Origin of the sequence: Streptomyces tibetensis, from assembly GCF_040647715.1 — a bacterium.
In the GTDB taxonomy this organism is placed as follows: Bacteria; Actinomycetota; Actinomycetes; order Streptomycetales; family Streptomycetaceae; genus Streptomyces; species Streptomyces tibetensis_A.
Map to the genome: position 1 here is coordinate 1 of NZ_JBEZCR010000024.1, position 42,896 is coordinate 42,896.

General features: G+C 71.1%; 30 protein-coding genes and 1 pseudogene. 16 read left to right on the plus strand and 15 right to left on the minus strand.

The genetic code is table 11. The features are described 5' to 3' along the window. Positions 1 to 125: 125 nt before the first annotated feature. From AB0B29_RS37040 to AB0B29_RS37060, 5 genes are read right to left on the minus strand one after another with little or no spacing between them, the layout of a single operon-like run. Entirely contained in the window at positions 126 to 1,436 is a 1,311-nt protein-coding gene (locus tag AB0B29_RS37040; RefSeq protein ID WP_362247042.1) for a DUF58 domain-containing protein, read from the minus strand. Beyond that, the gene (locus tag AB0B29_RS37045; RefSeq protein ID WP_362247044.1) at positions 1,436 to 2,425 is read right to left on the minus strand and encodes an AAA family ATPase; all 990 of its coding nucleotides are present in this window, start codon (positions 2,423 to 2,425) and stop codon (positions 1,436 to 1,438) included. The genes AB0B29_RS37040 and AB0B29_RS37045 overlap by 1 nt, the downstream gene beginning before the upstream one ends. Further along, positions 2,425 to 3,621, minus strand: a complete 1,197-nt coding sequence (locus AB0B29_RS37050) for a DUF4350 domain-containing protein (protein ID WP_362247046.1) — start codon at positions 3,619 to 3,621, stop codon at positions 2,425 to 2,427. The genes AB0B29_RS37045 and AB0B29_RS37050 overlap by 1 nt, the downstream gene beginning before the upstream one ends. After that, positions 3,618 to 4,385 carry a DUF4129 domain-containing protein gene (locus AB0B29_RS37055; RefSeq protein ID WP_362247048.1) on the minus strand — a complete coding sequence of 256 codons (768 nt, stop codon included), beginning with the start codon at positions 4,383 to 4,385 and terminating at the stop codon, positions 3,618 to 3,620. The genes AB0B29_RS37050 and AB0B29_RS37055 overlap by 4 nt, the downstream gene beginning before the upstream one ends. 4 nt (positions 4,386 to 4,389) lie before the next feature. Beyond that, entirely contained in the window at positions 4,390 to 5,733 is a 1,344-nt protein-coding gene (locus AB0B29_RS37060) for a glycerophosphoryl diester phosphodiesterase membrane domain-containing protein (RefSeq protein ID WP_362247050.1), read from the minus strand. 140 nt (positions 5,734 to 5,873) lie between these two features. On the opposite strand from AB0B29_RS37060, the gene mtnA reads away from it, so the two are divergent. From mtnA to AB0B29_RS37095, 7 genes are all read left to right on the plus strand, one after another. Beyond that, entirely contained in the window at positions 5,874 to 7,022 is a 1,149-nt protein-coding gene (mtnA, locus tag AB0B29_RS37065) for an S-methyl-5-thioribose-1-phosphate isomerase (RefSeq protein ID WP_362247052.1), read from the plus strand. 176 nt (positions 7,023 to 7,198) lie between these two features. Further along, a complete protein-coding gene (gene mtrA, locus AB0B29_RS37070) occupies positions 7,199 to 7,888 on the plus strand; it encodes a two-component system response regulator MtrA (RefSeq protein ID WP_009188938.1) in 690 nt (229 codons plus the stop codon). 1 nt (position 7,889) lies between these two features. Next, positions 7,890 to 10,112: an MtrAB system histidine kinase MtrB gene (gene mtrB, locus AB0B29_RS37075; protein WP_362247054.1), complete on the plus strand. Its 2,223-nt coding sequence runs from the start codon at positions 7,890 to 7,892 to the stop codon at positions 10,110 to 10,112. Continuing rightward, positions 10,102 to 11,931, plus strand: coding sequence for an LpqB family beta-propeller domain-containing protein (locus AB0B29_RS37080; protein ID WP_362247056.1), 1,830 nt, complete (start codon positions 10,102 to 10,104; stop codon positions 11,929 to 11,931). Before mtrB ends, AB0B29_RS37080 begins: the two co-directional genes overlap by 11 nt. A 136-nt stretch (positions 11,932 to 12,067) precedes the next feature. Further along, on the plus strand, positions 12,068 to 12,991 hold the full coding sequence (locus AB0B29_RS37085) for a ComF family protein (protein WP_362247058.1): 924 nt from the start codon (positions 12,068 to 12,070) through the stop codon (positions 12,989 to 12,991). 310 nt (positions 12,992 to 13,301) lie between these two features. Then, a complete protein-coding gene (gene hpf, locus AB0B29_RS37090) occupies positions 13,302 to 13,997 on the plus strand; it encodes a ribosome hibernation-promoting factor, HPF/YfiA family (protein ID WP_362247060.1) in 696 nt (231 codons plus the stop codon). 205 nt (positions 13,998 to 14,202) lie between these two features. Beyond that, on the plus strand, positions 14,203 to 14,949 hold the full coding sequence (locus AB0B29_RS37095) for a response regulator transcription factor (protein WP_362247062.1): 747 nt from the start codon (positions 14,203 to 14,205) through the stop codon (positions 14,947 to 14,949). 9 nt (positions 14,950 to 14,958) lie between these two features. On the opposite strand, the gene AB0B29_RS37100 is transcribed toward AB0B29_RS37095, so the two are convergent. Then, positions 14,959 to 16,131 carry a winged helix-turn-helix domain-containing protein gene (locus AB0B29_RS37100; protein WP_362247064.1) on the minus strand — a complete coding sequence of 391 codons (1,173 nt, stop codon included), beginning with the start codon at positions 16,129 to 16,131 and terminating at the stop codon, positions 14,959 to 14,961. 69 nt (positions 16,132 to 16,200) lie between these two features. Then, positions 16,201 to 16,767, minus strand: coding sequence for a GNAT family N-acetyltransferase (locus AB0B29_RS37105; protein ID WP_362247066.1), 567 nt, complete (start codon positions 16,765 to 16,767; stop codon positions 16,201 to 16,203). A 281-nt stretch (positions 16,768 to 17,048) separates the two neighbouring features. On the opposite strand from AB0B29_RS37105, the gene secA reads away from it, so the two are divergent. Continuing rightward, complete coding sequence (gene secA / locus AB0B29_RS37110; RefSeq protein WP_362247068.1) at positions 17,049 to 19,895, plus strand: preprotein translocase subunit SecA; 2,847 nt, start codon at positions 17,049 to 17,051, stop codon at positions 19,893 to 19,895. A gap of 270 nt (positions 19,896 to 20,165) precedes the next feature. Here secA and AB0B29_RS37115 read toward each other — a convergent pair whose 3' ends face one another. Next, positions 20,166 to 20,906, minus strand: coding sequence for an Rv3235 family protein (locus AB0B29_RS37115; RefSeq protein WP_362247070.1), 741 nt, complete (start codon positions 20,904 to 20,906; stop codon positions 20,166 to 20,168). 391 nt (positions 20,907 to 21,297) lie between these two features. Here AB0B29_RS37115 and AB0B29_RS37120 point away from each other — a divergent pair, with 391 nt between their 5' ends. The 3 genes from AB0B29_RS37120 (at position 21,298) to AB0B29_RS37130 (ending at position 28,019) form a co-directional block, all read left to right on the plus strand. Further along, positions 21,298 to 21,813, plus strand: coding sequence for a DUF6912 family protein (locus AB0B29_RS37120; protein WP_362247072.1), 516 nt, complete (start codon positions 21,298 to 21,300; stop codon positions 21,811 to 21,813). 129 nt (positions 21,814 to 21,942) lie between these two features. Beyond that, positions 21,943 to 22,608: an HAD family hydrolase gene (locus AB0B29_RS37125; RefSeq protein ID WP_362247074.1), complete on the plus strand. Its 666-nt coding sequence runs from the start codon at positions 21,943 to 21,945 to the stop codon at positions 22,606 to 22,608. Between the two features lie 458 nt (positions 22,609 to 23,066). Beyond that, positions 23,067 to 28,019, plus strand: a complete 4,953-nt coding sequence (locus AB0B29_RS37130) for an NAD-glutamate dehydrogenase (RefSeq protein WP_362247076.1) — start codon at positions 23,067 to 23,069, stop codon at positions 28,017 to 28,019. A gap of 173 nt (positions 28,020 to 28,192) precedes the next feature. On the opposite strand, the pseudogene AB0B29_RS37135 reads toward AB0B29_RS37130, so the two are convergent. After that, positions 28,193 to 28,345: pseudogene (locus AB0B29_RS37135) on the minus strand (IS6 family transposase); the annotation flags it as partial. Between the two features lie 186 nt (positions 28,346 to 28,531). Here AB0B29_RS37135 and rfbB point away from each other — a divergent pair. The 3 genes from rfbB (at position 28,532) to car(A) (ending at position 33,211) form a co-directional block, all read left to right on the plus strand. After that, positions 28,532 to 29,521, plus strand: coding sequence for a dTDP-glucose 4,6-dehydratase (gene rfbB / locus AB0B29_RS37140; protein WP_362247078.1), 990 nt, complete (start codon positions 28,532 to 28,534; stop codon positions 29,519 to 29,521). Positions 29,522 to 30,002: 481 nt separating this feature from the next. Then, the gene (hflX, locus tag AB0B29_RS37145) at positions 30,003 to 31,448 is read left to right on the plus strand and encodes a GTPase HflX (protein ID WP_362247080.1); all 1,446 of its coding nucleotides are present in this window, start codon (positions 30,003 to 30,005) and stop codon (positions 31,446 to 31,448) included. Between the two features lie 107 nt (positions 31,449 to 31,555). Next, on the plus strand, positions 31,556 to 33,211 hold the full coding sequence (car(A), locus tag AB0B29_RS37150; protein ID WP_063843207.1) for an ABC-F type ribosomal protection protein Car(A): 1,656 nt from the start codon (positions 31,556 to 31,558) through the stop codon (positions 33,209 to 33,211). Positions 33,212 to 33,266: 55 nt separating this feature from the next. On the opposite strand, the gene AB0B29_RS37155 is transcribed toward car(A), so the two are convergent. Beyond that, on the minus strand, positions 33,267 to 34,502 hold the full coding sequence (locus tag AB0B29_RS37155) for a cytochrome P450 family protein (protein WP_362247082.1): 1,236 nt from the start codon (positions 34,500 to 34,502) through the stop codon (positions 33,267 to 33,269). Between the two features lie 182 nt (positions 34,503 to 34,684). Between AB0B29_RS37155 and AB0B29_RS37160 the strand changes: the two genes are divergently transcribed. Together AB0B29_RS37160 and AB0B29_RS37165 are read left to right on the plus strand one after the other, a co-directional pair. Beyond that, complete coding sequence (locus AB0B29_RS37160; protein WP_362247084.1) at positions 34,685 to 35,854, plus strand: acyltransferase family protein; 1,170 nt, start codon at positions 34,685 to 34,687, stop codon at positions 35,852 to 35,854. A gap of 3 nt (positions 35,855 to 35,857) precedes the next feature. Further along, positions 35,858 to 36,523, plus strand: coding sequence for an O-methyltransferase (locus AB0B29_RS37165; RefSeq protein WP_362247086.1), 666 nt, complete (start codon positions 35,858 to 35,860; stop codon positions 36,521 to 36,523). Between the two features lie 94 nt (positions 36,524 to 36,617). On the opposite strand, the gene ccrA is transcribed toward AB0B29_RS37165, so the two are convergent. The 5 genes from ccrA to AB0B29_RS37190 all read right to left on the minus strand — a co-directional run. Further along, the gene (ccrA, locus tag AB0B29_RS37170) at positions 36,618 to 37,949 is read right to left on the minus strand and encodes a crotonyl-CoA carboxylase/reductase (RefSeq protein ID WP_362247088.1); all 1,332 of its coding nucleotides are present in this window, start codon (positions 37,947 to 37,949) and stop codon (positions 36,618 to 36,620) included. Positions 37,950 to 38,019: 70 nt separating this feature from the next. After that, positions 38,020 to 39,309, minus strand: coding sequence for an activator-dependent family glycosyltransferase (locus AB0B29_RS37175; protein ID WP_362247090.1), 1,290 nt, complete (start codon positions 39,307 to 39,309; stop codon positions 38,020 to 38,022). A 41-nt stretch (positions 39,310 to 39,350) separates the two neighbouring features. Then, on the minus strand, positions 39,351 to 40,580 hold the full coding sequence (locus tag AB0B29_RS37180) for a hypothetical protein (RefSeq protein WP_362247092.1): 1,230 nt from the start codon (positions 40,578 to 40,580) through the stop codon (positions 39,351 to 39,353). A 35-nt stretch (positions 40,581 to 40,615) separates the two neighbouring features. Beyond that, positions 40,616 to 41,332, minus strand: a complete 717-nt coding sequence (locus tag AB0B29_RS37185) for a class I SAM-dependent DNA methyltransferase (protein WP_362247094.1) — start codon at positions 41,330 to 41,332, stop codon at positions 40,616 to 40,618. Next, a partial coding sequence (locus tag AB0B29_RS37190; protein WP_362247096.1) for a thioesterase domain-containing protein occupies positions 41,319 to 42,896 on the minus strand: 1,578 nt, incomplete at its 5' end. The genes AB0B29_RS37190 and AB0B29_RS37185, both read right to left, overlap by 14 nt.

Consider the following 42,896-nt stretch of genomic DNA (forward strand, 5'->3'; position numbering starts at 1 on the left):
GGTACTGCAGGGGGGACCCTGTGGGAGAGTAGGACGCCGCCGAACAATTTTTGGGAAAACCCCCGCATCTTCGGATGCGGGGGTTTTCTGCGTTTTAGAGCCCCCTTTCGGGGGCTCGCTGTTCGTTAGAGGCGTCCGGCTGCCTTCAAGGCCAGATACGCGTCCGCCAGTGCCGGCGCCAGGTCGTCCGGTGTGGCGTCGACAACCGTGACGTCGTGGCGGCGGAGTTGCTCTGCGGTGCGGTGTCGTTCCCACTGGGCCTGGGCGGCTGCGGCTGCCTCGTAGACGGCGTCCACATTTCCACGGGCCTTGGCCATGTCACTGATGTGTGGATCCGCTACCGAGGCCAGCAGAACCGTATGGCGCTGGGTGAGCTGCGAGAGGACCGGAAGCAGGCCCTCCTCGATGGGGGCCGCGTCCAAGGTCGTGAGAAGGACGATCAGGGAGCGGCGAGGGGACGTGCGCAGGGCGGTCGCCGTCAGGCCCCGGGCATCCGTTTCGACGAGCTCCGGCTCGAGTGTGGCCATCGCGTTGACCAGAGCCGGAAGGACATCACCTGCGGTGCGGCCCTGGACGAGGGCGCGGACCTTCCGGTCGTAGGCGAGGAGATCCACGCGGTCGCCCGCGCGGGAGGCGAGGGCCGCTAGGAGGAGGGCCGCGTCCATCGAGGCGTCGAGGCGGGGTGCGTCGCCCACGCGGCCGGCCGAGGTGCGGCCGGTGTCCAGAACCAGCAGGATGTGGCGGTCACGCTCGGGGCGCCAGGTCCGTACGGCCACCGTGGTCTGGCGGGCTGTGGCGCGCCAGTCGATGGAACGGGTGTCGTCGCCCGGGACGTACTCGCGCAGACTGTCGAACTCCGTGCCCTCACCGCGGGTGAGGACGCTGGTGCGGCCATCCAGTTCGCGCAGGCGGGCCAGCTTCGAGGGCAGGTGCTTGCGGCTGGTGAACGGAGGCAGGACGCGTACCGTCCAAGGGGTCTTGTGGGTGCCCTGGCGGGAAAAGAGGCCGAGGGGGCCGTAGGAGCGGATGGTGACCCGGTCGGCTTGGCGGTCGCCTCGGCGGGTGGGGCTGAGGCGGGTGGTCACGCGGCGGCGTTCACCCGGGGGGACCGTGAGGCGGTGGCGGGAGGCCGCTGTCTCCGTACCGGGCTGCCAGCTGCTGGGGGGCCAGGCGTCGCGGAGCCGGGCGCGGAGGGGGCGACGGGACGGGTTGGTGACGGTGAGGGTCACGTCCGCCGTGTCGCCGAGGCGTACGGAGGTGTCGCCGGAGCGGCTGAGGCCCAGCCGACGTACGGGGGCGGCCAGCGCGAAGTCGCAGGCGCACGCAACGGCCAGCGGGGCGTTGACCGCCAGGATGCCCGTCCAGCTGGGCTCCCAGATGCCGACGGGGAGGGAGCCCAGGGCCGCGAGGAGGGCGGCGCGTCCGGTGAGTGCCATCAGCGGGGGACGGGGACGTGGGCGAGGATCGCGTTGATGACGGAGTCGGCCGTCACGCCTTCCATCTCGGCCTCCGGGCGCAGTTGTACGCGGTGCCGGAGGGTGGGGAGGGCGAGTGCCTTCACGTCGTCGGGGATGACGTAGTCGCGTCCGGTCAGCCAGGCCCAGGCGCGGGCGGTGGCCAGGAGGGCCGTGGCGCCGCGGGGGGAGACGCCGAGGGTGAGGGACGGCGACTCGCGGGTGGCGCGGCAGATGTCGACGACGTAGGCGGTGATCTCCGGGGAGACGGTCGTCTTGGCGACCGCGGCCCGGGCCGCCTCCAGGTCGGCGGGGCCCGCCACGGGGCGTACGCCGGCGGCGTGCAGGTCGCGTGGGTTGAAGCCCTCGGCGTGGCGGGTGAGGACGTCGATCTCGTCCTGGCGGGAGGGGAGGGGGATGGTCAGTTTGAGGAGGAAGCGGTCCAGCTGGGCTTCCGGGAGGGGGTAGGTGCCCTCGTATTCGACCGGGTTCTGGGTCGCGGCGACCAGGAACGGGTCGGGGAGGGGGCGGGGGGTGCCGTCGACGGTGACCTGGCGTTCCTCCATGGCTTCCAGGAGGGACGACTGGGTCTTGGGGGGCGTGCGGTTGATCTCGTCGGCGAGGAGGAGGTTGGTGAAGACGGGGCCGGGCTGGAAGGAGAACTCGGCGCTGCGGGTGTCGTAGACCAGGGAGCCGGTGATGTCGCTGGGCATCAGGTCGGGGGTGAACTGGACGCGCTTGGTGTCGAGTTCGAGGGCGGAGGCGAGGGCGCGGACCAGGAGGGTCTTGGCGACGCCGGGGACGCCTTCGAGGAGGACGTGGCCGCGGCAGAGCAGGGCGACGACGAGGCCGGTGACGGCGGGGTCCTGGCCGACCACGGCCTTGGCGATCTCGGCGCGCAGGGCCTCCAGGGCGTCGCGGGCGGTGCCCGGGTCCCCGGTGTTCCCGGCGTTGTCAGTGGTCGGGTCCATCATGGACGGCGTACCTCTCTTTCGAGGGCGTCGAGTCGGTCGGCGAGTGCGATGAGTGCTGCGTCGTCGCTGGGCGGTGGTCCGAAGAGGAGGGCGTGCAGGTCCTGGCCGTCGCCGTGGAGGTGGGCGGACAGGGCGGGGAGCAGGGCCTCGGGCGTGTGCGCCTGGGTGACGGGGACGCCGGTGAGGGGGGCGAGGCGGGTGCGGGTCGTGGAGCGAAGAGCGGTGGCCGCGCGGCCGCGGGCGTCGGTCTTGCGGTAGAGGCGGGCGCGGCCTTCGGCGGTTTCCGAGGCACGGATCGCGACGGGGAGTTTCTCGGGCACGAGGGGGCCGAGTCGGCGTGCCCGCCAGAGGGCGGCCAGGGCTGCGGCGATGAAGAGCTGCAGGGTGCCCCAGAGCCAGCCCGAGGGGAGCAGGTCGAAGAAGCTGCGTTCGTCGTCGGGGTTGGTGGCCGACGCGTCGGAGAGCGAGGGGAGGTACCAGACCAGATGGGGGCGGGAGCCGAGGAGTTGCAAGGCGAGCGAGGCGTTGCCGTGCTTGTCGAGGCGGTCGTTGAGGAGGATGTCGGGCGCGCCGAGGGCGATGGTGTCGCCGTCCCCGCGCTGGTCCGGGAGGCGCAGCAGGGTGGCGAGACGTTCGCTGGGGTAGCAGGCGTCGGCGCCGAGGTGGGTGGTGGAGTAGCGGACGCCGCCGGTGTCGGCGGTGCCGGCGCGCCGGGCGGCGGGCAGGGCGCAGTCGGGGGCGATGGTCGAGTCGAGGCTGGTGGCGGGGTCGGCGGTGACGCCGGGGGCGAGCCGTTCGATGGAGGCGCTGCCGGAGGCGACGAGGACCGTGCGGCCGTGGGACGGGGCGACGGCCTTGTGCAGCCTGGTCTGTTGACTGGGGGTCAGCAGGTCGGGGACGGCGACCAGAAGGGTGGTGTCCGGGCCGACCGCGGCGGCTGCTTCGTCGAGGGTGGTGACCACGCGGGTGTCCACGCCCCGGTCGGCGAGGAGTTCGGCGACGGCTCGGCTGCCGTAGGGGTCGGCGGAGCGCGGGTCGAGTTCGCCGTGGCGGGCGTCGGAGCGGATGACGGCGGTGGCGATCGCTCCTGCGAGGAGCACCACGAGGGCGAGGGCGATGCCGCGGGTTCGGGTCCACACCTGGCGGGCGGTAGGCGAGGCCGAGGTGGACGGGAGGATGGCCTCGGTGGTCATTGGGCGGCTTCCTGGCGGGTGTGGGGGGCCGTGGTGGCGCTGCTCGTCGCGAGCTGGGGTTTGGTGCGTTCCAGGTCGCGGTCGAGTTCGGCGATGCGGTGGTACGACTGCTCGGTCGCCGAGCGGCCGCCGTATGTGACGTCGTCGAAGTCGCGGGCGGCGGTGCGCAGTCGGTCGGTGTGGGCGGGCAGGACCCGGCCGGCTTCGGCTGCTGCCTCGTCGGCGGTGCGGCCGGGGCGGACGTCGAGGAGGGCGCGTTCCTCGAGGGCGCGGACGAGGGCCCGCATGCGTTCCTGGACGGCCTGGCTCCAGTGGCCCTGGGCGGCGTGTGCCTCGGCGGCGGCGCGGTGGTCGGCGGCGCTGCGGGGGCGGTCGTCGAACAGGGCCGCGGACGAGGTGGGTTGGCGGCGCGGGGTGCCCAGGCGCCACCACAGGGCGGCCAGGAGCGCGACGACGGCCAGGACGATGACGAGCAGGCCGAGCGTGCCGCCGGGGGTGGCGTCCGAGGTGGCGGTGAGGACTTTGCCGAGCCAGTCCCAGAAGGCGTCGAGGGCGCGCTGGAAGAGGCTGGGGTCGTTCTCGTGGTACATCCGCTTGGAAAGCTCGCGTCGGGCCGCCTCGCGCGCGGGGTCGCGCGGAATGGTGAGGGGCGGCTCGTCCGCGGAGCGGGCCGGTGACAGCAGCGAGGTGTCGCCCGCGCGCAGCAGCGTCCGTATGCCGGCGCGTGGCAGCGCCGTGGTGAGAAGTTCCCCCGCCCGGCTCACCGCATCAGCTCCCCGGGGTGGTGCCGGGGGCGGTGGAGCCGTAGCCCTGGACGCCGGCGGCGCGGGCCAGTTCGAGGTCGAGGGCCTCGCGGCGGATGCGCTGGTCGATGTAGAGGAGCACGGTGACGCCCGCCGTGATCGGGAAGGTGATCATGGAGCCGATCACCGAACCGATGCCGCTGACGATGAGGAACGTCCAGCCCAGGCTGCCGGCACCGGTGTTGAGCCAGCCGGTGAGGCCGTCGCCGCTGAAGGCTGCGGCGAGGAGGGTGAAGGGGATGACGATGAGCGAGGCGACGACGTTCGCGATGAGCGTGGCGAGCAGCTGGATGCCGAAGATCCGCCACCAGGTGCCCTGGACGAGCTTCGCGGAGCGGCTCATGGCCTTCTTGATGCCCTGCTTCTCCAGCATGAGGGCGGGAGAGGCGAGGGAGAAGCGGATCATCAGCCAGAGGGCGACGATGCCGGCGCCGATGACGCCCAGGACGGTGAGGGCGACACCTGCTCCGCCGTTCACGGCGACGCCGACGAGGATGCCGGGCAGGGTGCCCACGGTGACGATGCCGGCGGTGATGAGCAGCAACAGGCAGATGAGGCCGAAGAGTTTGAGGACCTGGGGGCGGGCGTCCCGCCAAGCCTCGCCGATGGTCACCGACTTGCCGAGGACGGCGCGGCTGGTGACGGTGGTGAGCAGGGCGGTCGCGATGACGGTGCCGACCAGGGAGATCACGAAGACGACGGTGGAGTTGAGCATGGCGTCGCCCATGGCGCGGCTCAGTTCGCTGAGGCTTGCGCTGGGGTCGTTGAGGGCGTCGGTGCTGGTGTCGTCCAGGACCAGGCCCTGGAACAGGACGACGATGACCTCGGTGAGGACGGCGACGGTGAGCGAGATGCCCAGGACCGTGCGCCAGTAGGTGCGCATGGTGGAGACCGCGCCGTCGAGGATCTCGCCCACGCCGAGCGGGCGGAGCGGGATGACGCCGGGCTTGGCGGCGGGCGGGGGGCCGCCCCAGCCGTTTCCCCAGCCGCGGTGGGCTCCAGGGGGGCCGTATTGGCCGTGGCCTGCGGGGCCGTACCCGCCGGGGGGCTGGTTGCCCCAGCCCGGGCCGGGAGGCGGGGGCGGGGGAGCCTGGCCGGGGGCGGTCGGGCCGCTGGGGGCGGACCACTGGGCCGGTGGGGGCTGTTCCTTGGACCATTGCGGGCCTGGGCTGTGCGGGGCCTGGGCCGGCTGGTCCGCGGGCTGTGCGGCGCCGGGGTGGTCGGTGGGCTCGGCAGGGCCGGACTGGTCCGGCTTCTGGCCGTCGGACGGGGCGGATCCGGGCGAGGCCCAGCCCGGAGTGTCGTTCATCGTCGCTCCTTCACGGTGCCCGTCCGCGGTCGCGGTGGCAGGTTGGCAGCCATCGTGCCATGGGGTGGTCTTCGGGTGACCGGCCGCGGTATGGGCTGCGTACCTTCAATTGTCCGCTCGACAGGGGGCAGACTGACGGCATGGCTGATCAGTACGCGCACAGCGGCGATGACAAGCGGCCGACCGAGATCCCGGCGATCCGTTGGGAAGAGCCACCGGAGGGTCCCGTTCTGGTCCTGCTGGACCAGACGAGGCTGCCGGCCGAGGAGGTCGAACTGGTCTGTACGGATGCGCCCGCGCTGGTGGAGGCGATCCGCTCGCTGGCGGTGCGCGGGGCGCCGCTGCTGGGCATCGCGGGCGCGTACGGTGTCGCGCTCGCCGCCGTGCGGGGCTTCGACGTGGGTGAGGCGGCGGCCGCGCTGGCGGGTGCCCGGCCGACCGCGGTGAACCTGGCGGTGGGGGTGCGCCGGGCGCAGTCGGCGCACGAGGCGGCGCTCGCAAAGGGCGGTGACGTCCGGGAGGCGGCCGCGGCGGCGCTGGCCGCGGCGCGGCAGCTGCACCGGGAGGACGCCGAGGCCAGTGGCCGGATGGCCGAGCACGGGCTGGCGCTGCTGGCCGAGTTGCTGCCCGGCGGCGGGCACCGGGTTCTCACCCACTGCAACACCGGTTCGCTGGTGTCGGGCGGGGAGGGTACGGCGTTCGCGGTGGCGCTCGCGGCGCACCGGGCGGGGCAGTTGCGGCGGCTGTGGGTGGACGAGACGCGGCCGCTGCTGCAGGGCGCTCGCCTGACGGCGTACGAGGCGGCCCGCAGCGGGATGGCGTACACGCTGCTCACCGACAACGCGGCGGGGTCGCTGTTCGCTGCCGGGGAGGTGGACGCGGTGCTGATCGGGGCGGACCGCATCACGGCGGACGGTTCGGTGGCGAACAAGGTCGGGAGCTATCCGCTGGCGGTGCTGGCGCGATACCACCATGTGCCGTTCATCGTGGTGGCGCCGGTGACGACGGTGGACCTGGACACGGCGGACGGGGCGTCCGTCGAGGTGGAGCAGCGTCCCGGGCACGAGGTGACCGAGGTGACGGCGCCGCAGGTGCCGGTGGTCGGCGCGGAGGCGGGCGGTGGGATTCCGGTGGCGCCGCTGGGGACGCAGGCGTACAACCCGGCGTTCGACGTGACTCCGGCCGAGCTGGTGACGGCGATCGTCACGGAGGAGGGTGTCGTTTCGCCGGTGACGGCTGAGGCACTCGCGCAGGTGTGTGCGCGGTCGCGCCGGGTGGCGGCGGGCTGAGTCCGGCGTTGCGCAGGGTGCGCGGGGTGGGGGCGGGCTCCGGCGTCCTCGCCTCTCGGCCCTGCCCCGGAGATCATCTCCGGGCGGGCGAGGGCAGACAGTAGCGCTTGCTGCGACTATGGTCACTGGCCGGTGACCTACCTCACCACTGCCTTCGCCACCGTTATGAGAATGGGATGATGTCGTTTATGAAGGGACGAGTCCTTGTCGTCGACGACGACACCGCACTGGCCGAGATGCTCGGCATTGTGCTGCGTGGTGAGGGTTTCGAGCCGTCGTTCGTGGCCGACGGTGACAAGGCGCTGGCCGCGTTCCGCGAGGCCAAGCCCGATCTGGTGCTGCTCGACCTGATGCTGCCCGGCCGGGACGGCATCGAGGTGTGCCGTCTGATCAGGGCGGAGTCGGGTGTGCCGATCGTGATGCTGACGGCGAAGAGCGACACCGTCGACGTGGTCGTGGGCCTGGAATCGGGCGCTGATGACTACATCGTGAAGCCGTTCAAGCCCAAGGAGCTGGTGGCCCGGATCCGGGCGCGGCTCAGGAGGTCGGAGGAGCCCGCTCCGGAGCAGCTCGCCATCGGTGACCTGGTCATCGATGTGGCGGGGCACTCCGTGAAGCGGGACGGGCAGTCGATCGCGCTGACGCCGCTGGAGTTCGACCTGCTGGTCGCGCTCGCACGCAAGCCGTGGCAGGTGTTCACACGTGAGGTGCTGCTCGAGCAGGTCTGGGGCTACCGGCACGCGGCGGACACGCGGCTGGTCAACGTCCATGTGCAGCGGCTGCGCTCCAAGGTCGAGAAGGACCCGGAGAAGCCGGAGATCGTGGTGACCGTCCGTGGCGTCGGGTACAAGGCAGGGCCGAGCTGACATGTCCGGCGACAGTGCCGCTTCGGCGCCCGGCCGGTCCGGGGTCCGCCCGGAGCGGCCTGTCGGGCGGAAGAGGTCCGGCTCCCGCTGGGGGCGGTTCCTGGAGAGCGGGCTGCTGCTCCAGGGCGGAATGCAGGGCAGCCCGGTCATCCGCCTGTTCATGCGGTGGGTGCGCCGGCCGCTGCTGCCCGTCATGCGGCTGTGGCGGCGCAACATCCAGCTCAAGGTCGTCGTCACGACATTGCTGATGTCGCTGGGCGTGGTGCTGCTGCTGGGCTTCGTCGTCATAGGGCAGGTGCGCAACGGTCTGCTGGACGCCAAGGTGAAGGCGTCCCAGAGCCAGGCGACGGGCGGGTTCGCGGTGGCCAAGCAGCGGGCGGACGAGGCGGCGAGCGGCACGGGTGACGACGTCGCCACGGCGGACGGTCGGCCCGCGCAGAACGTCATCCAGTGGATGAGTGACCTCGTCTCGTCCTTGTCCAGCGGTGGTCAGGGCGCCTTCGACGTGGTCACGCTCCCGGCCTCCGACGCGGACGGCACCGGCGGGCGTGGGCCGCGGGCCTCGGGCGAGGTGAACTGGAGCAAGAGCGTGCCGGCCGATCTGCGTGAGCGGATCGGCGGCAACACGACGGCCGCGCAGAGCTACACGCGGATCGTCTACAACAACGAGACCCAGGACTCCCAGCCGGGCCTCGTCATCGGCAAGCAGGTCAACGACCCCAACGGCGACCCCTACCAGCTGTACTACCTCTTCCCGCTGACCCAGGAGGAGAAGTCGCTGAGCCTGGTCAAGGGCACGCTGGCGACGGCCGGGCTGTTCGTGGTCGTCCTGCTCGGGGCCATCGCGTGGCTCGTCGTGCGGCAGGTCGTCACGCCGGTGCGGATGGCGGCCGGGATCGCCGAGCGGCTGTCGGCCGGACGGCTCCAGGAACGTATGAAGGTCACCGGCGAGGACGACATCGCTCGGCTCGGTGAGGCCTTCAACAAGATGGCGCAGAACCTCCAGCTGAAGATCAGCCAGCTGGAGGACCTGTCGCGGATGCAGCGCAGGTTCGTGTCGGACGTGTCGCACGAGCTGCGTACGCCGCTGACGACCGTACGGATGGCCGCGGACGTCATCCACGAGGCGCGGGAGGACTTCGACCCGGTCACCGCGCGGTCGGCGGAGCTGCTCGCCGACCAGCTGGACCGGTTCGAGTCGCTGCTCGCGGACCTGCTGGAGATCAGCCGGTTCGATGCGGGCGCCGCGGCGCTGGAGGCGGAGCCGATAGACCTCAGGGACGTCGTACGACGGGTGGTCAGCGGGGCCGAGCCGCTCGCGGAGCGCAAGGGCACCCGCATCCGGATCCGCGGTGACCAGCAGCCCGTCGTCGCCGAGGCCGATGCCCGGCGCGTGGAGCGGGTGCTGCGCAACCTCGTCGTCAACGCGGTCGAGCACGGCGACGGCAAGGACGTCGTCGTCAAGCTCGCCGCGGCGGGCGGTGCGGTCGCCGTGGCGGTACGGGACTACGGGGTCGGGCTCAAGCCGGGCGAGGCGACCCGGGTGTTCAGCCGCTTCTGGCGGGCCGACCCGGCACGCGCGCGTACCACGGGGGGCACGGGTCTGGGGCTGTCCATCGCGCTGGAGGACGCGCGGCTGCACGGCGGCTGGCTGCAGGCGTGGGGTGAGCCGGGCGGCGGCTCGCAGTTCCGGCTGACGCTGCCCAGGACCGCCGACGAGCCCTTGCGGGGTTCCCCGATACCGCTGGAGCCCAAGGACTCCCGGCGGAACCGGGGTCTCGACGATGCCGGGCTGCCGTGCGGCGGGGACGGCGAGAAGCGGGCGACCGTACCGGCGCAGCCGGTGAGCGGACCGGTGCCGCAGGGGTCGAAGCGGGACCCGATACCCCCGCGTGTCGCGCCGACGGCGGACCCGACGGCGTTGCCCGGTAATGGTTCGCGCGTGGTGCCCAGGCCCGCCTCGGGCACGCGACCGCAGGACGAAGCGGCGGAGAGCGAGCGGAGGCCGGGCGCCGGTGCGGGCTCGAGCGGCCTGGAGGCGACCGGGCGCGACCAAGGCGCCGGCGGCCGGACCGGGCGTGACGCGGGTGTCGGCGGCGGGACCGGAGGGAGCCCGGCGGCGAACGGGCCGCGGGACGAGGACAACGGCCGCGCGGCCCCTGGGGGCCGGGAAGCCGGGCCGGGGGACGTGGACAGGCAAGGGGAGGCATCTCGTGGGCGCTGACCGCGAGGGGCGCGGCCGGCTCAGGCCCGCGCGCGTGATGGCGTACGCCGCCGGTGGTGTCCTGGTGCTGGCGGGATGTGCCTCGATGCCGGACAGCGGGGATCTGCGGGGCGTGGAGTCCACCCCGCGCCAGGAGACGCAGGTGCGGGTGTTCGCCGTGCCGCCGGGGGAGGACGCGCCGCCCTCGGAGATCGTGCAGGGTTTCCTTGAGGCGCTCACCAGCGACGATCCGCACTACAAGACCGCTCGTCAGTACCTGACCGGCCAGGCCGCGAAGACGTGGCGGCCCGAGGTGTCCGCCACGGTGCTGACCGACGGGCCGGGCGCCAAGCCCGAGGCGGGGGGCGGCGGGGAGGCCACCGGTGAGATCTCGTACACGCTGACCGGCACCAAGGTCGCCACCGTCGACGCGCAGCAGGCGTACGCGCCGGCCACCGGGGCGTACGGCAGGAGCGTGCACCTGACGCAGGACGCCAAGCGGCAGTGGAGGATCGACGCGTTGCCGCAGGGCGTCGTCATGGGCGAGTCGGACTTCCAGCGCAACTACATGTCCGTCAGCAAGTACTACTTCGCTTCGAACACCTCCGCGACCGGGTCGAACGCGCAGCCCATGGCGGTCGCCGACCCCGTCTACGTGCGCCGGCGCGTGGAACCCATGACGCAGGTGGTGAGCTCCCTGCTCAAGGGGCCCACACGGTGGCTCGGGCCGGTGGTCCGGTCGAGCTTCCCGACCGGTGTGGCCCTGGCGAAGGACGCCGACGCCCTGACGCCGGACGACCGGAACAGGCTGACGGTCCCGCTCAACGACAGGGCCGCCGGCATCGGAGTGAACCGATGCCGGGAGATGGCCGCCCAGATCCTGTTCACGTTGCGCAATCTCAGCCCGGCCGTGGACGAGGTGGGGCTGCGGGCCGACGGGTCGGAACTGTGCACGCTCACGCAGGGCGAGGCCGACACGGCTGCGACCAGGAGCGCGGCACGGCACCCCGACTACCTGTACTTCGTGGACGGCGAGCACCGGCTCGTACGGATCCCCGCGGGCAACAGCGGCACCAAGCCGGACCCGGCGCCCGGAGCGCTCGGCGAGGGCGAGACGGCACTGCGGTCGGTGGCGGTCTCGCGTGACGAACACACGGCGGCCGGGGTCAGCCTCGACGGCAAGTCGCTGTACGTGGGATCGCTGGTCTCGGGCGGTTCGCTGGGCGAGCCGGTGCTGCGCAGCCAGGGCCGTGCCGAGAAGGACCGGCTGACGACCCCCAGCTGGGACGCGGACGACGGCTTGTGGGTGGCCGACCGCGACCCCGACCATCCCCGGCTGGTCCTTTTCCAGGAGGGCAAGGGCGACCCGGTGGAGGTGCGCATGCCGCACCTGGGCGGACGGATCCAGTCCGTGCGGGTGGCCGCCGACGGCGTGCGGATCGCGCTGGTCGTGGAGAAGGGCGGCAAGAAGACCCTGCTGGTGGGGCTGATCGAGCGGGACGAGAGGCCGGGCGCGAAGCCGGCCGTCAGTGTGGCCGAACTGCGCTCCGCGACGCCGGAGTTGGAGGAGGTCACCACCATGTCGTGGGCCGGGGACAGCCGGCTCGTGGTGGTCGGGCGCGAGCACGGCGGGGTGGAGCAGATGCGGTACGTCCAGGTCGACGGCTCCACGCCGGACGTGCCGGCCCCCGCGGCCCTGAGCGGGGTCAAGGAGGTCACCGCCGCCGAGGACGACCAGCTGCCGCTGGTGGCGTATTCGGTGGACGGCATCGTCCGCCTGCCGTCGGGCGAGCAGTGGCAGAAGGTGACGGAGGGGACGGCGCCGGTCTATCCGGGGTGAGACGGGCCCGGGGCGATTGTGATGGCTCGGGGCGTCACTCCTGTGGGGGACGCGCAGGCGGCAGGGCGGTTGGTTTTCCACAGGCAGTGATCCACAGGGGTGGCGGGGTCGGGCCCGTGGCGGCACAGTGGTGGCCATGCGGGGGTGGTGGCAGGACCTCACCGACCTGGTGCTGCCGGGCGAGTGCGGAGGCTGCGGGGTGCCTCGTACGGTGCTGTGCGCGCGGTGCCGTGCGGTGCTGAGCGGAGGAGCGGTGCACCGGGTGCGGCCGGTGCCGGAGCCGCCCGGGCTGCCATGGGTGTACACGGCTGCGCGGTACGCGGACGAGGCCCGGGCGACGTTGCTGGCGCACAAGGAGCGGGGTGCCCTGGCGCTCGCGGGGCCGCTCGGGGTGGCGCTCGCGGGAGCCGTGTACGCGGGGCTCCGGGGCGTCCGGGTGCCGGCCGGGGCCGGGGTGGCGTGGCCCCGGGGTGGCAGGGTTCCCGTGCTGCTGGTGCCCGTGCCGTCCGGGATGCGGGCCGTGCGGGCCCGGGGGCATGATCCGGCGCGGCGGATCGCGCTCGCGGCGGCGGGTGAGCTGCGGCGGAGGGGACTTCCGGCTCGGGTGGTCGGTGTGCTGCGGCAGCGACGGGCCGTGGCCGACCAGTCGGGACTCAACTCCCGTCAGCGACTGGCCAATCTCGCGGGCGCTCTGGCGGTGGCCCCCGGAGGGGCCCGGCTGCTCCGCGGCGGGCCGGTCGTCCTCGTCGACGACGTGATGACCACGGGGGCGTCCCTGGCGGAGGCCGCGCGCGCCGTGCGGGCGGCCTCGCATCGGCCTCGGACGCCGCCCGGGGCGACGGGGCCGATTTGGAACGATGCAGGAACTTCGGCCGTGTACGGGGGAGAGACCTGGGAAAGCAGAGGGGAACAGAACGTCGGATCAAGGCGAGAGAGGACGGGCCGGCGGCCCGCCCGGCAGATGAATGCGGGCGTGGTCGACGCCGACGGAGTCGTTGACGTGGCGTGCGCGGCGGTGGTCGCGGCCTCACCGGACTCTTTCGAAATAAACCGGAACTGATTGAGATCTTGTGTCGTTGCAGGTAGCGAGAAGGCCTTTTCACCTGAACGGAGGTACGCGGCAGTAGAGGGTGACGACATCCGGCCGGGCGAGATATGTTCGGTTGAGAGGGAAAGCCGCAGGCCACACCTCTTCAATCCGAATGCCGTACTGCGAGTTTTTCATCACTCGCGGCGGTGGAGTGGAGATCTCGCTCTCGGGGGAGGAGGTGGAAGTCACCGCGAGTCCGAGGTTCCGGGACTCACCGGAGCCTGGTGCAAAAGGGAGACGCTCCGCATCGAAGCGGAGCGATCCGGGAACGGAGTTCTGCGTGGACATCGTCGTCAAGGGCCGCAAGACCGAGGTGCCCGAGCGGTTCCGGAAGCACGTGGCCGAGAAGCTGAAGCTGGAGAAGATCCAGAAGCTCGATGGCAAGGTGATCAGCCTCGACGTCGAGGTGTCCAAGGAGCCCAACCCCCGGCAGGCCGACCGTTGTGACCGAGTGGAGATCACCCTCCGCTCCCGCGGCCCGGTGATCCGGGCCGAGGCAGCGGCGAGTGATCCGTACGCGGCGCTCGACCTGGCGGCGGAAAAGCTGGAAGCCCGGCTGCGCAGGCAGCACGACAAGCGGTACTCGCGCCGAGGCGCGCGCCGGATCCCGGCCGCCGAGGTCGCCGACCACGTCCCGGGCGTGGCGACGCTCAACGGGAACGGCCTGGTGCCGGCCTCCGAGGAGGAGCCCGCGGCCGTCCCCACGAAGAAGATCGGCTCGCTGGAAGTACAGGGTGACGGTCCCATCGTCGTCCGTGAGAAGACGCACGTCGCAGCCCCCATGACCCTCGACCAGGCTCTCTACGAGATGGAGCTGGTCGGGCACGACTTCTATCTGTTCGTCGACTCCGAGACCAAGGAACCGAGTGTCGTCTACCGACGGCACGCCTATGACTACGGCGTGATCCACCTCAGCACCGACACGATGGTCACACAGGCGCACTCTCCTGACGCGGGCGGTGCGCTCGGCGGCTGACCATGCCGGGTGACAGCGGAACAGGTGCCCCTGGAGCGCGTGTGCGCCCCCAGGGGCACCTCCGTGCGACCACTTCGCGCCCCGCTCCGGCACCCCGGTGCCGTCCAGGCATGAAATCATGGTGACCACGGCCCAACCGGTGGGTCGTTGCTCTGGGTTGGCGATGGCTCAGGACTCAAGGCCACAGCCTTCAGGGGGAGGAACGATGGCGGACAGCTTCGGACCGATGCGTGACGGGGATGCCGACGGCGGCGTCGTCGGCATGGGCCCGGACTCGGGGACTCCACGCAAGGAACCGATCAGAGTCCTCGTGGTGGACGACCACGCCTTGTTCCGCCGTGGCCTTGAGATCGTGCTCGCCGCCGAGGAGGACATCCAGGTCGTCGGGGAGGCGGGTGACGGCGCCGAGGCCGTGGAGAAGGCCGCGGACCTGCTGCCCGACATCGTCCTGATGGACGTGCGGATGCCCAAGCGGGGCGGGATCGAGGCGTGCACCTCCATCAAGGAGGTGGCACCCAGCGCGAAGATCATCATGCTGACGATCAGCGACGAGGAAGCCGATCTCTACGACGCCATCAAAGCGGGCGCGACCGGCTATCTCCTCAAGGAGATCTCCACCGACGAGGTCGCCACCGCCATTCGCGCGGTGGCCGACGGGCAGTCGCAGATCAGCCCGTCGATGGCGTCGAAACTCCTCACCGAGTTCAAGTCGATGATCCAGCGCACGGACGAACGGCGTCTGGTGCCCGCACCGCGTCTGACCGATCGTGAACTCGAAGTCCTCAAGCTCGTCGCCACGGGTATGAACAACCGGGACATCGCCAAGGAGTTGTTCATCTCCGAGAACACCGTGAAGAACCACGTCCGCAACATCCTGGAGAAGCTGCAGCTGCACTCCAGGATGGAAGCGGTGGTGTACGCGATGCGGGAGAAGATCCTCGAAATCCGCTAGGGGCGGCCCTCAGCCGAGAGTACGGGCGAGTTCCTTCGTCAGGGGTTCGCGCAGGTCCGGCATGTCGACCCGTTCCACGCGGACGTCCGTGCAGTCCACCCAGGTCGCCGCCTCCGCCAGGGCCTGGGCGACGGCCGGGACCGCCTTGGGGCCGTCCAGCGTGACCTGCTTGGCCACCAGTGTGCGGCCCTCGCGCGCCGGGTCCACGCGGCCGACGAGACGCCCGCCGGCCAGCACCGGCATCGCGAAGTAGCCGTGCACACGCTTCTGCTTGGGGACGTAGGCCTCCAGGCGGTGTGTGAAGCCGAAGATCCGCTCCGTGCGTGCCCGCTCCCAGATCAGGGAGTCGAAGGGCGACAGGAGCGTGGTGCGGTGGCGGCCGCGCGGGGATGTCTCCAGGGCCGTGGGGTCGGCCCAGGCGGGCTTGCCCCAGCCCTCGACCATGACCGGCACCAGGCCCGAATCGGCGATCACCGCGTCGACCTGCTCGCCCTTGAGGCGGTGGTAGTCGGCGATGTCCGCGCGGGTGCCGACCCCCAGGGACCGGCCCGCCAGGCGGACCAGGCGGCGCAGGCACTCGGTGTCGTCCAGCTCGTCGTGCAGCAGCTCCTCCGGAACGGCGCGCTCGGCGAGGTCGTAGACACGCTTCCAGCCGCGGCGCTCCACACAGACCACCTCGCCGTACATCAGGGCGCGTTCGACGGCGACCTTCGAGCCGGACCAGTCCCACCAGTCGCTCGTCTTCTTCGCGCCTCCCAGCTCCGTCGCCGTGAGGGGGCCTTCGGAGCGGAGCTGCTTGATCACCTGGTCGTAGGCGCCGTCGGGCAGTTCGTGGTTCCAGTGCGGGCGGTTGCGGTAGGCGCGGCGGCGGAAGGCGAAGTGGGGCCACTCCTCGATGGGCAGGATGCACGCGGCGTGCGACCAGTACTCGAAGGAGTGCGTGTCCCGCCAGTAGGCGTCCTCCACCGTCTTGCGGCCGACCGCGCCCAGGCGGGCGTACGGAACGAGTTCATGGGAGCGGGCGAGGACCGAGATGGTGTCGAGCTGTATCGCGCCCAGGTGGCGGAGGACGCCGCGGACGCCGGAGCGGCGGTCGGGCGCGCCGAGGAAGCCCTGGGCGCGGAGCGCGATTCTGCGGGCCTCGTCGGCGGAGAGGTCTGCGATGGGGGGCGGGGTGGTCATGGCCGCAGAGTAGGGGGTGGCACTGACAAGGCGGGGTGACCTGGGGAATCACCCGGGCGGCCGAGGCCGTCAGCGCGCCGGGAGGTACGGGGCCGTCGAGGGCAGGCCCAGGTCCGAGGGGAGCAGGGAACCCACCCAGGTGTCGTGGCGTACTCCCTTGTTGTTCGTGGCGGAGCGCAGCGTGCCCTCGATCGTGAAGCCCGCTCGTTCCGCTACCGCGCGGGAAGCCCGGTTGCCCACGGCCGCCCGCCATTCGACGCGGTCGAGCGCGGCATGGGTGAAGGACCAGCGGCAGACGGCGAGGGCGGCCTCGGTGACGTAACCGTTGGCGCGGTGCTGCTTCGCGGCCCAGAAGCCGATCTCGCCCATGCCCAGGGCGCGCATCGTGATGCCGATCATGCCCGCCAGTTCCCCCGAGTGCAGGAAGACGCCGAAGGTGAACATGGAGCCGTCCGCCCAGCCGTCCGGGACGAGTTGTTCCGTGAAGCTCATGGCGTGCTCGCGCAGGTAGGGCGAGGGGATCGTGGTCCAGCGCTGGATGTCGGGGTCCTGGCAGGCGTCGTACACCGCCTCGGTGTCCTGCGCGCCCACCGTGCGCAGCAGGAGGCGGTCCGTGGTGAGGGTGACGGGGTCCATCGGCCGATTCTGCTCGGCGGCGGGCCGCAGCGTCATCCGTTTTGCTCTCGGTAAGGGAGTGATCACGCTTTGTGCAATTCGGTGGGGAGGTGCGGCACTATCCGGGGGTGCCGCACGTTGTCCCCTTTGAAGCAGACGTGAATCAGAATCGAAGCAGCGGACGGTCGCCGTCACGGCAGGCCCTCCCGGCGCGGCGGGGTCCTCGCATACGATGGCCGTTGCTCAGTAAGTCAAGTGGTAACCGACCGTCCCAGGCCCGACCGGCAAGGAGACCAACCCCCGTGTCCGTCCTCTCGAAGATCATGCGTGCAGGCGAAGGCAAGATCCTGCGCAAGCTGCACCGCATCGCGGACCAGGTCAACTCCATCGAAGAGGACTTCGTCGACCTCTCCGACGCCGAGCTGCGCGCTCTCACCGATGAGTACAAGCAGCGCTACGCCGACGGCGAGACCCTGGACGACCTGCTGCCCGAGGCGTTCGCCACCGTCCGCGAGGCCGCCAAGCGCGTCCTCGGCCAGCGCCACTACGACGTGCAGATGATGGGCGGCGCGGCCCTGCACATGGGCTACGTGGCCGAGATGAAGACCGGTGAGGGCAAGACCCTCGTCGGCACGCTGCCGGCGTACCTGAACGCACTGTCCGGCAAGGGCGTCCACATCATCACGGTCAACGACTACCTGGCCGAGCGCGACTCCGAGATGATGGGCCGCGTCCACCGGTTCCTGGGCCTCGAGGTCGGCTGCATCCTCGCCAACATGACGCCGGCTCAGCGCCGCGAGCAGTACGCCTGCGACATCACGTACGGCACGAACAACGAGTTCGGCTTCGACTACCTGCGCGACAACATGGCGTGGTCCCAGGACGAGCTCGTCCAGCGCGGCCACAACTTCGCCATCGTCGACGAGGTCGACTCCATCCTCATCGACGAGGCCCGTACGCCGCTGATCATCTCCGGCCCGGCCGACCAGGCCACCAAGTGGTACGGGGACTTCGCCAAGCTGGTGAAGCGCCTCAAGCGCGGCGAGGCCGGCCAGCCGCTCAAGGGCATCGAGGAGACCGGCGACTACGACGTCGACGAGAAGAAGCGCACGGTCGCCATCCACGAGTCCGGTGTCGCCAAGGTCGAGGACTGGCTGGGCATCGACAACCTCTACGAGTCGGTGAACACCCCGCTGGTGGGCTACCTGAACAACGCCATCAAGGCCAAGGAGCTCTTCAAGAAGGACAAGGACTACGTCATCATCGACGACGAGGTCATGATCGTCGACGAGCACACCGGACGTATCCTCGCGGGCCGCCGCTACAACGAGGGCATGCACCAGGCCATCGAGGCCAAGGAAGCGGTGCCGATCAAGGACGAGAACCAGACGCTCGCCACGATCACCCTGCAGAACTTCTTCCGCCTCTACAAGCGCCACGACCACAACGGCAAGGAGCAGCCCGGTCTGTGCGGCATGACCGGTACGGCCATGACCGAGGCCGCCGAGTTCCACCAGATCTACAAGCTCGGCGTGGTGCCGATCCCGACCAACCGGCCGATGGTCCGCAAGGACCAGTCGGACCTGATCTACCGCACCGAGGTCGCCAAGTTCGAGGCGGTCGTCGACGACATCGAGGAGAAGCACCGCAAGGGGCAGCCGATCCTCGTCGGCACCACCTCCGTCGAGAAGTCCGAGTACCTCTCGCAGCAGCTCAGCAAGCGCGGCATCCAGCACGAGGTGCTGAACGCCAAGCAGCACGACCGGGAGGCGACCATCGTCGCCCAGGCCGGCCGCAAGGGCGCCGTCACGGTGGCCACCAACATGGCCGGCCGTGGTACGGACATCAAGCTCGGCGGCAGCCCGGAGGACCTCGCCGAAGCGGAGCTGCGCCAGCGAGGCCTCGACCCCGAGGAGCACATCGAGGAGTGGGCGCACGCCCTGCCCGAGGCGCTCGAGCGGGCGGAGAAGGCCGTCCAGAACGAGAAGGACGAGGTCGAGAAGCTCGGCGGGCTCTACGTGCTGGGCACCGAGCGGCACGAGTCGCGGCGCATCGACAACCAGCTGCGTGGTCGCTCCGGCCGTCAGGGCGACCCGGGCGAGTCCCGCTTCTACCTCTCCCTCGGCGACGACCTGATGCGGCTGTTCAAGGCCCAGATGGTCGAGCGCGTGATGTCGATGGCGAACGTCCCGGACGACGTGCCGATCGAGAACAAGATGGTCACGCGCGCGATCGCCTCCGCCCAGTCGCAGGTCGAGCAGCAGAACTTCGAGACGCGGAAGAACGTCCTCAAGTACGACGAGGTCCTCAACCGCCAGCGTGAGGTCATCTACGGCGAGCGCCGTCGCGTCCTGGAGGGCGAGGACCTGCACGAGCAGGTGCAGCACTTCATGGACGACACCATCGACGCCTACGTCCAGGCCGAGACCGCCGAGGGCTTCCCCGAGGACTGGGACCTGGACCGGCTGTGGGGCGCCTTCAAGCAGCTCTACCCGTGCAACGTCACCGTCGAGGAGCTGGAGGAGGCGGCCGGCGACCGCGCCGGGCTGACCGCCGAGTTCATCGGCGACTCCATCAAGGACGACATCCACGACCAGTACGCGGCGCGTGAGGCGCAGCTCGGCTCCGAGATCATGCGCGAGCTGGAGCGCCGGGTCGTGCTGTCGGTCCTGGACCGCAAGTGGCGCGAGCACCTCTACGAGATGGACTACCTCCAGGAGGGCATCGGCCTGCGCGCCATGGCGCAGAAGGACCCGCTGGTCGAGTACCAGCGCGAGGGCTTCGACATGTTCACCGCCATGATGGAGGGCATCAAGGAGGAGTCCGTCGGCTACCTGTTCAACCTGGAGGTCCAGGTCGAGCAGCAGGTCGAGGAGGTCCCGGTCGAGGACACCAAGCCGGTGGCCGACCTGGAGAAGCACGACGCGGTGCCGGCGCAGGCGGGTTCCCGTCCGGAGATCCGTGCCAAGGGGCTCGACGTCCCGCAGCGGCGCAACCTCCACTTCTCCGCGCCGACGGTCGACGGCGAGGGCGGCACCATCGAGGGCGACTTCACCGAGGACGGCGAGCCGGTGCGCTCCGAGGCCGACGGCCTGACGCGTGCGGAGCGGCGCAAGCAGGCGCGGGGCCGGGGGCGTCGCAAGAAGTGAGGGTCGCCGCGTAGCGGCTCGAGGGGCCGGACACCTGCGGGTGTCCGGCCCCTCGTGGTGGGCGGGGGCCTGGGGTCCGGCCCTTCGCCCGGGCGGGGTCTGCGGGTGCCCGGTCCTGCGTCATGGGTGGGGCTCTGGGCGGAGGTGACCGGCGCTACGTCATGGGTGTTGGGCTGCGCGGAGGTGACCGGTCCCAGGTCGGTCATGGGTGGGGGTCTGCGCGGCGGTGACCGACGCACAGGCACCCGCTTCCGGGGGTCTCGACAGGCCTCAGTCGCAGTCGGGGCGGGGTGGGCGGGGGCCGCCGAGTTCCACGGCCGTGCAGCGCCAGCGGAGGTCCTGGCCGAGTTCCAGGCGGAAGGCCATGGCACGCAGCCGGTCGCCGGCGCCGATGCGGGCGAAGGCCTCGATGGCGCCCGGCCTGGGTTCGCACCAGCCGATGTCGCGGACGACGGGGCGGGCGCCGCGGGTGCGCAGGGGGCCGCGTTCGGCCAGCCAGGCCAGCTCGTCGTAGGCGCGGCCCCGGGTGTGGCGGAGCATCGAGTGGACGGGGCGGTGGCCGCTCAGGACGGCGACGAGGAGGTCGGCGAAGACGTCGGTGGGCAGGAGCTGGGGGACAGCCGCGGGGCGGGGGCGCGGGGCCGGGACCTGTGGGGCGCTTTCGGTGGGGGCGGTGGCGTTCGGGCGGGCCGGGGAGCCGGTTGGTTCCGGGCTCCGGTGCGGGGCTGTGCGGGTCGCGGGGAGAGACGGTGGACGCGTGTCCGCGGGGCGGGTGCGGGAAGCCCTGGAGCGGCCGGAGGCCGGCGGACGACCGCCCGCAGCCGGAGGCCGGGCCCGTCCGCTGCCGGGAGAGCGCGGGGGCGCGGAGCCGCCGGGCAGGGGCGGTGCGGAAGCGGCGCGGACGGGGGTGCGGGGTGCGGCGTAGCCGGGGGCGAGGGGCGAGGGGCGCACCTGTGGGCGGGGCGTCGGCGTGCTCGGACGGTGCTGGGTCCTGGTCATGACCTTGTGCATGGGGGTCCCCGTTTCGTGGGCCCGGTGGGTACCGGGGAGTAACTTCGGGTTGGTGATCTTGTACGGGGCGGGCCGGGGCGGCGGCAAGGAAGCGCGGGTCGGGTCGCGGGCGCCGGAAAGTTCACCTATCCGGGTGGCCTCGGGGTAGGAGGGCCCTTGAATACCGGGGGCGTACCGGGTGAAAACCGGGCCGTGGGTGGACGCCTCCGGCGGCACGGGCCGGGGCTCGAAAGGGGACGCCCCGCACGTATCCTGAAGACCTTCCGGAGCCGTGCCCGAGAGAGCCCGGAGCCGTGCAAGCCGGTGCCGGACAAGCCCGGAGCCGTTGCCGAGAGAGCTCCGATCACGACCACCACGACCACGACCACCACGACCACGAAAGCGGCCAGCCATGCGTGTCTACGTCCCCCTGACCCTCCCCGGCCTCGCCGAGGCGTACAAGACGGGTGAGCTGGGAAGCGGGCCGTTCGCCGCCTACGCCGTGACGCCGGGGCTGCGCGAGTGGTACGTCTCCGACGACATCGAGGAACTGGAGTACGCCGCGCTCGGCCGGGCCGCGCTGGCCTCGCTGCGCCTGCTGGCGGCCGGGCCCGAGGCGCCGCGGCGCCGTGTGGTCATCGCCGTCGACGTCGCCGACCGGGCCGTGAGCGCCGACCCCGACCGGGGACTCGACGCAGCGGCCCTCGGGGAGGTGCGGGTCGCGGGCCCGGTGCCGCTCGGCAAGGCGGCGTCGGTGCACGTCGACGCGACGGACGCGGAGGCCGATGTCACGGCGGCCGCGGAGGCGCTGCCGGCGGCGGACGGCGGGGACGACGACGCGCAGTTCCTCGTGGACGGGGCGGAGGACCACGAGCTGCTGTGGTTCGCCACCCAGGAGATCGCGAACCTGGTGGGCCGCGGGAACTGAAACCGGCGTCGGGGCCGCCATGGGAACTGAAACCGGCGTCGGGGCCGCCATGGGGACTGAAACCGGCGTCGGGGGCGCGTCGAGGCGCTGCTCTCTTGATTGTCAGTGGGGGCGGGTACGTTTTCGGGCATGGGGATGAAGACGGGCGCACACATCGTCTGGGACTGGAACGGGACGCTGTTCCACGACAACGACGCGATCATCGGGGCGACGAACGCGGCCTTCGCCGAGCTGGGCCTCGAGCCGCTGACGCTGGAGAAGTACCGGGAGCTGTACTGCGTACCGGTGCCGAAGTTCTATGAGCGGCTGATGGGGCGGCTGCCGACCGAGGCCGAGTGGGAGGCCATGGACGACGTCTTCCACCGGTACTACTCCCAGCACCGGGCGGCGTGCGGGCTGACGGTGGGGGCCGTGGAGCTGCTGGCCGGATGGTGCTCGGCCGGCCGCAGCCAGTCGATCCTGAGCATGTACGGGCACGAGGAGCTGGTTCCGCTGGTGCGGGGCTTCGGCATCGAGCCGCACTTCATACGGGTGGACGGGCGGACCGGGCCGTCGGGGGGCAGCAAGGCCGAGCACATGGTGCGGCACCTGGCGTCGCTGAGCGGGGTGGCGCCGGAGCGGACCGTGGTGATCGGGGACGCCGCGGACGACGCGGTGGCGGCGCTGCACGTCGGGGCGCGGGCCGTGCTGTACACCGGCGGATCGCACAGCAGAGTGAGCCTGGAAGCCGTCGGCGTTCCTGTCGTGGACACGCTGGAGGAAGCGGTCGCGGAGGCGGAGCGGCTCGCGGCGTGACCGGCCTTCCCGACCGGAACCCGTAGCGGCACTGTGCAGAACGTCAAACTTCGACGGCTGGTTTTGTACACATACGGCTCATGACGGAGCCCCTGTGAGGAGCGATAGCCTTGGTGGCGTGATCAGCGCGATAGTTCGCGGGGACGTCGTCGTCCCTGCCCTGCGCCCGGAGAGCACGGACCACATCCGTGACCGGGCGGCAGTCGCTGGTCCTCGCGGGCGGGACGTGCCATGCAGGACTCCCGGGACGCCGAGCATCACCCGTATCCGGGCGTCGCAGAGAGCAGCGTCACACCGGTGGCGCAGCTCAAAAATGGCTCAGACACCCCCGCTCATCTCGCCTTGCGGCATAGCGTCGGAACAGACCGGATACCCCGTGTCACGACGTGAGGTCGTCAGCGCAGAGGCCGTACTTCCTTCTACGTCACGCAACGGCGCGCGACAGGAGCCAGAGGACAATGCAGACCAAGCTGGACGAAGCCAAGGCCGAGTTGCTCGAGAGGGCCGCCCGGGTAGCTGAGAACAGCCCGGTCGGGGGGCACCTACCGACCGGGTCGACGGGCGAGGAGACCCCAGACGCCCAGAAGGCCCCGGACCGCGAGACCCTCCACACGTTCCTCCAGCGTTACTACCTGCACACGGCCCCGGAGGACCTGGCCGACCGCGACCCGGTCGACGTCTTCGGAGCTGCCGTATCGCATTACCGGCTGGCCGAGAACCGCCCCCAGGGCACGGCCAACGTGCGGGTGCACACCCCCACGGTGGAAGAGAACGGGTGGACCTGCAGCCACTCCGTGGTCGAGGTCGTCACCGACGACATGCCCTTCCTCGTCGACTCCGTCACCAACGAGCTGACCCGGCAGGGACGCGGGATCCACGTCGTCATCCACCCGCAGTTCGTCGTGCGGCGCGATGTCACCGGCAAGCTCATCGAGGTCCTGTCGACCCCGGCGACCGGGGACCTTCCGCACGACGCGCACGTCGAGTCCTGGATCCACGTCGAGATCGACCGTGAGACCGACCGGGCCGATCTGAAGCAGATCACCGCCGACCTGCTGCGTGTGCTGTCCGACGCCCGCGAGGCCGTCGAGGACTGGGGCAAGATGCGGGACGCGGCGACCCGGCTGGCGGAGGGGCTGCCGGACGAGCCCATCCCCGGCGACCTGCCCGGACCCCAGGTCGAAGAGGCCCGCGAGCTGCTGCGCTGGCTGGCCGACGACCACTTCACGTTCCTCGGTTACCGCGAGTACCAGCTGCGCGACGACGACTCCCTGGCCGCCGTCCCCGGCACCGGGCTCGGCATACTGCGCGCGGACCCGCACCACGCCGCCGAGGAGAGCCACCCGGTCAGCCCCTCGTTCGAGCGGCTGCCCGCCGACGCCCGGGCCAAGGCGCGCGAGCACAAGCTGCTCGTGCTGACCAAGGCGAACAGCCGGGCGACCGTCCACCGGCCGTCGTACCTGGACTACATCGGCGTCAAGAAGTTCGACGCCGACGGCAACGTCATCGGCGAACGCCGGTTCCTCGGGCTGTTCTCCTCCGCCGCCTACACCGAGTCCGTGCGCCGCGTCCCGGTCATCCGGCGCAAGGTCGAGGAGGTCCTGGAGCGCGCCGGGTTCTCGCCCAACAGCCACGACGGGCGCGACCTGACGCAGATCCTGGAGACGTACCCGCGCGACGAGCTGTTCCAGACCCCGGTCGACGAGCTGCGCTCCATCGTCACCTCCGTCCTCTACCTCCAGGAGCGCAGGCGCCTCAGGCTCTACCTGCGCCAGGACGAATACGGGCGCTACTACTCCGCCCTCGTCTACCTCCCGCGCGACCGCTACACCACGGCCGTCCGCCTGCGGATCATCGAGATCCTCAAGGAGGAGCTCGGCGGCATCAGCGTCGACTTCACCGCCTGGAACACCGAGTCGATCCTGTCCCGGCTGCACTTCGTGGTCCGGGTCCCGCAGGGCACCGAGCTGCCCGAGCTGTCCGACTCCGACAAGGAGCGCATCGAGGCCCGGCTGGTGGAGGCCGCCCGCTCCTGGGAGGACGCCTTCGCCGAGGCGCTCAACGCCGAGCTCGGCGAGGAGCACGCGGCCGAGGCGATGCGCCGGTACGCGCACGCCTTCCCCGAGGGCTACAAGGCCGACCACAACCCGCGCGCCGCGGTCGCCGACCTCGTCCACCTCGAGCAGCTGAACGCCGAGGCGGACCAGGACTTCGCGCTCAGCCTGTACGAGCCGGTGGGCGCCGCCCCCGAGGAGCGCCGCTTCAAGATCTACCGCACCGGCGACGCCATCTCCCTCTCGGCCGTGCTGCCGGTCCTCAACCGGCTCGGGGTCGAGGTCGTCGACGAGCGGCCCTACGAGCTGCGCTGCTCGGACCGCAGCGTGGCCTGGATCTACGACTTCGGTCTGCGCATGCCCCGCTCCAACGGCGTCGGGGACCACTTCGGCGACGATGCCCGCGAGCGCTTCCAGGACGCCTTCGCCGCGACCTGGACCGGCAAGGCGGAGAACGACGGCTTCAACGCGCTCGTGCTGAGCGCCGGGCTGACCTGGCGCCAGGCGATGGTGCTGCGGGCGTACGCGAAGTACCTGCGCCAGGCGGCGTCGACGTTCAGCCAGGACTACATGGAGGACACCCTCCGCAACAACGTCCACACCACCCGCCTGCTCGTCTCCCTGTTCGAGGCGCGGATGTCGCCGGACCGGCAGCGCGCGGGGTACGAGATCGTGGACGCGCTGCTGGAGGAGGTCGACGCGGCCCTCGACCAGGTGGCCTCGCTCGACGAGGACCGGATCCTCAGGTCCTTCCTGACCGTCATCAAGGCGACGCTGCGCACCAACTTCTTCCAGGAGGCGGCGGGCGGCAAGCCGCACGACTACGTCTCCATGAAGTTCGACCCGCAGGCCATCCCCGACCTCCCGGCGCCGCGCCCGGCGTTCGAGATCTGGGTGTACTCGCCGCGCGTCGAGGGCGTGCACCTGCGCTTCGGTAAGGTCGCGCGCGGTGGCTTGCGCTGGTCCGACCGGCGTGAGGACTTCCGGACCGAGATCCTCGGCCTGGTCAAGGCGCAGATGGTGAAGAACACCGTCATCGTGCCGGTCGGCGCCAAGGGCGGCTTCGTCGCCAAGCAGCTGCCCGACCCGTCCGTGGACCGGGACGCGTGGATGGCCGAGGGCGTCGCCAGCTACAAGACGTTCATCTCGGCGCTGCTCGACATCACCGACAACATGGTCGCGGGCGAGGTCGTCCCCCCGGCGGACGTCGTCCGGCACGACGAGGACGACACCTATCTCGTCGTCGCCGCCGACAAGGGCACCGCGACCTTCTCCGACATCGCCAACGGGGTCGCCGAGAACTACAACTTCTGGCTCGGTGACGCCTTCGCCTCCGGCGGCTCCGCCGGCTACGACCACAAGGGCATGGGCATCACCGCCCGCGGCGCCTGGGAGTCCGTCAAGCGGCACTTCCGGGAGCTGGGCGTGGACACCCAGACCGAGGACTTCACGGTCGTCGGCATCGGCGACATGTCCGGTGACGTGTTCGGCAACGGCATGCTGCTCTCCGAGCACATCCGCCTGGTCGCGGCCTTCGACCACCGGCACATCTTCATCGACCCGAACCCGGACGCGGCCACCTCCTACGCCGAGCGCCGCCGCCTGTTCGAGCTGCCCCGTTCCAGCTGGGAGGACTACAACACCGAGCTGCTGTCGGCCGGCGGCGGGATCTTCCCGCGCACGGCCAAGGCGATCCCGGTCAACGCCCACATCCGCGAGGCCCTCGGCATCGAGGCCAAGGTCACCAAGCTGACCCCGGCCGACCTGATGAAGGCGATCCTCCACGCGCCGGTGGACCTGCTGTGGAACGGCGGCATCGGCACGTACGTCAAGTCCTCCGCCGAGTCCAACGCGGACGTCGGCGACAAGGCCAACGACGCCATCCGGGTCGACGGCAAGGACCTGCGCGTCAAGGTCGTCGGCGAGGGCGGCAACCTCGGCCTGACCCAGCTCGGCCGGATCGAGTTCGCGCTGCAGGGCGGCCGGATCAACACCGACGCCATCGACAACAGCGCGGGCGTGGACACCTCCGACCACGAGGTGAACATCAAGATCCTGCTCAACGGCCTGGTCCGGGACGGCGACATGACCGTCAAGCAGCGCAACAAGCTGCTCGCCGAGATGACCGACGAGGTCGGCCGCCTGGTGCTGCGCAACAACTACGCGCAGAACACGGCGATCGCCAACGCCCTCGCCCAGTCCAGCGCCATGCTCCACGCCCAGCAGCGCTTCATGAAGCACCTGGTCAGGGAGGGCCACCTCGACCGGGCGCTGGAGTTCCTGCCCACCGACCGGCAGATCCGCGAGCGGCTCGCCCAGGGCCAGGGCCTGACCGGCCCGGAGACGGCCGTACTGCTGGCGTACACCAAGATCACGGTCGCCGAGGAGCTGCTGCACACCACGCTGCCCGACGACCCGTACCTGAGCACCCTGCTGCACGCGTACTTCCCGAAGGAGCTGCGCGAGCAGTACCCCGACCACCTCGTCTGCCACCCGCTGCGCCGGGAGATCACCACGACGGTGCTGGTCAACGACACGGTGAACACGGGCGGTACGACGTATCTGCACCGGCTGCGCGAGGAGACGGGCGCGTCGCTGGAGGAGATCGTGCGGGCGCAGACCGCGGCCCGGGCGATCTTCCGCCAGTCCCCGGTGTGGGACGGGGTCGAGGCGCTCGACAACAAGGTCGAGGCCGAGGTCCAGACCCGCATCCGGCTGCACGCGCGCCGCCTGGTGGAGCGCGGCACGCGCTGGCTGCTCAACAACCGGCCGCAGCCGCTGGAGCTCGCCGGGACGGTCGACTTCTTCGCCGACCGGGTCGAGCAGGTCTGGGGGCAGCTGCCGAAGCTGCTGCGCGGCGCCGACCTGGAGTGGTACCAGAAGATCCACGACGAGCTGACGGGCGCGGGCGTCCCGGAGGACCTCGCCACCCGGGTGGCGGGCTTCTCCTCGGCCTTCCCGACGCTCGACATCGTCTCGATCGCCGACCGCATGGGCCGGGAGCCGATGGACGTCGCCGAGGTCTACTACGACCTCGCCGACCGGCTGCGCATCACCCAGCTCATGGACCGCATCATCGAGCTCCCCCGCGCCGACCGCTGGCAGTCCATGGCCCGCGCGGCGATCCGCGAGGACCTGTACGCGGCGCACGCGGCGCTGACCGCCGACGTCCTGGCGGTGGGCAACGGCACCTCGACGCCCGAGCAGCGCTACAAGGCGTGGGAGCAGAAGAACGCGGCGATCCTCGGCCGGGCCCGCAGCACACTGGAGGAGATCCAGAGTTCCGACGCGTTCGACCTCGCCAACCTGTCGGTGGCGATGCGCACGATGAGGACGCTGCTGCGGACGCACTCGTAGGGCGTACGGCGTGACGGGCGCCCCGGGCCGGTTCCGGCCCGGGGCGCCTCTTCTCGATGCCGCCGTCGTCACCACTCGGCTTCTGCGGCCAGGTCCCTGACTGCTTCTGTGAGCGTGTCAGCTCGGTGTGAGCATCTGTGAGAAGACTGGCGACGGCCAGTGCCTCCGCCTTGGCCGCCCCGAGGCCGGCGGCGGCGCAGCGAATGGGCGTAGGTCTGCCCGAATTCGGCGCACCAGCGGCGGATCGTCTCGTAGGAGATGACGATCCCGCGCCCGAGCATCAGCTCTCCGGCCTCGCGGAAGGACAGCGGGAAGCGAAAGCACCACCCCCTCGGAGGCGGCGAGGCGGTCCTCCGCCTTGGTCGCCTCCCGCCTGAGGGAGCGCCGGTACGGTAGCCGGTGTGACGGCCTTTTCAGCAGGGCTACGGCCGACCGGAACCGGTGGTGCTGAGCCGGGATACTTCGCCAAGTCGCACTGTCCCGAGTCTCGGTGAACTCGATATTCTCGGCGCATGCGGATTCTTGTAACCGGCGGGGCCGGGTTCATCGGGTCGGAGTTCGTCCGGAGTTTGCTCCTGGATTCCGATGAGGACCGTGCCCGCCTGGACCTCGGAATAACCGTTCTTGACAAACTTACTTACGCGGGAACGATCGACGGACTGGACCCGGTTTCCGGCCATCCCGGTTATTCCTTCGTACACGGCGACATTTGTGATGCCGACCTGGTCGAAAAGGTGATGGCGGGGCACGACGCGGTGGTGCACTTCGCCGCGGAATCGCATGTGGACCGGTCCATCGAGAGTTCCGTTCCCTTCGTGACCACGAACGTCCTGGGGACACAGGTTCTGCTGGACGCGGCCCTGCGGCAGGGGGTGCGGCGCTTCGTCCACGTCTCCACCGACGAGGTGTACGGATCGATTCCGGTCGGATCATGGTCGGAGGAGAGCCCATTGGCGCCGAACTCGCCGTATGCGGCCTCCAAGGCCGGCTCCGATCTGCTCGCCCTCGCTTTTCATCGTACGCACGGGCTGGACGTCGTGGTGACACGCTGTTCCAACAATTACGGTGCTTACCAGTTTCCTGAGAAAGTGATTCCGCTCTTCGTTACGCAGTTATTGGACGGTGAGAAAGTGCCTCTGTACGGAGATGGGTGCAACGTGCGTGAATGGGTGCACGTCTCCGACCACTGCCGGGGAATTCGGCTCGCGCTGCGGCACGGCCGGGCCGGTGAGGTCTATCATTTCGGCGGCGGTATCGAGCTGACGAACAGGGAACTCACCGGCCTCCTGCTCGAAGCGACCGGCAACGGCTGGGACAAGGTCGAGAGGGTGGCGGACCGCAAGGGGCACGACGCGAGGTACTCCCTGGACTTCGGCAAGGCCGTCGCGGAACTCGGCTACAGACCGCGGGTGGAGTTCGCCGAGGGGCTCGCGAGCACGGTCGCCTGGTACCGGGACAACCGCTCCTGGTGGGCGCCGCTCAAAGGAGGTCGGTCCCGGTGACGTCGTGCGGGAGAACGACAGCCCCGGGGCGGCTCGTTGTGACCGGTTTTCGCCGTCCGGGAAAGGTGGATGCGGTCGGCTGGAGAATCGACTACGGTGGGAGGCGTGTGAGATTCGGCATTGACCCTCTGTGACGCGGCGCTGGGCGCGAAGCCCCAAGCGGCCCTCGGCTGAGCCTTCCTGCGAGACATGTCTCCGGGCACGGCTTCCGGGTTGTGCTGCTCGTATGCCCGTCCGTTGTTGCCGACGGTGTCACCTCCCCCCCCCCTTCCGGCCCCGGCCTGGCTCTGTCTCGTCCTGCCCTGTCCGTCCCTTCGGTGGATCGGACGGGCTCCACGCTCACCCCGGACATCTTCGACGGGTACCGCGCGTAGGCCGGGCGAACGATTCACGCGACCGGTGGGAACCGCCACTCCCAGGAGAGCCCGCAGCGCATCCGTGCCGGGCTCCGCAGGCGGTTCCCGCCCGAGAAAGGACTCACATGACGCATCCCGAAGGCCCCGCCGCACGTCAGCAGCGGGCGGACGCCCTGATGGACGAACACCTCGTGCCGGACACGGACAGCTTCGACGGTGAGCAGTACGACCGCGAGGAGCGGGCCGCGCTGCGCCGGGTCACCGGACTGTCCACTGAACTCGCCGACGTCAGCGAGGTCGAGTACCGCAAAGTCCGCCTGGAGCGTGTCGTAATCGTCGGGGTCTGGACGTCCGGCAGTGCCGACGACGCCGAGGCCTCACTCGCCGAACTGGCCGCGCTGGCGGAAACGGCCGGCGCTCTGGTGTGCGACGGGGTCATTCAGAGGCGGCAAAAACCCGACCCGGCGACCTACATCGGATCGGGCAAGGCCGCGGAGTTGCGGGAGATCGTAGAGGAGGCCGGCGCCGACACGGTCGTCTGCGACGGCGAACTCAGCCCGAGTCAGCTGGTCCACCTGGAGGAGATCGTAGGCGTCAAGGTCGTGGACCGCACGGCGCTGATCCTGGACATCTTCGCGCAGCACGCGAAGTCCCGCGAGGGCAAGGCCCAGGTGGCGCTGGCCCAGATGCAGTACATGCTGCCCAGGCTGCGCGGCTGGGGCCAGTCGATGTCCCGGCAGATGGGCGGGGGTGGCGGGGGCGGCATGGCGACCCGCGGACCCGGCGAGACGAAGATCGAGACCGACCGGCGGCAGATCCACGAGCGGATGGCCAAACTCAACCGTGAGATCGCCCAGTTGAAGATCGGACGGGATATCAAGCGCGAGGAGCGCCGACGCAACAGGGTACTGTCGGTCGCGCTCGCGGGGTACACCAACGCGGGCAAGTCCTCCCTGCTCAACCGGCTCACCGGCGCCGGAGTGCTGGTGGAGAACGCGCTGTTCGCCACCCTGGACACGACCGTGCGCCGCGCGGAGACCCCGAGCGGCCGTCCCTACACCATCGCCGACACCGTCGGGTTTGTACGGCACCTTCCGCACCACCTCATCGAGGCGTTCCGCTCCACCATCGACGAGGTGGCGGACGCGCACCTGGTGCTGCACGTGGTAGACGGCTCGCACCCGGAACCGGAGGCGCAACTCGCCTCCGTCCGGGAGGTCCTGGCGGAGGTCGGCGCGGGCGAGATCAGGGAGGTCGTGGTCGTCAACAAGGCGGATGTCGCCGACCCGGACGTACTGTCACGGCTGCTGGCCGCGGAACCGAACTCGATCGCGGTCTCCGCGCGCACCGGAGACGGCATCGAGGCACTGCGGGACTACATCGACGTCCTGCTGCCGCATCCCGAGGTGGAGATCGAGGCCATGGTGCCCTACAGCCAGGGCGGCCTGGTCTCCCGGGCCCACACGGAGGGCGAGGTGCTGTCCGCCGAGCACACCGAACAGGGCACCTTGCTGAAGGCGCGGGTGGGGCCGGAGCTGGCGGCCGCTCTGAGGGCCTGCCCCCAGCCGTGACCCGGGCGGGAGGGCCGCAGGACGGACCGGCCCTCCCTTCCGGGCCCGGCCGGACCGGTTGCCGGGGGCGCGGCGACTTCACTCACCCAGATCAGGAGGACTCCTGCGTGTCGACAGCGCAACTAGCTCTGCATGACATCACCAAGCGTTACCAGGACCACGTCGTACTCGACCGGATCGGCTTCACCATCAAGCCGGGCGAGAAGGTCGGTGTCATCGGGGACAACGGATCCGGCAAGTCCACGCTGATCAAGCTCATCGCCGGGCGGGAACAGCCGGACAACGGTGCGGTGACGGTGGTCGCGCCCGGTGGCGTCGGCTATCTGGCCCAGACACTGGAGCTGCCGCTGGAGGCCACGGTCCAGGACGCCGTCGATCTGGCCCTGGCCGACCTGCGGGAGCTGGAGGAGGGCATGCGCCGGACCGAGGCCGAGCTGGCCGAACGGCCCTACCAAACGGGCCAAGACCCCGAACTCGCCGGCCTCCTGGAGAGTTACGCCGCGCTGGTGGACCGGTATCAGGCCCGCGGCGGCTACGAGGCCGACTCCCGCGTGGAGATCGCGCTGCACGGGCTCGGGCTGCCCGGGCTGGAACGCGGCCGGCGGCTGGGCACCCTGTCCGGCGGCGAGCGCTCGCGCCTCGCCCTGGCGGCGACGCTGGCCTCGGAACCCGAACTGCTGCTGTTGGACGAGCCGACCAACGACCTGGACGACCGGGCCGTGGACTGGCTGGAGGAACACCTGCGCAAGCACAAAGGCACCGTTGTCGCCGTTACCCACGACCGGCTCTTCCTCGACCGGCTCACCACCACGATCCTGGAGATCGACTCCGGCAAGGTGATGCGCTACGGCAACGGCTACGAGGGCTACCTGGCAGCCAAGGCGGCGGAACGGCAGCGCAGGCTGCTTGAGTACGAGCAGTGGCGCGCCGAGCTGGACCGCAGCCGCGACCTGATCGCGTCCAACGTGGCGCGTCTGGACGCCATCCCACGCAAGCTGCCCTTCGCCGTCTTCGGCGCCGGCCAGTTCCGGATGCGCGGGCGGGGCCATGGTGCGATGGTGCGGATCCGCAACGCCAAGGAACGCGTCGCGCGGCTGACCGAAAACCCGGTCGCGCCGCCGCCCGAGCCGCTCACCTTCACCGCGGAGATCACCACCGAGGCCGCGCAGTCCCGGGAGACGGTGGCCGAACTCACCGGCGTCCGGGTCGGCGACCGGCTCAGCGTCGACTCCCTGCACCTCGGGCCCGGTGAACGGCTGCTGGTCACCGGCCCCAACGGGGCGGGCAAGACGACGCTGCTGCGGGTGCTCTCCGGGGAGCTGGAACCCGACAGCGGATCCCTGCTGGTGTCGGGCCGGGTGGGACACCTGAGGCAGGAACAGACACCATGGCGGCCGGGTATGACGGTGCTTCAGGCGTTCAGCAGCGGACGGGCCGGTGACATCGACGAGCACACCGAGGCGCTGCTCTCCCTCGGGCTGTTCAGCCCGGACGACCTCCGCCAGCGTGTGCAGGACCTGTCGTACGGGCAGCGGCGCCGCATCGAGCTTGCCCGGCTGGTGACGGAGCCGGTCGACCTGCTGCTGCTGGACGAACCCACCAACCACCTCTCGCCCGCGCTCGTCGAGGAACTGGAGGAGGCGCTGACCGGTTATCAGGGCACGGTCGTCGTCGTCACCCACGACCGGCGCATGCGGTCCCGCTTCAACGGCGCCCATCTGACGCTGCAGGACGGGCGCGTCGCCGAGTTCACCGCCGCCTGATCGCCGAAGCGGTACGCAGGAGGGACGGGTGCCAGGGGCCCGTCCCTCCGCACGGTCAGAGACGGACCGGCAGACTCTTCAGACGCCACGCACCCGGGAAGGGCTGCCGTTCCAGGGCGGACGGCGGCACGGCGAGGGCGAGGCTGGGGAAGCGGTCGAAGAGGGTGTCGAGGGCGATCGCGGTCTCCTGGTGTGCCAGGGCGGCGCCCAGGCAGTAGTGCGGGCCGAAGCCGAAGCCGACGTGTGCCTCGTGCGGTGCGCGGTGGTTCCGGGTGATGTCGAACCGCTCGGGGTCGGGGAACCGGTCCGGATCGTGTCCGGCGGCGCCGATCACCGCCACCACCTGCTCCCCCTTGCGTACGGTGACGCCGCCGACGTCGAGGTCTTCGGTCGCGTAGCGCGGCTGGGTGACCTGGACGGGCGTGCACCAGCGCATCAACTCGTCGACCGCCTGGGACAGCAGCCGTCGATCGGAGCGCAGCAGGGCGAGCTGGTCGGAGTGGGTGAGCAGCGCCGCGACCCCGTTGCCGATGAGGTGGGCGGTGGTCTCGTTGCCGGCCGTGACGAAGGTCAGGACGAGCGTGGCGATCTCCTCGTCGGTGAGCGGCTCCCCCTGCTCGTCCTCGGCCTGCACCAGACCGGTGAGGAGATCGCCGGTGGGCGTGGCCCGGCGCTGCTCGATGAGCAGGTGGAGATGGTCGGCCATGCCGCGTACCGCGGGCCCGATCACCGCTGGGTCCATGGTGTAGAAGGCGGAACCCCAGGTGTGCCATTGTTCCCGTGCTTCTTCCGGGATACCGACGATCTCGCAGATGACGTCGATGGACAGCGGATAGGAGAAGTCCTCGAGAACGTCGATCACGCCGTCCTGCGCCCGGTCGGGGAGCGAGGCCAGCAACCGGTGCGCCAGCTCCGTCACCCGCGGCCGCAGGGCGTTGACCCGCCGTACGGTGAAGGCCCGCGAGGACAGCCGACGTAACCGCAGATGGCCGGGACCGTCCTGGGACAGGATGCTGCCCGCCAGGTACCGCACGTACTCGTCGGGTATGCCGCCGTCGCCCAGGGCCTGCTCGTACGGATGGGGCAGGTGCATCTCCGGGACGTTCGCGGGGTTGTTCACCAGCCGCGGGTCGGTCAGCACCGCCTTGACATCGGAGTACCGGGTCGCGAGCCACTGGACGGCGCCCCACGGGTACGAGGCCCGGACCAGCGGTGCCTGCGCCCTGATTTCGGCATAGGCGCCGAACGGATCGCGCAGCACCTCGGGATCCATCAGATTCAAAGCTGTCATCGTCCCTGCCCTCCTCTGAACTGCCGTCACCACAGTGTCAACCGGACACCGGTGTCAGGAAAGGAAAGCGGGCCTGACTGTGTCACCTCCGGGTTGCCGGAGAAATACCCGGAAACCAGGATGGGCGCGCCCGATCTCGGCCGACGATTCGGCCCCATTTCCAGCGAAAGGAACAAGGATCGATGGAGTCGCGCGTCGAGCGCCTACCTTCACTGACCGGGCTGCGCTGGTTCGCGGCGCTTTCCGTATTCGTCTGCCATATCGCCCAGCAGGGCATTTTCGCCGACCCGGACGTGGCGTCCGCCCTGGGGCACCTCACGTCGCTCGGCTCGCTCGCGGTCTCCCTCTTCTTCGTGCTGAGCGGCTATGTGCTGACGTGGTCGGCCCGGGACGGCGACTCCGTCAGAAGCTTCTGGCAGCGTAGGTTCGCCAAGATCTACCCGCTGCATTTCGTCACCTTCTGCATTGCGGGCGTCATCATCTTCAGTCTTTCCGAGCCGGTGCTGCCGGGCGGTTCGACGTGGGACGGCATGGTGCCCAACCTGCTGCTGGTGCATTCATGGCTGCCGGACGCGTACATCGTCTCGGGATTCAACACACCGAGCTGGTCGCTTTCCTGTGAAATGGCCTTCTATCTCACGTTTCCGTTGTGGTACCGGCTGCTGCTTCGGATACGGGTGAGCCGGTTGTGGTGGTACGCGGCCGCACTGGCGCTGGCCGTGGTGTGCATGCCGTTCGTGGCCCGGCTGCTGCCGGACAGCGCGGAGGTCGTTCCCGGGATGCCGCTGCGGGACATGTGGTTCACGTACTGGTTCCCGCCCGTGCGGATGCTGGAGTTCCTCCTCGGCATCGTGCTGGCGCTGATCCGGCGCCAGGGGGCGTGGCGGGGGCCCGGAACGGGCACGGCCGCGCTGCTGCTCGGCGGCGCGTTCGCGCTCAACCAGGTGGTGCCGCCGATGTTCACCCTCACCGCCACCACCGTCGTCCCCATCGCCCTGCTGATCGCCGCCGCGGCGGACGGCGATCTGCGCGGGCGCCGTACCGGACTGCGCGCGGCCGTGCTGGTCAGGCTGGGCGAGTGGTCGTACGCCTTCTACCTGATCCACTTCCTGATCATTCGCTACGGGCACCGGCTGCTGGGCGGCGACCAGGGATACGCCCGGCAGTGGGACACCCTCGCGGCGCTCGGCATCACAGCGGCGGTACTGGGGGTCACGATCGCCGCGAGCGCGGTCCTGCACATCTTCGTCGAGCGGCCCTGTATGACCCTGCTGCGCGGCCGCCGCCCTCCGCAGGGGCCGGCTCCCGACTCCGGGGGCCGCCCGCACCGGGCTCCGCTGGAAAGGGCATGACGCGTGGCCGACCAGACCGTTCTCAGTCCGGCACTGCTGGAATACGCCAGGAGCGTCTCGCTGCGCGACGACGCCGTGCTGCGCGAGCTGCGGGAGTTGACGGCGGCCCTGCCGGGCGGACGCGCCATGCAGATCATGCCGGAGGAGGCCCAGCTCCTCGCGCTGCTCATCCGGCTCACGGGCGCCGCCCAGGTCCTGGAGATCGGCACGTTCACCGGGTACAGCACGCTGTGCATGGCCCGGGCACTGCCGCCCGGCGGCCGGATCGTCACCTGCGACATCACCGAGCGGTGGCCCGGCGTCGGCGCCCCGTTCTGGCGGCAGGCGGGGGTCGCCGACCGCATCGACCTTCGCATCGGCGACGCCGCCCGGACCCTGTCCGAGCTGCGTGCACACGAAGGCGACGGCATCTTCGACCTGGTGTTCGTCGACGCGGACAAGGCCGGCTACCCGCACTACTGCGAAGAGGCGCTCGCACTGGTCCGCACCGGCGGACTGCTGGCAGTCGACAACACCCTCTTCCTCGGCCGGGTGGCGGACCCGCGGGCCGACGATCCCGACACCCTCGCCGTGCGCGAGCTCAACGAGCGGCTGCTCCACGACGAGCGGGTGGACCTCGCCCTGCTGACCATGGCCGACGGCATCACCCTGGCGCGCCGCCGGGAGTGATCCACGCTCCGCGGGAACGCGGGGAGCCGTGACACGAGTGGTGCCCACCGCCGCAAGGGCGGTGGGCACCACTCTTTTCCGTACGGCCGTTCCCTCAGCGGAATCGGTTGATGGCCGTGAGATGGCGCTCGCGCAGCTCGTGGTCGCGCACGCCGAGCCCTTCCCCGGGGGCCAGGCACAGGATGCCGACCTTGCCCTGGTGGACGTTGCGGTGCACCTCGCAGACCGCGAGCGCGGTGTCCTCGAGGGGATGGACGCGCGACAGCGTCGGATGGATGAGGCCCTTGGCGATGAGCCGGTTGGCCTCCCATGCCTCGCGGTAGTTGGCGAAGTGGGTGCCGACGATCCGCTTCAGCGACATCCACAGATAGCGGTTGTCGTACTGGTGCTCGAAGCCCGAGGTGGAGGCGCAGGTCACGATCGTGCCGCCCTTGCGCGTGACGTACACGGAGGCGCCGAAGGTCTCGCGGCCCGGGTGCTCGAAGACGATGTCGACGTCCTCGCCCCCGGTCAGCTCACGGATGCGCTTGCCGAACCGCTTCCACTCCCTGGGGTCCTGCGTGTGTTCGTCCTTCCAGAAGCGGTAGTCCTCGGCGCTGCGGTCGATGATCAGCTCGGCGCCCATCCGCCGGCAGATCTCGGCCTTCAAGGGGGAGGAGACGACGCAGACGGGGGTCGCTCCGCCGGCGAGCGCCAACTGGGTGGCGTAACTGCCCAGTCCGCCGCTCGCGCCCCAGATCAGCACGTTGTCGCCCTGTTTCATGGCGGCGCCGTTGCGGGAGACCAGCTGCCGGTATGCGGTGGAGTTCACGAGACCGGGAGCCGCGGCCTCCTCCCAGGACAGATGGCCGGGTTTGGGCATCAGCTGGTTGGATTTCACCAGCGCGATCTCCGCCAGCCCGCCGAAGTTCGTCTCGAACCCCCAGATCCGCTGCTCCGGGTCGAGCATGGTGTCGCCATGACCGTCGGGGCTCTCCAGCTCGACGGACAGGCAGTGTGCGACGACCTCGTCACCGGGCCGCCAGGCGTGCACCCCCGGCCCGGTACGCAACACCACACCGGCCAGGTCCGAGCCGAGCACGTGGTAGGGCAGGTCGTGGCGCGCGGCCAGAGGTGAGGTACGGCCGTACCGTTCGAGGAAACCGAAGGTGGGCAGCGGCTCGAAGATCGACGACCAGACGGTGTTGTAGTTGACCGAACTGGCCATCACCGCGACCAGTGCCTCCCCCGGCCCGAGCCGGGGCAGCGGCACCTCGTCCACGTGCAGGGACTTGCGCGGATCCTTGGCCGCGCTGCTCATACCGTCGAACATGCCGGCGTCCTCCTTGCGGACGGTCACGGCCCGGTAGGACTCGGGCAGCCGCAGCGCGGCGATGTCGGCGGCGGTGCGGCCGGGCGCGGTGATCGTGGCGAGTAGCTCGGTCATGGCGGGGTTCACGGGCTTCACGGGTGCGCTCCGATCGGTCGGTGTGCGAAGAATGCGGCCGGGTCCGTGGTCAGACCACCGCAGCCCGGTGCTCCTGCTGTCCGGAGTGTTCGGCGGTGAGGCGTTCCAGGATCGGGACGATTCCGGCGGGTGTGGGGTCGGCGAGCATCTCCGCGCGCAGCCGGCGCGCGCCCGCCCGGATCGAGGGGTCCTCCACCGCCGTACGCACCGCCTCGGTCAGCGCGTCCGCGGTGAGGTCCGCCGGGGGCAGGTGGAAACCGGCCGACAGACGCTGCAACTGCTGGGCCTTGAGCGGCGCGTCCCACAGGGACGGCACCAGCAACTGCGGCACACCGTGCAGCAGGGCAGTCGACCAGGTGCCCGCCCCGCCATGGTGGATGATCGCGGCACAGCTGGGCAGCAGCGCGTCCAGCGGGACGAAGTCCACCGGCACGATGTTGTCGGGGAGACGGCCCAACCGCTCGCGCTGGGACTGGTCGAGGGTGGCCACCACCTCCATGTCGAGCCGGGCCAGCGACTCCAGCAGCGTCGGGAAGGAGACCGCGTCACGGCCGTAGGTCTCGCGGGCCGAGGTGCCGAGGGTGAGGCAGATCCGGGGACGGTCGGGCGTGCGCAGGAGCCAGGGTTCGACCACCGAGCGCCCGTTGTAGGGGACGTAACGCATGGGCACGGTCGTCTGCCCCACGTCCAGCCGGGTGCTGCGCGGGCCCGGGTCGATCACCCAGTGGCCGAGCACGTCCCGTTCGTCGTACGCGTACCCGTACCGCTCCAGGGTCCAGCCGAGCCACTCCGCGATGGGGTCCTCACGCAGCTCCGCCGGGACCTCGCGGAGTGCCTCGAGGAAGCGTCTGCGGGAACGCCCGATCGCGTCGGGGCCCCACAGGATGCGGGCGTGCGCGGCGCCGCAGGCACGGGCGGCGACCGGGCCGGCATACGTCCAGGGCTCCCACACGACCAGGTCGGGGCGCCAGCCGCGGGCGAAGTCGACGACTTCGTCCATGGTCGCCGCACCGTTGAACGGAGCGAAGCAGAAGGCCGACATCAGCGTCTGCTGGCCCAGCAGATACTCCCAGCCGGCCTCCTGGGCCGGGCCGTCCTCGGTGAACTCCAAGCCCTTGTTGTAGGGCACCAGGTCGCTGCCCATCTCGGCCAGCAACTCGACGGCCGGCCGGTCGTCGCCGACGGGGACGGCGGCCAGACCGGCGGAGGTGATGACATCGGTGAGCGAGGGCGGGCTGGCCACCCGCACCTCGTGCCCGGCCGCACGCAACGCCCAGGCCAGCGGCACGAGACTGTAGAAGTGTGTGTTGTGCGCGAGCGAGGTCAGCAGGACTCGCATCGGGGCTCCGGTTCGTGCGAGGGCGGACGGTGGCGTGGGGCTCAGTGCGCGGAGACGGGGAAGCGGGCGTAGGCGCGTACGACCGGCGAGCGGGGGCGCATCAGGGCCGGGCCCGCGGCCTTCAGACCGGGCAGCGCGCGTGCCAGGGCCGACACGGCGGTCGTGGCGGCCAGCCGTACGACGGGCAGCGCGAGGCCGAGCTGCGGCCCGGTGCGGGACACGTCTCGAGGAGCGTCCGGTGCGCCCGGGGTCACCACCACCACCTGGTCGTCGGCGCGGATGCGACGGCCCCCCAGGCGGACGTCCTCGTGGGCGACCAGGCGCTCCAGGCGGGTGGGCGGCCGCACGAGGAGCGTGCGGTCGACAGCGGCCGACGCCGCCGCGGTGCGGCGGGCGTTCGCCCACTCCCCGGCGCCGCTCAGCAGCGCCCGCACGGTGTTCGCGACGACCGTCGCGGCGGGTTCCGGCGCGCCGACCGCGAGGATCAGGCCGATGCGTTCGACGTCCCGGGGTGCGACTCCCCGGCCCAGCAGCGCCCCGACCAGACCGGCCGGCCGGGCCGCGCCCGTGGCGGCCTCGCGGGCGACCAGTTCGCGGACCAGCGCGGCCACCTCCCGGACCGCCGCGGCGGAGTCCCGTGCCACGGCCAGCGTCTGCGGTGTGAACCGGGCGTCCAGTTGGGGCCCGCACCGGGTGAGCCGACGGACCGCCTCCGCCCGCTCCCCCTCTGCGACGCCCAGGAGCCGGAGCACCAGCGCCCCGACGTACGGCCGGACGACATCACCGACGAGATCGAATGCGGCGCCGTCGACGGGCAGGAGGGCACGGACCGGCGCGTCCGCCTCGGCCCGCTCGGCGCCGAGCAGGGCGCTGCCGCTCAGTGCCGGAGCGGCCAGGGCGTGCAGGCGGGCGAGTTCCGGGCGTTCGTATGCGGGGAACTCGGCGGCGATCGGTAGCAGGTCGGCGTCCGGGCGGTGTCCCGCGCGGTCGAGTGTGCCGAAGCGGGGATCGCCCAGTACCCGGTCCGTCACGGCGGGGTCCGCCGTGACCCAGGCGCCGAGCAGGTCGCTGCGGAACCACGTGCCGTGCGCGCGGATCCGCTCCTCCCAGGGGGTGCTGTCGTCGTCGGTGGCGCGCAGGATCATCGCGTACGGGTCGCCCTGGTTGCCCGCGAACCAGATTCCCGCGCGGGTCAGTTGCAGTCGGCGGCCGAATTCGCGGATCTCGTCGTCCGGCCGGGCGGCCGAGGCCTCGGCGGTGGTGGCGGACATGGCTCCTCCCTCTCTGGTTCGGTGCCGGACGCCGTTCAGCGGCACGTTCCGATGAACAGGCCGGGTCGGCCGATGTCACTGCGGTCCACGTACCGCACCTCGCAACCGGCGTTCTTGAAGGCCCGCTCGTACGCGGACTGCTGGAACAGGGTGATCCGGTGACTCTCGGACAGGACGCGGACGCCGTCCACCGGATGCGCGACCAGGTAGCGCACCTCGATCCGGGTGGCGTCGCCCTCCCGCACGGAGTGCGACATCCGGCATATCGTGCGGTCACCGGCCTCGGTGAGACTCGCCCCGACGTGACCGGGCGTGAACGACTCGGGGAACCACCAGGGTTCGACGAGGATCACGCCGCCCGGGGCGAGGTGCTGAGCGAAACGCTCCAGCGTGGCGTCGAGTTCACCGGTGTCACGCAGGTGGCCGATGGAACTGAACATGCAGACCACGGCGTCGAACCGCCGGCCGAGGCCGAACGTGCGCATGTCGCCCTGGTGCAGCGGCACGCCGGGGTTGCGGCGCGCCGCCAGCGCGAGCATGTCGGGAGAGAGCTCGACGCCCTCCACGTGGTCGAAGAGACCGGCGAGGTGACGCAGGTGCTGACCGGTCCCGCAGGCAACGTCGAGCAGCGACCCGGCGTCCGCACGCTCGGCCCGCACCAGGGCGGCGATCTCCTCCGCCTCACGCCGGTAGTCCTTGCCCTTCCCCTCGTGCACCAGGTCGTAGACGGCCGCGATCTCATCGGTGTACATCAGCGTCCTCCGGGGCGCGCTCGATGGGTTTGTCGTGGTGGTCACCGGCGGTGGACGCCAGCCAGTCGTGGACCGCCGAGGCCGTGTCCGCCGCGTGCTCGGTGAGCATGGTGAAGTGGTTGCCGGGCACGTCGGTGACGCTCGTGACCCCCGGCACCCGGGACCGCCAGCCGTCCGGGCCGCCGTCGCCGGTCCACCTGCGCAGCGGTTCGGAGGCCCGCGCCAGCAGCACGGGCGCGCGCAGCGCGGTGATCTGGCTGCCGAGCAGCAGCCGGTGGTACCCGGCCATGGCTGTCAGCCGGTGCTCCGCGAGCGGCACCGGGCTGCGCTCCAGCGACCAGCGCAGCAGGTCGTCCCGCCATACGCCCATCGCGCCGGGGTCGTCCGGGAAGTACATGTCCATCAGGACGACCGCTGCCGGACCGCTGCCGCGCGACTCCAGATACGCGGCGAGGGCCTGCGCGACGTTCGCGCCGCCGGAGTGGCCCGCGAGGGCGAACGGCTCGCCCCCGCAGTGCTCCAGCAGCGCGTCGGCCCGGTCGGCGAGCAGCGCGTCCAGCGACGCGGGCAGCGGCTCGGCCGGGTCGCCGAAGCCGGGCAGCGGCAGCACGGTCACGTCCCGGCGGCCGCGCAGGGCGTCCGCGAAATGCGCGTACTCCCGGGGGTTCGACGTGGCGGCCGTGCCGGCACAGCAGTACAGCCGCGGCCGGGTGGCCCCGGTCGCGAGACCCACCGGCGCCGGGAGCCCGCTCGGGCGTCCGTCGCCGGTGAAGGCGGGCCGGAACCGGGCCAGTCCGGCCATCAGGGACACCGCCTCGTCGGTCCGGCCCCGGGCGACGGCCGTACGCAGGACGGCGAGCAGCGTGCCCTCCGGCTGCGCGGTCGGCCCGGACGCGCCGCCCGTCGCCCGTCCGGCCAGCTCGGCCAGGTGGTCCGCCAGCGCGGTCGGGTCCTCGTGGTCGAACACGAGACCGGCGGGCAGCTCCAGCCCGGTCGCCTCGGCCAGCCCGTCCCGCAGAGCGACCGCGGCCAGTGAGTCGAAGCCGAGGTCGCGGAAGGAGGCCCGCGCGTCCACCTGCTCGGCGCCGGAGTGACCGAGCACACCGGCGGCCAGTGCCCGCACCAGGTGAAGCGCGAGCCCACGCCGTTCCTCGGGCCGCGCCCGTCCGAGGCGCGGCACGGCCCCGTCGCCGTCATCCGCCGGACCGGACTTCGCGGGACCGCGCCGGGTGGCCGCGCGGGCCGTGCGGACCTGCGGGATGTCGCTGATCAGCGGGCTGGGACGCCTCGCCGTCAGGGTGGGCGCGAACCGGTCCCAGTCGAGGTCGGCGACGGTCACGTTGACGTCGCGGTGGTCGAGGGCCTGCTGCAGCGCGGCCAGCGCCGTCTCCGGCCGCAGCGGCCGCACCCCCTGGCGCTCCAGATAGCCCTCCGGGGCGAGTTCGACCATGCCTTTCCCGCCCCAGACCCCCCAGGCGATGGAGGTGGTGGGTTGGCCTTGGGTGTGGGTGTGTTGGGCGAGGGCGTCGAGGTGGGCGTTGGCGGCGGCGTAGAGGGATTGTCC

Excerpts from the sequence above, each read along its gene's own strand:
- AB0B29_RS37125 (WP_362247074.1), top strand. The coding sequence starts at position 21,943 with ATGGGGATGAAGACGGGCGCACACATCGTCTGGGACTGGAACGGGACG.
- AB0B29_RS37050 (WP_362247046.1), bottom strand. The coding sequence starts at position 3,621 with ATGACCACCGAGGCCATCCTCCCGTCCACCTCGGCCTCGCCTACCGCC.
- AB0B29_RS37130 (WP_362247076.1), top strand. The coding sequence starts at position 23,067 with ATGCAGACCAAGCTGGACGAAGCCAAGGCCGAGTTGCTCGAGAGGGCC.
- AB0B29_RS37100 (WP_362247064.1), bottom strand. The coding sequence starts at position 16,131 with ATGACCACCCCGCCCCCCATCGCAGACCTCTCCGCCGACGAGGCCCGC.
- AB0B29_RS37060 (WP_362247050.1), bottom strand. The coding sequence starts at position 5,733 with ATGAACGACACTCCGGGCTGGGCCTCGCCCGGATCCGCCCCGTCCGAC.
- AB0B29_RS37045 (WP_362247044.1), bottom strand. The coding sequence starts at position 2,425 with ATGGACCCGACCACTGACAACGCCGGGAACACCGGGGACCCGGGCACC.
- AB0B29_RS37120 (WP_362247072.1), top strand. The coding sequence starts at position 21,298 with ATGCGTGTCTACGTCCCCCTGACCCTCCCCGGCCTCGCCGAGGCGTAC.
- AB0B29_RS37185 (WP_362247094.1), bottom strand. The coding sequence starts at position 41,332 with ATGTACACCGATGAGATCGCGGCCGTCTACGACCTGGTGCACGAGGGG.
- AB0B29_RS37095 (WP_362247062.1), top strand. The coding sequence starts at position 14,203 with ATGGCGGACAGCTTCGGACCGATGCGTGACGGGGATGCCGACGGCGGC.
- AB0B29_RS37040 (WP_362247042.1), bottom strand. The coding sequence starts at position 1,436 with ATGGCACTCACCGGACGCGCCGCCCTCCTCGCGGCCCTGGGCTCCCTC.
- AB0B29_RS37155 (WP_362247082.1), bottom strand. The coding sequence starts at position 34,502 with ATGACAGCTTTGAATCTGATGGATCCCGAGGTGCTGCGCGATCCGTTC.
- mtnA (WP_362247052.1), top strand. The coding sequence starts at position 5,874 with ATGGCTGATCAGTACGCGCACAGCGGCGATGACAAGCGGCCGACCGAG.
- AB0B29_RS37105 (WP_362247066.1), bottom strand. The coding sequence starts at position 16,767 with ATGGACCCCGTCACCCTCACCACGGACCGCCTCCTGCTGCGCACGGTG.
- mtrB (WP_362247054.1), top strand. The coding sequence starts at position 7,890 with ATGTCCGGCGACAGTGCCGCTTCGGCGCCCGGCCGGTCCGGGGTCCGC.
- AB0B29_RS37160 (WP_362247084.1), top strand. The coding sequence starts at position 34,685 with ATGGAGTCGCGCGTCGAGCGCCTACCTTCACTGACCGGGCTGCGCTGG.
- AB0B29_RS37115 (WP_362247070.1), bottom strand. The coding sequence starts at position 20,906 with ATGCACAAGGTCATGACCAGGACCCAGCACCGTCCGAGCACGCCGACG.
- AB0B29_RS37180 (WP_362247092.1), bottom strand. The coding sequence starts at position 40,580 with ATGTCCGCCACCACCGCCGAGGCCTCGGCCGCCCGGCCGGACGACGAG.
- mtrA (WP_009188938.1), top strand. The coding sequence starts at position 7,199 with ATGATGTCGTTTATGAAGGGACGAGTCCTTGTCGTCGACGACGACACC.
- rfbB (WP_362247078.1), top strand. The coding sequence starts at position 28,532 with ATGCGGATTCTTGTAACCGGCGGGGCCGGGTTCATCGGGTCGGAGTTC.
- AB0B29_RS37175 (WP_362247090.1), bottom strand. The coding sequence starts at position 39,309 with ATGCGAGTCCTGCTGACCTCGCTCGCGCACAACACACACTTCTACAGT.
- hflX (WP_362247080.1), top strand. The coding sequence starts at position 30,003 with ATGACGCATCCCGAAGGCCCCGCCGCACGTCAGCAGCGGGCGGACGCC.
- ccrA (WP_362247088.1), bottom strand. The coding sequence starts at position 37,949 with ATGACCGAGCTACTCGCCACGATCACCGCGCCCGGCCGCACCGCCGCC.
- AB0B29_RS37085 (WP_362247058.1), top strand. The coding sequence starts at position 12,068 with ATGCGGGGGTGGTGGCAGGACCTCACCGACCTGGTGCTGCCGGGCGAG.